This is a genomic window from Colwellia sp. SU-HH00943, from assembly GCF_057546125.1.
The window spans coordinates 230,686-288,356 of sequence record NZ_BAAJLW010000002.1 but is presented as its reverse complement, the minus strand read 5'-3'; the positions used below and the strand labels follow the sequence as shown (position 1 = coordinate 288,356).

Annotated in this window: 33 protein-coding genes and 4 tRNA genes (2 of these 37 only partly in view); 9 read left to right on the top strand and 28 right to left on the bottom strand. The window is 40.0% G+C overall.

All coding sequences use genetic code 11. The features are described from left to right. The 21 genes from acs to AC27GZ_RS06380 form a co-directional block, all read right to left on the bottom strand. Positions 1 to 1,397, bottom strand: the 5' portion of a protein-coding gene (acs, locus tag AC27GZ_RS06480) for an acetate--CoA ligase (RefSeq protein ID WP_487094086.1). It extends 550 nt beyond the left edge of the window; 1,397 of the gene's 1,947 nt are visible here — the first part of the coding sequence; the start codon lies at positions 1,395 to 1,397; its stop codon lies beyond the left edge, outside the window. An 845-nt stretch (positions 1,398 to 2,242) separates the two neighbouring features. Beyond that, entirely contained in the window at positions 2,243 to 21,700 is a 19,458-nt protein-coding gene (locus AC27GZ_RS06475) for a VCBS domain-containing protein (protein ID WP_487094085.1), read from the bottom strand. Between the two features lie 19 nt (positions 21,701 to 21,719). Further along, on the bottom strand, positions 21,720 to 23,045 hold the full coding sequence (locus tag AC27GZ_RS06470; RefSeq protein WP_487094084.1) for an HlyD family type I secretion periplasmic adaptor subunit: 1,326 nt from the start codon (positions 23,043 to 23,045) through the stop codon (positions 21,720 to 21,722). Then, a complete protein-coding gene (locus AC27GZ_RS06465) occupies positions 23,045 to 25,084 on the bottom strand; it encodes a peptidase domain-containing ABC transporter (protein WP_487094083.1) in 2,040 nt (679 codons plus the stop codon). The genes AC27GZ_RS06470 and AC27GZ_RS06465 overlap by 1 nt, the downstream gene beginning before the upstream one ends. Next, positions 25,081 to 26,730, bottom strand: a complete 1,650-nt coding sequence (locus AC27GZ_RS06460) for an ABC transporter transmembrane domain-containing protein (protein WP_487094082.1) — start codon at positions 26,728 to 26,730, stop codon at positions 25,081 to 25,083. The genes AC27GZ_RS06465 and AC27GZ_RS06460 overlap by 4 nt, the downstream gene beginning before the upstream one ends. A gap of 607 nt (positions 26,731 to 27,337) precedes the next feature. Then, a tRNA-Ser gene (locus AC27GZ_RS06455) sits at positions 27,338 to 27,427 on the bottom strand. A gap of 238 nt (positions 27,428 to 27,665) precedes the next feature. Next, a complete protein-coding gene (gene nadA, locus AC27GZ_RS06450; RefSeq protein ID WP_487094081.1) occupies positions 27,666 to 28,724 on the bottom strand; it encodes a quinolinate synthase NadA in 1,059 nt (352 codons plus the stop codon). Between the two features lie 230 nt (positions 28,725 to 28,954). After that, positions 28,955 to 29,030, bottom strand: a tRNA-Lys gene (locus AC27GZ_RS06445). A 93-nt stretch (positions 29,031 to 29,123) separates the two neighbouring features. Next, a tRNA-Lys gene (locus tag AC27GZ_RS06440) sits at positions 29,124 to 29,199 on the bottom strand. Between the two features lie 90 nt (positions 29,200 to 29,289). After that, positions 29,290 to 29,365, bottom strand: a tRNA-Lys gene (locus AC27GZ_RS06435). A gap of 152 nt (positions 29,366 to 29,517) precedes the next feature. Next, positions 29,518 to 30,315 (bottom strand): tol-pal system protein YbgF, encoded by a 798-nt coding sequence (gene ybgF / locus AC27GZ_RS06430; RefSeq protein ID WP_487094080.1) that lies wholly within the window; start codon positions 30,313 to 30,315, stop codon positions 29,518 to 29,520. A gap of 105 nt (positions 30,316 to 30,420) precedes the next feature. Continuing rightward, positions 30,421 to 30,972 (bottom strand): peptidoglycan-associated lipoprotein Pal, encoded by a 552-nt coding sequence (gene pal / locus AC27GZ_RS06425; RefSeq protein ID WP_487094079.1) that lies wholly within the window; start codon positions 30,970 to 30,972, stop codon positions 30,421 to 30,423. A 75-nt stretch (positions 30,973 to 31,047) separates the two neighbouring features. Continuing rightward, on the bottom strand, positions 31,048 to 32,391 hold the full coding sequence (gene tolB / locus AC27GZ_RS06420; protein WP_487094078.1) for a Tol-Pal system beta propeller repeat protein TolB: 1,344 nt from the start codon (positions 32,389 to 32,391) through the stop codon (positions 31,048 to 31,050). A gap of 41 nt (positions 32,392 to 32,432) precedes the next feature. Beyond that, positions 32,433 to 33,362: a cell envelope integrity protein TolA gene (gene tolA, locus AC27GZ_RS06415; protein WP_487094077.1), complete on the bottom strand. Its 930-nt coding sequence runs from the start codon at positions 33,360 to 33,362 to the stop codon at positions 32,433 to 32,435. Between the two features lies 1 nt (position 33,363). Next, positions 33,364 to 33,789: a protein TolR gene (gene tolR / locus AC27GZ_RS06410; RefSeq protein WP_487094076.1), complete on the bottom strand. Its 426-nt coding sequence runs from the start codon at positions 33,787 to 33,789 to the stop codon at positions 33,364 to 33,366. Positions 33,790 to 33,816: 27 nt separating this feature from the next. After that, positions 33,817 to 34,500 carry a protein TolQ gene (gene tolQ, locus AC27GZ_RS06405; protein ID WP_487094075.1) on the bottom strand — a complete coding sequence of 228 codons (684 nt, stop codon included), beginning with the start codon at positions 34,498 to 34,500 and terminating at the stop codon, positions 33,817 to 33,819. Next, entirely contained in the window at positions 34,490 to 34,915 is a 426-nt protein-coding gene (ybgC, locus tag AC27GZ_RS06400; protein ID WP_487094074.1) for a tol-pal system-associated acyl-CoA thioesterase, read from the bottom strand. The genes tolQ and ybgC overlap by 11 nt, the downstream gene beginning before the upstream one ends. An 828-nt stretch (positions 34,916 to 35,743) precedes the next feature. Beyond that, the gene (locus AC27GZ_RS06395) at positions 35,744 to 36,556 is read right to left on the bottom strand and encodes a polyphosphate kinase 2 family protein (RefSeq protein WP_487094073.1); all 813 of its coding nucleotides are present in this window, start codon (positions 36,554 to 36,556) and stop codon (positions 35,744 to 35,746) included. Between the two features lie 131 nt (positions 36,557 to 36,687). Further along, positions 36,688 to 37,965, bottom strand: coding sequence for a lipoprotein-releasing ABC transporter permease subunit LolE (lolE, locus tag AC27GZ_RS06390; protein WP_487094072.1), 1,278 nt, complete (start codon positions 37,963 to 37,965; stop codon positions 36,688 to 36,690). Next, positions 37,958 to 38,695 carry a lipoprotein-releasing ABC transporter ATP-binding protein LolD gene (lolD, locus tag AC27GZ_RS06385; RefSeq protein WP_487094071.1) on the bottom strand — a complete coding sequence of 246 codons (738 nt, stop codon included), beginning with the start codon at positions 38,693 to 38,695 and terminating at the stop codon, positions 37,958 to 37,960. The genes lolE and lolD overlap by 8 nt, the downstream gene beginning before the upstream one ends. Then, positions 38,688 to 39,950: a lipoprotein-releasing ABC transporter permease subunit gene (locus tag AC27GZ_RS06380; RefSeq protein WP_487094070.1), complete on the bottom strand. Its 1,263-nt coding sequence runs from the start codon at positions 39,948 to 39,950 to the stop codon at positions 38,688 to 38,690. Before AC27GZ_RS06380 ends, lolD begins: the two co-directional genes overlap by 8 nt. 166 nt (positions 39,951 to 40,116) lie before the next feature. Between AC27GZ_RS06380 and AC27GZ_RS06375 the strand changes: the two genes are divergently transcribed. Beyond that, positions 40,117 to 40,716, top strand: a complete 600-nt coding sequence (locus AC27GZ_RS06375) for a PilZ domain-containing protein (RefSeq protein WP_487094069.1) — start codon at positions 40,117 to 40,119, stop codon at positions 40,714 to 40,716. 10 nt (positions 40,717 to 40,726) lie between these two features. Here the strand turns inward: AC27GZ_RS06375 and AC27GZ_RS06370 are convergent, their stop codons facing one another. Beyond that, the gene (locus AC27GZ_RS06370; protein ID WP_487094068.1) at positions 40,727 to 42,271 is read right to left on the bottom strand and encodes a methyl-accepting chemotaxis protein; all 1,545 of its coding nucleotides are present in this window, start codon (positions 42,269 to 42,271) and stop codon (positions 40,727 to 40,729) included. A gap of 204 nt (positions 42,272 to 42,475) precedes the next feature. Between AC27GZ_RS06370 and AC27GZ_RS06365 the strand changes: the two genes are divergently transcribed. Then, positions 42,476 to 42,631, top strand: a complete 156-nt coding sequence (locus AC27GZ_RS06365) for a DUF2897 family protein (protein ID WP_487094067.1) — start codon at positions 42,476 to 42,478, stop codon at positions 42,629 to 42,631. Positions 42,632 to 42,665: 34 nt separating this feature from the next. On the opposite strand, the gene ppiC is transcribed toward AC27GZ_RS06365, so the two are convergent. Further along, the gene (ppiC, locus tag AC27GZ_RS06360) at positions 42,666 to 42,944 is read right to left on the bottom strand and encodes a peptidylprolyl isomerase PpiC (RefSeq protein WP_487094066.1); all 279 of its coding nucleotides are present in this window, start codon (positions 42,942 to 42,944) and stop codon (positions 42,666 to 42,668) included. Positions 42,945 to 43,097: 153 nt separating this feature from the next. On the opposite strand from ppiC, the gene can reads away from it, so the two are divergent. After that, on the top strand, positions 43,098 to 43,700 hold the full coding sequence (gene can / locus AC27GZ_RS06355) for a carbonate dehydratase (RefSeq protein ID WP_487094065.1): 603 nt from the start codon (positions 43,098 to 43,100) through the stop codon (positions 43,698 to 43,700). Positions 43,701 to 43,877: 177 nt separating this feature from the next. Here the strand turns inward: can and hppD are convergent, their stop codons facing one another. From hppD to AC27GZ_RS06340, 3 genes are all read right to left on the bottom strand, one after another. Continuing rightward, entirely contained in the window at positions 43,878 to 44,945 is a 1,068-nt protein-coding gene (gene hppD / locus AC27GZ_RS06350) for a 4-hydroxyphenylpyruvate dioxygenase (RefSeq protein ID WP_487094064.1), read from the bottom strand. Positions 44,946 to 45,348: 403 nt separating this feature from the next. Next, the gene (locus AC27GZ_RS06345) at positions 45,349 to 46,113 is read right to left on the bottom strand and encodes a substrate-binding periplasmic protein (RefSeq protein ID WP_487094063.1); all 765 of its coding nucleotides are present in this window, start codon (positions 46,111 to 46,113) and stop codon (positions 45,349 to 45,351) included. A 137-nt stretch (positions 46,114 to 46,250) separates the two neighbouring features. Next, positions 46,251 to 47,843: a sensor domain-containing diguanylate cyclase gene (locus tag AC27GZ_RS06340; RefSeq protein WP_487094062.1), complete on the bottom strand. Its 1,593-nt coding sequence runs from the start codon at positions 47,841 to 47,843 to the stop codon at positions 46,251 to 46,253. Between the two features lie 714 nt (positions 47,844 to 48,557). On the opposite strand from AC27GZ_RS06340, the gene AC27GZ_RS06335 reads away from it, so the two are divergent. The 6 genes from AC27GZ_RS06335 (at position 48,558) to AC27GZ_RS06310 (ending at position 56,188) form a co-directional block, all read left to right on the top strand. Continuing rightward, the gene (locus tag AC27GZ_RS06335) at positions 48,558 to 48,974 is read left to right on the top strand and encodes a 3-phosphoshikimate 1-carboxyvinyltransferase (protein ID WP_487094061.1); all 417 of its coding nucleotides are present in this window, start codon (positions 48,558 to 48,560) and stop codon (positions 48,972 to 48,974) included. 300 nt (positions 48,975 to 49,274) lie between these two features. Then, positions 49,275 to 50,405: an outer membrane beta-barrel protein gene (locus AC27GZ_RS06330; protein WP_487094060.1), complete on the top strand. Its 1,131-nt coding sequence runs from the start codon at positions 49,275 to 49,277 to the stop codon at positions 50,403 to 50,405. Positions 50,406 to 50,447: 42 nt separating this feature from the next. Further along, positions 50,448 to 50,987 carry a polysaccharide biosynthesis/export family protein gene (locus tag AC27GZ_RS06325; protein WP_487094059.1) on the top strand — a complete coding sequence of 180 codons (540 nt, stop codon included), beginning with the start codon at positions 50,448 to 50,450 and terminating at the stop codon, positions 50,985 to 50,987. Positions 50,988 to 50,999: 12 nt separating this feature from the next. Further along, a complete protein-coding gene (locus tag AC27GZ_RS06320; RefSeq protein WP_487094058.1) occupies positions 51,000 to 53,264 on the top strand; it encodes a GumC family protein in 2,265 nt (754 codons plus the stop codon). 11 nt (positions 53,265 to 53,275) lie between these two features. Beyond that, the gene (locus tag AC27GZ_RS06315; protein ID WP_487094057.1) at positions 53,276 to 54,004 is read left to right on the top strand and encodes a tyrosine-protein phosphatase; all 729 of its coding nucleotides are present in this window, start codon (positions 53,276 to 53,278) and stop codon (positions 54,002 to 54,004) included. A gap of 39 nt (positions 54,005 to 54,043) precedes the next feature. Next, positions 54,044 to 56,188, top strand: coding sequence for a heparinase II/III domain-containing protein (locus AC27GZ_RS06310; RefSeq protein WP_487094056.1), 2,145 nt, complete (start codon positions 54,044 to 54,046; stop codon positions 56,186 to 56,188). On the opposite strand, the gene AC27GZ_RS06305 is transcribed toward AC27GZ_RS06310, so the two are convergent. After that, a complete protein-coding gene (locus AC27GZ_RS06305) occupies positions 56,181 to 57,404 on the bottom strand; it encodes an O-antigen ligase family protein (protein WP_487094055.1) in 1,224 nt (407 codons plus the stop codon). The two genes, AC27GZ_RS06310 and AC27GZ_RS06305, sit on opposite strands and share 8 nt — an antisense overlap. A 40-nt stretch (positions 57,405 to 57,444) precedes the next feature. Continuing rightward, positions 57,445 to 57,671, bottom strand: the 3' portion of a protein-coding gene (locus AC27GZ_RS06300; RefSeq protein WP_487094054.1) for a hypothetical protein. The gene runs 817 nt beyond the window's last position; 227 of the gene's 1,044 nt are visible here — the last part of the coding sequence; its start codon lies off the right edge, out of view — the gene reads right to left on this strand; the stop codon is at positions 57,445 to 57,447.

Here is a 57,671-nt window from a genome sequence, read left to right as displayed (position 1 = left end):
GCTGTCATAACTAATAAACCTTGATTTTCACCTTCCAGTGTATTGCCATCTTTATCAAATAACGCTGGTTGTACACCGAAGAAAGGCTTACCTGCACAACCTGGCTTCATATCAACTGAGCCTGGTAATGAAGTAATCAAAATACCACCGGTTTCTGTTTGCCACCAGGTATCAACAATTGGACAATTACTCTTACCAACCACCTCATAATACCAATGCCACGCTTCAGGGTTAATTGGTTCACCAACTGTGCCTAATAAACGTAATGAAGAAAGATCTGCTTTTTCCACCAACTCATCACCCACACTCATTAGTGCGCGAATAGCGGTTGGTGCAGTATAAAACACATTAACTTTATGCTTTTCACATACCTGCCAGAAACGACCTGCATCAGGGTAAGTTGGCACACCTTCAAATACGAGTGTAGTAGCACCATTAGCTAACGGACCATAGAAAATATAAGAATGACCTGTAATCCAACCAGCATCGGCCGTACACCAGTATATTTCATCATCTTTATAATCAAAAACATACTTGTGAGTCATAGCAGCATATAAAATATAGCCACCACAGGTATGTACTACACCTTTAGGCGTACCAGTTGAACCTGAGGTATATAAAATAAATAACGGATCTTCAGCATCCATCACTTCAGGCTCACACACTGCAGGTAAATTAGCTACCGCGTCTTGATAGTTAATATCCGTTTTTTCATTCCACGCAATGTCACCACCTGTTCGAGTAACAACAATAACTGAGTGCACATTTGGACAATCAGCAATAGCGGCATCTACGTTAGATTTTAATGGAATACGTTTACCACCACGAACTGATTCATCAGCCGTAATCACTACCTGACAATCAGCATCAAGTACACGTGCTTTAATTGATTCGGTAGAGAAACCACCAAAAACCACTGAATGAATAGCACCAATACGGGCACAAGCTAACATGGCATAACCCACTTCTGGGATCATCGGCATATATATACAAACGCGATCGCCTTTTTTAACTCCACGCTCTTTTAATAAGTTAGCAAAACGACATACATGATCATGTAATTCTTGATAAGTAACTTTTAAATCATCTGAAGGATCATCCCCTTCAAAGATAATCGCAGTACTGTCAGCTTTAGTCGCTAAGTGACGGTCAATACAGTTATAGCTAACATTTAACTTTGCACCTGAGAACCAGTTAATTTCAGAGTTTTTTAAATCAACTTTGCTCACGCTGTCCCAAGGCTGATACCAATCGATAAATTCTTTCGCTTGCTCACCCCAAAAAACATCAGGCTGTTCAATAGATTGTTTATACATTGCATCATAAGTAGCACTATCAATATGCGTATGTGCTTTAGCTTTGTCCGATACAGGATAACAAGGTTTTAATTCATTCATTAGATTGTCCTTCAGGGGTTTAATACCCAATGTAATAATTTTTATTTTTTACTTTGTGTAAACGATAAGGTTAACTTAATGCTAATTTTTTTACGTGAGGTTTTATATACGCCTTTAGTCTTAAACTAAAGCAAAATTACAAACTTAAACATTATAGTACTCATTTTAACTCTAACAAGCAGTACTAATTTTAAGCTGTTGTTAGCCTTTAATTTACTGACTTAGCTTAACATTACCTCACTCAAAATGACAACGCTGTCACTCAACTAGATAAACAAGTTATATAATCAAATAAAATAATAGAAATAAAGACGATAAATTAAAATCGCTAGTAATAATACCAAGTTGATTAAGTTCTTTCCCACTCAGCGAGAATTAAAAGGCTTAGAGGCAAGGCATTGGTTGAAGAGAATGGTATTCCCTTGTCAAAATCAATAACGCAGCATATAAGCCTTTTAAACTCGCCCTTTGGGAGCTTGCTCGATGCCCACTAACTTCGTTAAATTTATTTGATTTAGAATGACTAGACCTAAACAAATTTGCCTTGTTATTGAACATCGAGCATGGCTCTGAGTAGGGAAGAAATTTAATCAAATTGGTATAAGTAATGTTAGCTAACGATCGGTTCAAGCAATAGTTTTTATAAAGAAAAAGCATATTGCCCTGCTTAGTTATTACAGGCGTTATTTCGAGTTTTCATCATTAAGAAAGGTTATAAAAAAAAGGTACATTTCATCGAGAAATTTCTTGATGAAATGTACCTAGTTGTTTCTTCAGATCATAACAACCAACTAACAAAGTAAATTTTCTTGCTGACATGCTCTTACTATCAACAAGAAGTCCCTCTAGAACTGATTATGTAAGTCATTCAATGCCGAATGAACCGCTTCATCATCCTGATTATCGAGATCATTGATATGATGATCTTCGTCTACAGCATCAAAATGCTCAGTTGACTCACTGTTTTCTCCATCCGCTAAGGGGTTGTCTAATTGGCTAGTATCAACTGAATCAATTAATGGATCTGCGCCATCAGATGTATCTGGCACTAGAAGGTTAATATCTACATTATGATCCTCAGTGGTTAAACTGGCGCTTTCTTCTTTACTAACACCTGCAAATTTTAGATAGTGATCGACAGGGGCAACTTCTGAGTCAGTGTCTGTTTCAGTGTCAAACTGGTTATTATCTGTATTAGAAATATCGGCATCAACATCAATAGTTATATCACTGGCTTCACTGTCAAAATCAGCCTCATCGCTGGCGATCAAGTCAGCACTTGCAGCTTCTGGTGAGACATGAAGCGGCTGAAGGTTCAATACATCTGAGCCATCACCATCCTGATCCATATTCACTTGCGGCAGTAAAATGAGATGGCCATCGCCATCAAGAATCATATTGCCAGCCATTTGTTGAATTTTCTGCTCTGCACCTTCCTCAAAGTGCACAGTAATTGTTGGGGCAGAAAAATCACCTGCAGCCATAAGTTTAAATGACTCCTGCGTTGCAATCGGCATGTACTCGCTGACCTGCATGGAATAAAGACCGTCACTATTCAATGTGAAGTCATGGCCGCCAAAACTAATACCTGTAATGCCGACATCACCCCACATATTTGTCAAACCGCTAGGTCCAACACCAAAGATAACATAAGCCGACTGAGCCCAGCTGGCTGACAGCGCTGACGGATCAAACATTTGTGTAGAAACTTCAATATCTGCAGCAGGTGAAAGAGCCGCTGGAGCCGCCACTGGCGCTTCATCTGTACCTGTCACTTCGATGGTAATGGTATGGCCTACACGCGAATGCGCATGTGACGAATCCTGAACCACCACATCAAAGGTTTCTGTCACCTTCTGACCGTCAGTCAAAGCGTTGGTTTCCGGTTTACTGTTGTCTAGTGTGTACTGCCAATGGCCATCAGCATCTAACGTCAATATACCATACTGACCATTTCCATCATGGGTGCTAGCAAAACGGTATTGAAGTGCATCACCATCAGGGTCTGTCGCCTGTAACGCACCGCTCACCGAGTCAGTGCCCGGCTGAGCCCCTGCCTCAACAACCGCTCCGCTATCACCACCGGTAACCACAGGGGCATCAGTCGTACCGTGGATCTTAATAGTAACTGCCTGTTGCGCCGGAACCCCTGATGCGTCGGTGGTCTGGACTAAGAATTTCTCTGTTACCTCCTCACCTTGAGAGAGTGCATTAGTAGCAGGTCGACTATTATCAAGATGGTAGTTCCAGTGACCATTAGCGTCGACTGTGAAAGAGCCATAAGTGCCCTGACCATCGCCCACCAGTGTCGTAGAAAACTGAGTAGCATCATCCACATCTTCGAAAAATATGATACCGCGGGCTGACGACACACCAGCAACTTGCCCTAATGCCCCAACGCCAGACTCTGTGACGTCGCCAGCAATATTACTCATCACACTTGCCGTTGGTAAATCGTTGGTACCTTCAATCGTTAACGTCAGTGTTTGAGTAGTGCCATCAGTTGCTTGGACCGTAAAGATTTCGGTTTTTAGATCGCCCTCACCATAATTATTAATCACAGCATTAGGCACCATGTATTGCCAGTGACCCGAAGCATCTATACTCAAATAACCGATAGACTCCGTACCGTCGCTTTGAGTTTGAGTTGCTAGCGCAAATGGCACCAGTGCATTACCCGGGTGGTCTGCATCGGTAAGTGTGACAGTTCCCTCAGCAACAATAGCGTGCTGAGCAGTGACACCAACATCTTCCTTAACCTTACCAATGAGATCACCACTAAAGGTCGGTCCTTGAGGCATCAGCACCGAAGGATCAACTACATGTACCGCCAATGATTCCGATGTGCGCGCAGTACTACCATCGGACTCATGACTAATAGCTGTAACATGTAGATTTACCGTACCAAAATAATCATGAGCTGGAATCAGCTTTAGATTTGCTGTCTCAGCAGCATCTACTGTCCAGACACCGTTATTTTCTGTCCCCGCTGAAAGGTGGGCACCTACCGGAACACCGGTGATTTCAACCGTGACTGTTTCAGAGGCATCCGGACTCGATACATGTAAGTTCATTGGAATGTCGGTGTTCATATCACCATTAACCGACATACTGTCGAGGTGCGCCGAGCTTGCGTCAGCATGCTTTGTAAAGAACATCGTTGGCGTATCAGCCACAGGGCTGACACTAACACGGAGCTGATTTTCAATGGTCACATGGCCATCGCTAGCATCAAACGATAGACGTAAATCGCCATCAAAATTCAGTGCTGGTTTAACAACCCAGTGATCACCCTCCTGAATTAGTGTGCCTTCACCATGTAGCTGTAGATTGCTAACCTGCAGCGTATCACCAGTATCCTTATCCTGCACATTCGCCAATAAATCACTTTGTGTAATAACAATACTGTGATCTTCGGTAACCGATTGCGTCATTTCATGCATTATCTGAGGTACATCATTGCTACCAACGATAACCACTTTCAATATTTGATCGACAGTATGCCCATGTTGATCAGACACCTTAGTAACTATGGATTCAACTAATTCCTCACCTTCAGACAAGGCCTGTACCGCAGGGTCTCCGTGATTAATTGTATAATGCCATGTACCATCATGGTCCATAATCATTTGGCCGTGTTTTGGCACCTGCGCAGGATCTAACTGCCAACTGAGTTCATCAGTGGTTCTCACTCGCCCAACTAGCATTTCAAGCTTGCCACTAACTGTTTCAACCTTATCTTCGGTAAGTACACTTTCCGTAGCACCGAGTATGACAGGATGATCAACTTCTCCTTTGATCACGACTTTTAACGTTTGCTCAGTGACTGTGCCACTTTCATCTGTAACTCTGACCGTTAACGATTCACTATGACTACCGCCGCTATTAAACAAAGCATTCGCGATATCTACGTCAGGACCAGTTTGGTCTAGCTCAAAACGCCAACTACCCTCTTGCGATATCTTGAAAGTACCTATACCTTCCACAATTGACGTCACACCATTAGAACTAGGGTTTAAGGAGTGTGTCTGACCATCGCTGTCAATAAATTCAACCGTGTTAGGATCATCATGATCAATATCAGAGAAATGAATAGTGCCATGAGCAGCAGAATGCGTCATAAACTGCTTTCCTGCAGTACGGCTATATTCAAAGGTACCAGACAAGACAGGTGCGTCATTAGTACCTTCAACTCCTATATGCAGCACAGCATGCTTAACCTGACCACTGGCATCAGTGTAATTAACAAAAAAGTTATCTGACTGATGTTCGTTTTCTCGCAATTCCTGCACAGAAGCATCAGCATTATTTAAATGGTAAGAAAAACTACCATCTGCTTGGATCTCTAGTGAACCAAAGTTCCCTTTAAAAGTACCTGTATCAGTAACTATTTGGCCTGTTGTAGTATCACTAAACAATGAACCAGAAGCTGTGGTAACAACATCTTCTTCGGTAGCTGCTCCTACAGAAAGTGTTCTCATATCACCCGCTAAAACAAAGCCACGGCTGTCCTGAGCCGCTTGCCCTGCTTGAGTGACAATTTCAGCACTGACGGTATAACCACCATCTGGCGTGCTTGAAATATCAGTAGCAGGCACTTTTACATGCCAATGACCGTCGGTTACGGTCGCAGTATACAGGTGCGAGCCAAAAGTAACTTTAACCACTTCACCATCGACAACATGGGTTGTTTCGCCTGAAAGAGTAACAGGTAAGCTAGACTCACGAGCATCAATCCAATCATCATGAGAGACTGAGTCAATACGTAGAGTAGGCACACTGGTATCAATAGTAATGCTTTGCGATATAGAGGATACAGCTCCGTTAGACATTGCCATCATGACCTGAACAGTATGAGTACCATCGAGCAAATCATGCCCTGTGCCATCATACGACCAGTGTCCTGTAGAGTCGACAATGATAGGCGTGCCAATACTGCTTATTCCGCCCGTCAAAGCAATCATAGCGCCTGGCGTACCTGTGCCATAAATCATTAGCGTACTGTCGCTAGTGACAAAATCGTGATCACTGTCGCCTGTATCTTGGGAAATTGATGTAATAGCCAGTACTGGTTCTACTTTAACCGCAGCCTGAGCATCTACTGCCGTTTGACCATCAGTAACTTTAAAGGCAATATCGGCATCACCGGTAAAGCCTTTGTTAGGGGTAAAGGTATAACCATTAGCTGCATCACCAGTAAAAGTGCCGTGAGCAGACGTCGGTAACCCTTGAATATGTAATGTATCGCCATCAATGTCAGTCGCCTGTGCCAGCAATTGTGCTTCAGTGAAATGAACAGTTTGGTCTTCATCAACAGAGCCGAGGTCGACATCACCACTGATTACTGCCACATCATTTTCAGGGTTAATGTGAATAGAGCCAGTGTAAGCCTTGGAGTCTGTAGTGCCATCATTGACTGAGTATTTAAACGCCGATTCACCGTCAAAATCTTTTGCCGGCACAAAGGTCAATTGACCAATGCTGGCTACATCAATCTGCTGGCCGTTAGTAACAGCAATACCATTAAGCAAGAGTACGCCGTGACTAGGGTTCGGTGTACCAATAATGGTGATGTGATCAAGTTGATCACCTTTATCAATATCAGTGAAACCAAAATCCGACTCAGCAAACGTTAGCGTATGGTCTTCCTGCACTTCGATACGTTGTGGAGACACCGTCGGCGCATCATTTTCAGCCAGTGTATGAATAGAGCCACTAAAAGCTCTTGAGTCGGTAGTGCCATCATTTACTAAATATCTAAACGCCGTTTCACCATCAAAATTATGTGCAGGTACAAAAGTTAACTTGCCTATATCCGCTGCATCAATTTGTTGACCATTAGTAACCACCACACCATTGAATAACATGGCTCCGTGACTTGGATTCGGAATGCCTGTTATAGTGATATGATCGAGTTGATCTCCTTTGTCTATGTCTGTAAAACCAAAGTCACCAGCATTAAACGTAAGCGTATGATCTTCCTGAACCTCGATACGCTGCGCGGTTACCGTCGGAGCATCATTAGTGCCGTCGATGGTGATATTAATCACGTGCTGAGTACCGTCGAGAGTTTTAACCATCACCTGTTCAGTAGTACTTTGACCTGGTGTTAATTCATGAGCATTATGCCCTGGCGTAAAAGTCCAATGACCATCACCTGCAAGAGTAAAATGTCCATGCGCTGTCGATACGTCTTGTGTAGCAAAGCCCATTTGAGAAGCGTCGCCATCCTGCACGTGTAACACACCAGCAACTGGAGTATTTTGATCAGTCGTCGAAAGATCATCGCCGCTTACCGTTGCATCTGGGATAGGAGCATTGGCATCTAACACCAAACCTTCAAAGTGCTGAGTAGTCGCTTCTTGACCACTAGCATCTGTTGTAGTTGCTATCACGCCAATATTCATGTTACTCATAACGTTTGGTGGTAACTGGGCGTCAATATCACTGCCCCACCCCGTCACATCTACATGCTCATCAGTGGACTGTACTGTGTACTGGTGAGTGCCAGAACTGAGTACCGTACCCGGCAACAAACCGGTCAATTCTGTACATGTCAAAGAATCACCAGCGGCGGTAGTAACCTGCGGATGCAGATGTACCAAAGCACCTTCTGGAACGGCAGCCGCACTGGTATCAACAGCCTTAGTAATAATGCTTGTATCGGGACCAGCAATAAGATTCCCGCCTTGTGTATCGACAAGACCATTTTCAGTCGCCACAACATTGACTAAAACACCGTGATTTTCATTACTGATTGGGCCGTTTTGGATAGCATCTGGAGCCACAGCATGGTCGACTAGCGACGCAGTAAAGATATGTCCACCTGAAGACATCAAACCAGGCTCTTTTGGATCAGCCCCTTCGTAGTGGCGACCAGCTACCAAGAATTTACCACCATCAGGGAAAGTATTGCCCTTTTCAATATTATCGAGATGAGCAACTTCTTTACCGTTATCAAAGACAGTGACGCGACCGGTATCTGAACTCCAAGAAATTGTTAAACGATGGGTGTTACCATCCAATAAATTTACACTAGGAGCCGAACCAACATGATCCATAAAGGCAAACTCAAAACTGGAGGCGTCCCAAAGAGTAATTAAATTATTATTCAGCGCGCTGCCACCTGGCAGTGAATAATTTAAAAACACTGCACGTGGACTAGGCGGATTGTTCGGATCTAAAACGAAGGTCACTTCCATAGTGACTTCCTTCATGTCACCGCCTGCTTGAATGTGTTCTATCTTGGCTTGAGAATCTGGATTACCCGCCTCAAAGCTCATTACCTTCTGTTCAGCCGACATGGTCAAACTAACCTTGGCTGGATCAACCACACTGGCTACATCAATTACAGCCGAAGCATCAACACTGGTGTGGCCATCAGATACCTTAAACTGAATACCTAAATCGTCACCGTGATAATCAGGTGAAGGTGTAAATGTATACCCACTAGCCGCATCACCAGTAAAAGTGCCGTGAGCAGACGTAGGCAAGCCTTGAATATGTAATGTATCGCCATCAATGTCAGTTACCTGAGCTAATAAATCACTTTCGCTGATATGAAGCGAGGTATCTTCATCGATGGTTGCCAAACGAACTGTCCCCCCTACCACAGGGGCATCATTGGTACCGGTGACTGTCACCTTAATCTGATGTTGCGTACCGTCAACGCTACTAACGGTAAACTTGTCATAACTGATAGTCCCTTCGGCTAAATGATCGGCACGACTACTTGGGGTATAAGTCCATTGACCATTAGCATCAATAGTTAGCGCACCAAATTTACCATCAAGAGTTTGCGCCTGCATAGCAGACTCTGCTAAACCATCTGGATCTGTCACCTGCAATACTGCAGTAAAGCTAGCTTCTTCGTACGTGACTCCCTGATCAGAGCCAGAGAACTGAGCCCTGCTTGAAAGGCTTGGATCGATCAGTGCCGGTACTTGTCCCATTGAATCAACTATAATTGTTGACTCCGAGGTGGAATAAGCACTGACACCATCAGGACCTGTCGTCTCAACAAATAAACCAATATGCATATTTTGATGGGAACCAGCCGGTAACTGAGCCGTCAAACTGCCCTGTTGCCAACCTTGAACATCAACATGTTGATCAGGTCCTATCACGGTTATTGTGTGGCCATGACCATCAGATAAAAGTGTACCGGCCACAAAGCCGGTCATAACGACCGCAGTCACATGATCATCAGGATCAGGGCTAGTCAGATCAGTGGTGAGATGCAGTAAAGCCCCTTGGTTTGGACTCGCTAAACTTGTATCAACCATTACCTGCGGTGTGCTGACACCATTGACGGCACTAACAGAAAAGCTTCCTGTTGTATCCACCACCTGACCGCCTTGAGCCTCGATGTTGACAATAAGATCCGAGCCATGAGCAACATCTCTCAATGCACCACTCGCCAGCTCGGCCGGTGTAGCACCTGTCGCCATAGTGGCACTAAACATTTGTCCATGCCAGCCATCAGCGACTTGGAAACCTCCGCCAACAGAATCCTGGTCATTTCCAAAAGCTAACCTGCCACCACCTTCAAAAGTGCCTCCCTTCATGATATCTGTCTGATGCCAGACATCGACACCATCTTTAAGAATCGTTACTTCACCAGTTGAGCTTTCCCAAACAAACCCCCAACGGTGACTGTCTGTGTCACTGCCCATATTAACGCCGGTAGTGTATTCTTGTCCGCCGATCCTGAAGATCAAGTTTTCCGGGTTGTAGAGATAAAAAAGATTCAAATCACTACTAGTACCATAGCTGATCAATGTCGGGCCATTTACTCCAGCACTGGCAACCTGTGAACCGCCAATAATTGAAAGCTCGAAAGCAACCGATGACAAACCAGTACTAGGTAGATCTGTCTGTAAGGTCACAGCTCCTGCCTGACCTTGTTGAAACTCCATAACATGTTGCTCTGCCGACACAGTAAGTCCACCGGCTGTGTCAGTTACCGAAGCAATATCCAAAGTACCATGGGCTGCTGTAGTGAGCGAGCCATCGCTGACGGTTAAAGTTACGGGAACATCTAGGTGATCAACATTAGCTGCTGGAGAAAAGACCCAGTTGCCATCTGCATTTTGGCGGAAAGAACCGTATTGGGCATCAACTTGAACGTTGGTAATTTCTAAGTGGTCCTGGTTTACATCACTGGCCCCGACACATTGCAGTAGATCTGCCTGTGTAAAAGTATGATCTGTATCCTCTGTAACTGAGCCTAAGTCAGTAGCAAGGCTTGTCGTACTTGCTGTTACCGTTGGCGCTGTATTGCTAACTTCGACGGTAAACGGCATGTTCACATCACTATGGGTTGCCCCATCGGTAATTGAACCGAGCAGTTGAAAATCCATTTGACCAGCAAAAGTATGGGGTGGATGAATGACCAGTTGGGAAAGCTCGTCCGGATCAATGCCAATTACCTTAATAGTGCTGCCATCAGGTTTGGTCAATTCGAAAACCCTAGCATAACCGCCGGGGGTTTCAACCCGCCATTGGCTATCGTCTGAAGAGCCCGAAGCCGTTGGCATTTGTAAATAAAGCTGATCAGAACCCGTGAAGTCGGGCACCGTTCCACCATCCAGCGCACGCAAGCTACCGCTTGGCACGACTATATGCTCGCTTGAATCCGTACCCCAGTTATGCAGGCTCACTGGTAAATCAATACCGCTTGGCTGCCCTGCTGATACATCCTGAACCGTTACGGAGGTATCAATCACTGGGTGCACAGTAACAAGGACATTGGCAACACCGCTACTCGTCTCACCCATCGCTTCTGTCGTCGTAGCTGTGAATTTAAGCGCCATAGCACCGGCATATTGGGCGCCGGGGGTCACGGTCAATCCGGTGAGGTCGGATGAATCCAAAGTCCAAGTGCCATCTGCATTTTTAGTACCTGCCGATAAAACGGCATCGGCAGCTACACCTTCAACAACAATTGACAGTGTCTCGCTGGCATCATGATGAACTTGCAGCTGCACATCCAGTGCAATGCCTGCACCGGCATCTTCATCTACAGCGCGGGGATCTACTGCCGTCATAGTTGGCGTCTCTGCAACCGAGTTGATCGTCAAGTCCAGATTGATGGTTGATGAAGCCGAATCTGTGCCATCGGTGGACGTCGCGGTGATCTCAAGGTGTACGTCACCTGAATAATCCTGAGCCGGTATCATAGTCAGACCAGAAAGCTGAGCCGGTGCTAGCGTCCAAGAGCCATCATGATTGTCAGTTCCAGCTGACAGACTCGCCCCTGCCGGAATACCGGCAATGGTAATGCTTAAGCTTTCATCTGCATCCGGGTCGCTCAGGCTAATCTCTAGCGGAACGGTCTGATCTTCATTAAGCGTTGCCGTGAAATGGGTTGGTGGGCCGGAAGGGGCTGCCGCCCCACCAGTTCGGTCAACCTGGAAGTCACCCCAATCACCCACCTGGCTGACGAAAGGGTTACTACCACCGATATAATGCTGTGACCATGACATATGAGCGGGGGCGGCATCATCAAAGACAAGTTGAACGTCAACCTTGCCGTAATCGGCAAAGGCTTCAAGGGCGTTAGCACCCTGCACATAGACACCCCAGCCATAGGTTGGGTCTTGGAAAGGGGCCGAAAGGACAAGCGATTGACCACCAACAATGACCGCCTTCAAGTATTGCAGATCGGCCTGGTCGTTGGTGAAGAGTGCTGCCTGACCAAGTCCGCCAAGGTCATGAATCATACTGCCATGAAACACTGGCCCGACAGTGGTCAGATCAATCGTAGCTTCAAGGCTGGCCGCCGAAACAGGGGTCACCGCTGTAGCGCCTAGGCTAACGCCCAATACCGGGGCATCGGCCACCGGATTAACATCAATCTGGGCATGGGCGGTCACCGGCGTGGTGCCATCAGTCGCCGTAATTGTGACTGGCAGGTGAGAACCGTCAAAGTTAGCCGTCGGGGTAAAGGTCCAGTCGCCACTGGCTGCATCCCGGCTGAAACTACCGAAGCGGGCATCTATTGACACAGCCGTCAGATGCAGTGTGTCACCATCGACGTCGCTGGCTCCTACTAAACGCAGCAATTCGGCTTCGGTGAATGTTTTCGGTGTATCCTCGTCGGTAGTGCCAATATTGACGGCGTGAGCGCGATCACTGGCCGCAACTATGGGTGCGTCATTAGTGCCTGTAACCTCTACTGTAATACTCTGCTGAACCGGCGTGCCGGAGGAATCCGTGGCCGTAATGGTGAAGGTATCGGTAACTTTTTGTCCTTCTGACAAGGCATCTAAAGACGGGTTGGTATTATCAAGTACGTAAGTCCACTGACCGTTTTGGTCGATAGTCAGAGCACCATAAACCCCTTGTCCATGAGGCACATCCCACACCAGCGTATCGCCAACATCGTCATCTGTTGCGGCTAAAGTACCAGTCGCAGTATCAGTTCCCGCTCCACTAGTACCGGCTTCAACTACTGCTTCAGTCGTGGCGCCAGAAATTACCGGCAAATCATTGCTACCCGTCACCGTAAAGGTGGCAGTTTGCTGAACCTGTCCACCTTGATTATCGGTCACTTGATAGGTCACAGTAATTTGTGTCGTATCACCCGCTGCTAAATGCTGGAAGCTTGCATGGGATGGATCAATACTCAGCGAGTGACCATCTGCTCCTAAAGATAAAAACGCAGGCATAGTACTTGATGAGACTTGGCCATCTTGCGAATAGGTTAAGTGCGCAACATCAAAGGTATCTCCAACATCGCTATCAGTGGCTCCCTGTAACAAATCAAGCGTATGTACCCCACCGTCTTCTACACTGTTATCGCTTAAGGCCCCTGCTACCTGTGGCGGCGCATTGACAAACAAGGATTCTGTTTGAGTAGTTGACTTAGTCTCCCCTGCTTCACTGGCCGTTGCTGTAATCGTAAGATCTAACGAGCCATGGTAACTTGGGTCTTTTAAGTCCACTTTCAAATCTTTCAGATCTGCCTCAGTCAGAGTCCAGGTCTTTGCCCTAGCGTTATAACTGCCGTGATTAAGCGTAGCGCCATCGGGCAAGCCAGAGATTACCAGTGTAAGAGTTTCTTGGCTGCCAACATCGGTAAGCGATGCCTGAAGTTGCAACGGAATCTCTGCGCCCTGCTGAGCCGAAGGAATATGCGCACTGAGTGTTGGCGCATCAACCGAACCTGTAATAGTAATTGCAACCGATTGAGTAACGCTTTCCCCATCAGGGGTATGGCCTTCAACCTGAATAACTTCTTGCAAAGTATCCGTTGGTCCTAACTTATTAACCGCAGGGTTATTGTTATCAATTAAATAGTGATAATGACCTGAGGCATCGATTTCAAACTGACCGTAATGTGTGGTGTGCAAATGCTGTGGCGTAAATTCAGGAATATCAGTGTGATCAACATCGGTAATGACCAACTCGCCATTTATTTGCTGCTGACTGGCATCCTCTTTAATGGTTGCAGTAAGACCTTCAGGTGTAATGTTTTCGACTTGAGCACCATGGATGCGATAAACATGGGATGCAGATGCTTCGCCCGCACTGTTTTCAACATACAATTCATGATCGCCATCACCAAGCACGGCGGCACCGACAGACCAATGCCCACTTGCATCAGCGCTTACGGTTGCAACAGTCTGAGAGCCTTCTTTAATGGTGACCTGCTCATTAGGTGAGGCCTGACCTGAAATTAATGACGCACCAGATTGCAGGTGCTCAAAGCGACTGTAGTACAAATAATCGACTTCAGAACCACCGCCACTGCAAACGCGATTTATAACACCAATGGTGCCATCTGAGAAGACAACGATCCCCCCCGCCCAAGCATTGCCTACGCCTGAAGCACCACCAGATCCAGTATTTACCGTATTAGGCACACCATTAGCTTGCCACCAACCATGACTGTCGATACGGTTAAAACCATTTACCCCACTGTGGTCAGTAGATGTCGTCGGCTGATTGTTGGCCTGAACATGGTTAACTGAACTGCCTGGCATATAAAGGCCGACTATGTGTACACCACTGCCTACACCAACCTGACTAGCTCCCCAATCAACATTGGGATCTATGTCAGCTCCGGTAGTAGAGTCGACAATTGAAACACTATGAATCGCCAACGCTGTAACACCTGACGACGCATGAGCAGAAGCAATGACCGGCTTGTCTTCAGAGCCTTGAATATTAATAGAGACAACTTGAGTAGTACCATCAGTTGCAGTAAAGGTATAGCTATCGGTTACCGATTCTCCGCCCGCAAGTTGCTGAACTTTGGTTTGATCAAGCGTGTAAACCCACTGACCGGAAACCATTTCTATGTGGCCATATGTTGTAGCAGTACTCGCCACATCGGTAAACCTTGGCGTCTGGCCCGTATCCGAATCGGTAATAGTTAAACTACCAGACACCGAAGAGGTATCACCGATATTTTTCTCAACTACATCACCTTGCACAACACCTGAAACAACGGCTTTATCATCAGCACCTGTGACATCAAGAGTCACGGTTTGCTGAACGGGAGTACCAGATGAGTCAGTTGCTGTTACAGTGAATGTTTCAGTAACTCGCTGACCATCTGTTAATGCATTGGTAGCCTGATTATTGTTATCAAGGGTGTAATGCCATTGGCCGCTTTGGTCTATGGTTAGCTCACCATAAGCGCCTTGAGTATTGACGACAGTCCACACCAATGTATCACCAGTGTCTATATCTGTAGCCACTAACTGGCCAGCTGCTGTATTTGTCCCCACTCCAGTGACACCGGCTTCAACGACCCCACCTTGGTTATCACCCGAGATTGTAGGTAAATCATTTACCGGCGTTACGGTTAACGTCGCCTGAGCATCAACAGGTGTTTGACCATCGAGCGCTTTGATGCTGATATCTACAGGGCCGTTGTAATTTGGATCAGGGGTAAATGTATAACCGTTAACTGCATCACCGGTAAAGGTTCCGTGCGCGGAAGTAGGTAAACCTTGGATATGCAATGCATCATCAGGGTCACTGAGATTGGCGAGTAACTGCGCCTCAGAAAAATGTACACTGCCATCTTCATCAACAGAACCAAGATCCAATGTACCGGTATTGACAAGGTTCGCATTAAAATTCAGCGTTACTGGTACTTGAATCTTCTCGGTCAAACCATTGTCAATTAATTCTCCTTCAAAGGTCATAGCAATATCACCATGAAAACCCGAGGGTGGAATAATTTGCGCGGTTGTTAATTCCGATCCCTGAAGAGAAAAAGTTTGCGTGCCCGGTGTGCTAGTATGCAACACAGACTGGCCGGCAACTTGTATATCCCAACCATCAGGCAAAGTAACAGAAAAGAAACTTGGTGCTTCTGACGAGTCGACATTGGCACTTTGCAATTGCAGAGGCAAAGCAACGGTTTCACCTTGCTTAAAGTGGCCATCAACTCCAATCACATTCATGTCCATTACGGGATTAACTTGCACGTTAAGCGTCACACTATCTGTCGCTGTCTCACCCGTAGCTTCAGTCGATGTAGCCTCGACATTCAAAACAGCGGTGCCAGAATAATTTGCACCCGGGGTCATGGTTAGCCCTTGCAACTGAGTTGCAGTTAACGACCAACTACCATCAGCATTCTTTGTACCTGCACTAAGAGTCGCATCGGTCGGAACACCGCTTATTTGAACAGCTAATGTTTCCGACGAATCTTGATGCACATTCAGATCAATATTTAGCGCAATAGCACCAGCATCTTCATCACCCGAAACAGTTCCCGTAGCAATAGATACATCAGGCGTTTCAGCAACAGCGCCAACTTCAATAGTCATTGAGCTTGATGTACTAGAGGTAGTTGTACCTTCTGAAGATGTAGCTTTCACAGAGAGTGAAAAGCTTCCAGAGTAATCAACTGGTGGGGTAAGTTTTAATCCAGACAATTCAGCTTGAGTTAAAGTCCAACTGCCATCAGGGTTTGCTGTGCCGGCAGATAAAAGAGAACCTGAAGGTAATCCTGATACAATAACTTCAACCGTTGCTCCAGAGTCAACAGCTGATGGTGAAGCTTGAATATTCAAATCAATTTGCTGATCTTCTTCGATACCCGCACTGTAAGTAGTTGGGCCAGAAGAGTGAACTTCCCGATCGACAGGTAAGTTCAATGAGCCGGCTATTCCTGGCATTAGCATGTCATATGAGGGGCCAATTAAAGCTTGCCAAGACATTGTATGCGGGGCCGAAGGATCAAAAGTCATAGAAACTGAAGTTGCTTTCGCTAGCACTTCAGAGCTCAATCCATCAAAGACGAGTGCTACGCCCTGAGGAGTCACTTCAGTGTGGCTAGTACCATATGTGACACCATCAACAACAATGCTTTTCAACAAGGTAACATCATTTCCTCCTGCCACAAAAGCAGGGCTAACCGTATGAGGTAAATCGTATTCCCATGCTCCAAGAACAACATCACCTGAAGCAACAGTATGGTCAACGGTGTCGAGCAGTTGGGTGCCGCCACCGCTATGCGCTTGCACTGGCACGCTGCCCAGATCAACACTCAGAGAAGGCGTATCCGCAACCGGCGTAACTTCGATACGTGCCGAGGCATCGATTTGTTCCAGTCCGTCAGTGACTTTAAAGGTGACATCAAGATCACCATTAAAATCAGGACTCGGCGTAAAGGTATAACCACTGGCCGCATCGCCTGTAAAAGTACCGTGAGCAGAAGTGGGTAGACCTTGGATATGCAGCACGTCGCCATCAACATCACTTGCATGAGCAAGCAACTGTGCTTCGGTAAAATGCACTGTGTTATCTTCATCGATAACACCGAGGTCTACCTGACCACTAACGACTGGCGCTCGATTATCGAGAGATCCTGTGACATTAACAGTAATGGTTTTCTGCACCGCTGTACCTGAAGAATCAGTCGCGGTGACCGTAAAGGTTTCAGTTACTTTTTGACCTTCTGCCAAAGCCTCAGTAGCAGGGTTAGTGTTGTCGAGCTGATAGTGCCACTGACCATTTTGATCAACGCTCAACGCACCATAAGTTCCTTGGCCATTTGTTACTGCCCAAGCGAGAGTGTCGCCGGTATCTGGATCAACAATAGTCAACGACCCAGTCACTGAATCTGTACCAACACGAGTGGCTCCAGATTCGACCACAGCCCCAGTTGAAGTACCTGAAATCACTGGTAGATCATTGGATCCTGTGACGCCAATAACCACCTTTTGATGAACCTCATTGCCCGAGCTGTCTGTTGCTGTGATCCAAAAAGTATCTTGAACATGATCACCCGTCGCTAGCTTATCAGCACGGCTACCGGCTGTATTATCCAATTGATATTGCCATTGACCATTTTGATCGATAGTAAGCTGCCCATAAACACCCTGCCCCTGCAGAACGCTCCAAACGAGCGTGTCACCGCTATCAGGATCACTCACAGAGAGTGTGCCCGTGGCTGTCGGAGTACCTGTAGCAGTTCCTTCTTCAACAACCGCACCCGTTGAGATACCGGCAATGACAGGTAAGTCATTTGACCCCGTAACAGAAACCAAAACTTTTTGTTGAACAGGGTTGCCCGAACTATCTGTTGCAGTGACCCAGAAAGCATCATGTACAACATCGCCCTCAGACAACTGATCCGCGCTACCACCAACACGGTTATCTAACTGGTAATGCCATTGACCATTTTGATCGATAGTAAGCTGCCCATAAACACCCTGCCCCTGCAGAACGTGCCAAACGAGCGTATCGCCGCTATCAGGATCAGTTACAGAGAGTGTGCCCGTGGCTGTCGGAGTTCCTGCAGCAGTTCCTGCTTCAACAACCGCACCAGTTGCACTACCGGCAATCACAGGCAGTTCATTTGAGCCCGTGACATTCACGGTAATCGTTTGTTGTACGGGTGTGCCACTAGAGTCAGTCGCGGTAATGGTAAAGGTTTCGCTGACTTGTTGACTTTGAGTTAACGCTTGCGTATCTGGATTATTGTTATCCAGTACATAGCTCCACTGACCGTGTTGATCAATGCTTAATGCACCGTAGGTGCCTTGGCCATTCGTGACGGCCCAAGCAATGCTTTCACCCGCATCAGGATCGGTGGCGGTTAATGTGCCAGTGGCGGTGTCTATGCCTGTAACCGATGTGCCTTGCTCGGTGACTGCGCCGGTTGCGCTACCGGCAATTACGGGCAGTTCATTTGAGCCCGTAACATTCACGGTAATCGTTTGTTGTACGGGTGTGCCACTAGAGTCAGTTGCGGTAATGGTAAAAGTTTCGCTGACCTGCTGACCTTGGGTTAACGCTTGCGTATCTGGATTATTGTTATCCAGTACATAGCTCCACTGCCCGTGTTGATCAACGCTTAATGCACCGTAAGTACCTTGGCCATTTGTGACGGCCCAGGCAATGGTTTCACCCGTATCGGGATCGGTGGCGATTAATGTGCCAGTGGCGGTGTTTATACCTGCAACCGATGTGCCTTGCTCGGTGACAGCGCCGGTTGCACTACCGGCAATTACAGGCAACTCATTTGAGCCCGTGACGTTCACGGTAATCGTTTGTTGTACGGGTGTGCCACTAGAGTCAGTTGCGGTAATGGTAAAAGTTTCGCTGACCTGCTGACCTTGGGTTAACGCTTGCGTATCTGGATTATTGTTATCCAGTACATAAGTCCATTGCCCCTGTTGATCAACGCTCAACGCACCGTAAGTACCTTGGCCATTCGTGACGGCCCAGGCAATGCTTTCACCCGCATCGGGATCGGTGGCGGTTAATCTGCCAGTCGCCGTATCCTCAGAGGATGATTCCGTCACAGCACCGCTGCTAGTGCCGGCAATCACAGGCAGTTCATTTGAGCCCGTGACATTCACGGTAATCATTTGTTGTACGGGTGTGCCACTAGAGTCAGTTGCGGTAATAGTAAAAGTTTCGCTGACCTGTTGACCTTGGGTTAACGCTTGCGTATCTGGATTATTGTTATCCAGTACATAAGTCCACTGGCCCTGTTGATCAACACTCAATGCACCGTAAGTACCTTGGCCATTCGTGACGGCCCAAGCAATACTTTCACCGGCATCGGGATCAGTAGCGGTTAATGTGCCAGTCGCCGTATCCACGGCGGATGATTCCGTCACAGTACCGCTGCTAGTACCGGCAATCACAGGCAACTCATTTGAGCCCGTAACATTCACGGTAATCGTTTGTTGTACGGGTGTGCCACTAGAGTCAGTCGCGGTGATGGTAAAGGTTTCGCTGACCTGCTGACCTTGGGTTAACGCTTGCGTATTTGGATTATTGTTATCCAGTACATAAGTCCATTGCCCCTGTTGATCAACGCTTAATGCACCATAAGTACCTTGTCCATTTGTGACTGCCCAAGCAATGGTTTCACCCGCATCGGGATCGGTGGCGGTTAATGTGCCAGTCGCCGTATCCACAGCGGATGATTCCGTCACAGCGCCGCTGCTAGTACCGGCAATCACAGGCAACTCATTTGAGCCCGTGACGTTCACGGTAATCGTTTGTTGTACTGGCGTGCCACTAGAGTCAGTTGCGGTAATGGTAAAGGTTTCGCTGACCTGCTGACCTTGGGTTAACGCTTGCGTATCTGGATTATTGTTATCCAGTATATAGGTCCATTGCCCGTGTTGATCAACGCTTAATGCACCGTAAGTACCTTGGCCATTCGTGACGGCCCACGCAATGGTTTCACCGGCATCGGGATCGGTGGCGGTTAATGTGCCAGTCGCCGTATCCACAGCGGATGATTCCGTCACAGCGCCGCTGCTAGTACCGGCAATCACCGGCAACTCATTTGAGCCCGTGACATTCACGGTAATCGTTTGTTGTACGGGTGTGCCACTAGAGTCAGTTGCGGTAATGGTAAAAGTTTCGCTGACTTGCTGACCTTGGGTTAACGCTTGCGTATCTGGTGCATTGTTATCCAGTACATAAGTCCACTGGCCCTGTTGATCAACGCTCAACGCACCGTAAGTACCTTGGCTATTTATGACGGCCCAGGCAATGGTTTCACCGGCATCGGGATCGGTGGCGGTTAATGTGCCAGTCGCCGTATTCACGGCGGATGATTCCGTCACAGCACCGCTGCTAGTACCCGCAATCACCGGCAATTCATTTGAGCCCGTGACGTTCACGGTAATCGTTTGTTGTACGGGTGTGCCACTAGAGTCAGTCGCGGTAATAGTAAAGGTTTCGCTGACCTGCTGACCTTGAGCTAATGCTAGAGTATTTGGGTTGTTATTATCGAGCATGAAAACCCAATGACCTTGTTGGTCAACACTCAACGAACCGTAAGTTCCCTGGCTGTTAGTTACAGCCCACGCAATAGTGTCACCAGCATCGGGATCGGTGGCGGTTAATGTACCGGTTGCAGTTTCAACACTTGATGATTCAGTTACAGCACCGATAGCACTACCAGCTATTATAGGTAAATCATTAGAACCTGTGACAATAACAGTGATCGTTTGTTGAACAAGTACGCCAGAAGGGGCTGTGGTTATTACAATAAAATTATCTGTGACTTCCTCTCCGTCAGTAAGGCTATCAGTCGCTGGGTTACTATTGTCTAATTTATAATGCCATTGGCCATTTTTATCTATTGTAAGTTGTCCGTATGAACCTTGACTCTGTGCAATTTGCCAGGTTACATAATCTTCTTCGCTAATCGCAGTTAATTTCCCTGTTACTTCTGACTTTCCGATTGACTCTCCGGCTTCTATAGCGACTCCTTTAGCTTCTCCTGTGATAGATAAACTATCCAAATGCTCATTTATTTGTGAGTTGGAATCAATCGGATGAGATGGTGTATTCAGATCGTTTTTTAACTCATTAGCAGTGACTATGTTATGTTTTGTTTGAGAAAGCTCGGATGCAAGGCCGTTAAGTTTAGAGCTGAAAAGTGATGCGGATTCGAAATGAAGAACATGTCTACCTTTGGGAAGGTTTTGGTTAGCTATCGACGCAATATTATCTTCAGTATTATCAGAGTCGACATCTTGTTGCTGTGAACTAGCTGGGTAGCTAGAGGGAGGTAACTCGTTTTCGTTTGCTTCTTGGTACTCTTGCTCCGAGTGAGGCTCTTGTGAGTGAAGATCTGTTTTATCTGATAACTCACTATCTTCTGTTTTAACTAGATCAGCAACGAGATCTTGATTTTTAGCTCTATCATCTTTTTTGGGAGTTCTATATTCTTTGGCTTTAAGTTTACTTGCCTCTTTATTAGTACTCTCAATATTCTTTTTAATTTTCTGTTCTAGATTATTATCATCTTTATTTTTAACTTCGCGAGCTTTTTTAACATCATCATTTTTATCTGTCATAGCCTAACCTCAAATATTTTTATCGCTCACCAAATGCCGTTGAAACATTCGTAAAGACTGGTTTCCAAAGGTATTGGAATACTGTTTTATCACCTGTAACAATATCAGCTTCACCAGTCATGCCAGGAATCAAGTCAAAACGTCCGGGAGTGTCGCCAAAGTATGGTTTATCAATTGATACTTGTACTTTGTAAAAAACACCACCGCGTTCATCTGCATCCGTAGTAGGGGAAATTTTCTTAACAACACCATCTAAAGCACCATAACGACTGTAGTCAAAAGCATCTATTTTGACGCGTACTTTTTGACCGACATTAACAAAGCCTATGTCACGTGGGGATAATTTAGCTTCGATTAAGGCTGTTTCAGTGGTTGGAACTATTACCGCAACCGTTCCTCCTGGCGCTATAACACTACCTTCAGAGGTACTTGGTAAAGTTTGAATGATGCCATCTACGGGAGAAGTGATTGTGTTTTGTAGTACATCAGAATCCGATGATTTCAACCTTGCTTGTACGACTAACAGTTCAGCTTGTTTATCTGTAAGAACCTCTCTAACCTCTTTCATAATAGTTGCTTGTTTCTGTTTTAATTGCTTTTCAAGGTTAATCAATTCACTGGCTAAGACTTTTTCTTTACCTTGCATTACCGTTAATTCACGTTTATAAGTATCCAGTTTTTGCTGTGACTCAAGTAACTGTACTTTAGAAACTCCACCAGTTTTTGATAATTCGGTCATCATACCGACGGTTTTTTCAGATGCACTTATTTGATGTGATAGTGTCGGTATTTCATTCTCAAGCGCTTGATACTCTGCCTTGCTTTTTGAGAGTTCGGCATCAGAAAGCTCTTTAATAGCATCACGTTCACTTATCATGCCTAACAATGCCTGACGTTGTTGAACAACAAGGTTAGGATATTGGGCGGTATATTCTGAAAAGTCTGCCGTTCTATTTGCAATGAATGCTTCCATTCGCTCAATAGTTAACTTTAAGTTGGCTTGTTGGCCTAATAATTCTTCTTTTGCAGATTCACTATTTATCGCAACAAACTGTGCTAAAACATCTCCTTTTTGAACAACATCACCTTCTTCTACGGCAATAGATGAAATAGTGCCACCTAATTGGCTTTGTACCACTTGCTTATGACCTAAAGGCACGACTTGACCACGTGCTTTAGCTATTTCTTCTACCGAGGCAAATATCGACCACAGTACCAGTGAAGCAACTGCTATACTGATCGCTAGGGTAATATTCTTGATAATCTTTTTTTCTAAAGGTGCTTCAATTGCTTCTGAAAACTCATTTTCAGGCCAAACTCTATTAGCTAATTTACGCTCTTCCATTAACCTTTCTCCTCATTAACTGCCGGAGAAGGTTGCCCGGCAAATACTAAATTACCCTTGTCTAAAATAACTATTTTATCCGCATGCTCTATAAGCTCTTGATCATGAGATGTATACACCACCGTTGTATTTCCTTTCAATGATTTTAAGGTTTTCAAAAACGCTTGTTTTGCATAAGGGTTACGATTGGCAATAGGCTCATCTATAACCAAAAACTTTGACTGTTTTAGCAATGCTCGCGCTAATCCAATATGCCTAGCTTCTACTGCCGATACTGCATTTAGAGTGTGTCCAAATACAGGTTTATGTAAATTGTTATCAAATGCTTGATAAAGACTTATTGCGCCTGCCTGCTCAAGTGCCGTTAACAACTCTTTATCAGTAGCATTAGGATTACTTATACGTAGGTTTTCAGCCAAAGTACCAGAAATTAATTCACTATGTTGTGGGCTATATCCTAGAAATTGCCTAAGTAACTTGGGATCATACTGTTGGAGGTTTTTATTGTTTATGGTTATAAAACCGGCTTGAGGCTCTAAAATGCCGATAATAGTTTGTAATAGAGTAGTTTTTCCTGAGCCATTAGGACCAATAACTGCTACATGTTCACCAGCTTCGATATCAAAACTTATTCCTGATAGAGCAGGCTCTGCTTGTGCCGTAAACTTTATCGTAGCATGTTGTACTGAAATTGCCGGAGCGATAGCAGTATCAACAACATCAATTTGTTGGCTGTTTTCTTCTGTTTTCACCTGCATAAAGCGATCAAACTGCTCGACGGTTCCTTTTAATACTTTTATTTTATCTGAAGAGGTAAAAGCAAGTTGAGCTGGACCTGTTATACGCCAAATCAACATAACACAAGCAATCAAAGCCCCTGGAGTGAGAACTTGCTCTATAACTAGATATACACCAACAAATACAGTAACCAAAGCTGTATACAAGCCCATTGCATGCGCTACTGATGCTGTTAAGCCATTACGTTTGGCAAAATTAAAGTTCTGTCTAACATTTTCTCTGGCAAGACGTAGAAATTTCATTTTCCAGTTATCAACATTTCCACTCATTTTGATATGAAGAGCATTGCTCGCTAATTCATTTAATGCTTTTTGATATTGGCCGGAAATCGTAGGTTGCGCTTCTTTTGCATATTTTCTAATAACCTTAAGGACAAAGTAATAAACACCTAACATCACAATAGGTATCATTACAAGCCAACCGCTTAAGAAGGCAATAGTAATAATAGCTATGGCTGCAAACGGTAAATCAACTAACCCTGCACCAGCTGGGCCTGATAGCAGCGCCCTTACTTTTTCTGCATTGCGCATACGGGCTATATGGTTACTTATTCCTACTCGAGAAAGCACCATTAATGGTAAATTCAACAGTTTATAAAAAGTCAGTTCAGATAGCTCTCTAGAAAATCGGTTTGAGGCAATAGATAATACCTTCGCTCTAGCAAGTCGAGCACCAACAAAAATTGCGATAGCTAACACTGCACCAATTGCAATATTTGGCAAAGCAGCTGGGGCTTGTCCCCCAATAACCCTATCATAGACTGACATCGTGAACAGCGGTACAGCTAAGGCGGCTAAGTTTGCTAGTAAGCTCAATAAAAATACTGGCTTATACCACTTAATACGTTTACTTAACTGTTTAGCGAACTCTTTAGCCGAAGTTTGATGATTTGGAACACCTTCAATGAGCACTAAACGCCCATCATTAACCGGTATATCTGACAATGCTACTTTTTGCCAATTGCCCTCTTGTAACATTTCAAAGTGACTATTGACACGCTTATATATGTTAGAAGCAGATTCGTCGGGAATAACCACAAAAGGATAAATGCTATCAAGTAACATATCTCGATCAGATTTCAGTACTCTTATCGACAGACCATACTTCCTAAGCGCGTGTGTGAAAGTAGCAGTATCTAACTCATCAAAATATTGGTTTTTTTCTGCACTTTGCGCTTGAGCAAATAAACCAACTTCTTTTAGCAAAGCTATCAATATGAGCTTAAATTCGTTTGATTTCATGATTCTACCTCATCATATTTCAACGAGGCGTCAGTCGGTTCTATAGAAAAAACTACATCAGCTAACTCAGTTGCTTCTTTACTGTAGGTTGCACATACAACAGTCATACTTCCTTTTAACTCAGTTAATAAATCAATTAACTTATTTTGCGTATCAATATCTAAGGAAACAAAGGGCTCTTCTAGCAATAGAATTGACGGGCTTTGAACCATCACTCTGATTAAAGCGATTAACTTAATGGCTCCTTGGTTTAAATGATGATCGTTTTCACTTCCTACTTTTGTTTGATAACCATTACTTAAATTGCCAATAATCAAGCTTAAGCCTAGTTTATCAGCGAGTTCTATCGCATATGGCTCATATTGGGATTGAAAAAAGGTCATATTCTCCATCACAGTACCATCAAATAGTGCAGATTCAGTTGGTAAATATATAACGGACTGTCGAAACTCAATTAAACTGTGCTGCATAATTTCTATGCCATCAATTGAAATTTTGCCCTTACCAACAGAAAGGTAAGCACCGATAGCTTTCAAAACAACGTCAGCATGGGTAATTGGATTTGACTGAACTACAGCCAACTGACCGGGTTCTATAGAGCAAGAAAAATCAGCAATTTTTCCACTACTATGTAACGCTGTTACATTCTCTAGGTGAATCGGGCCTAGCGGTAATTTCTGGCCATATTCCTTCGATGCTAAGAACTTCTCGCTAGGTAAATCAAGTAGTTCATCTACTTGGTTCATTGCATTTTTAGCTGATATTAAACGTGATCTTAAGCTTATGATGGCACTTAAAGGTGCTACTGCACGGCCAGCAAGAATTGAACAAGCAGCGAGCCCACCCGTTGTTAGATCGCCAGCCAATACAGATAAACAGCCTAGTAATACAATAAGTAAGGTTGTACATTGCGAAGCTCCCTGTATAAAGTCTTGCAATTGCGACGACAACCAATCTATATTCTGTTGTAACTCAACCTTTTGGAAATTAGTCTGGCGATATTTATCTTGAAACATTGGTTCTAGTGCCAGCGCTTTAGTGTTTTCAATTCCTGTTAACGCTAGAAATAATAATCGTGTACGTTCCCCATCTGAAAGTGACAATTCAGAATTCAGCTTCGCCAATTTTTTGCCTATGGCAATAACAAACACAATAACAATCGCCCAAACAATTATTGGTATCAGAACTAAAGCTCCCCCTATATAAGCAACAAGTCCTAAAAATAAAAGAACAAAAGGAAAGTCCATTAACGCAACAGCAGTTTGACCAGAAAAAAGATCTCTCATTGCAGAGATATTGGTCAAACCATGCAAAATCTTACCCGTGCCTAATTTCTCAGCTTGATTGTGATCTGACGCTAATATAGAAGAAGCAACCATTGCTGTAGCCTTTAATTCGAAATTCGCCCCAGCAGAGGCAAGCATCCAGCTTCGCGTATAACGCAGGAGCATTTCAATAAATATAGCAATGGTTACTCCCATAACTAGAATATTTGCGGTTCCATGGCTTTGGTTAGGCAAAATTCTGTCGTATATTTGAAGCATTGTGAAAGGCAAAGCTAACGAAAGCAGATTGATAAATAAGGAAGACAACATTAATGTTGGCTGAAATTTGCTTTCCCTAATTAACTCGGTACTTTTATTCATGTATATTCCCATTTGTTATTGTTCTGTCCAATTAAAGGACCAGGAAACTAAGTACGTTTGATTAAAACATGACATGAGGTGTTTTTTTATAAATGATTTTTCTAAAAACTTACAATTGTTGCTACTTGTACTTTAATGCCAATATTCTAACAATTACAATACAATAGAAATAATGCGATTAATATAAAAAACAGTCCTTTATAACTATATAATGAGGTTGGCATAATCCTTCAATTAAAATCAATATCAATTCAAAATCATTAGTAATGCTAACATATTAATTTATCACTATTAAGTCTATAAAACGCAACATAATTTCTAACATCGTGAAGTATAGTCTACTCAAACTCGTATAGAGAAACACTATGTAAAAATTAGTTGAAAAATTGATGTCTATTAAGGAAGGTATTTAACAAGGATAGAGTTTAGATAGCTGAATTATTGCTCATTTTTTTAGGAAAAGCTTCTTGCTAGAGCATCCTCTAAAAAGTGAAAGGAAAGCAGATAGTTTATTGAGGTTAGACAATTCAAAAATTGCCGTAAATTTGTTCTAAAATTCCTGTGCTTGTCCGTATTCTAATACTATCAAATACAGCCAAACAGAATATGGCGGTGAGCGAGAGATTCGAACTCTCGTTAGGGATTAACCTAAACACACTTTCCAGGCGTGCGCCTTCAGCCACTCAGCCAGCTCACCAATAATTATTTAATATTTTTTAACGTGCTATCAACACGTTTTTTTGCAACAACAATCATTGGCTGATGCACACGCCATGCGTGGCAATTCAACATACCAGCCACTCAGCCAGCTCACCAGTTTATATTGTTATAAAAACTGCGCTATGGTAGAGAAAAAGTACATAAGGCGCAAGTGTAATTAGATAATAAATGAATAAAACCAAGCTTTTGCTTAAAATAAAATCGTTTAGGTTTTATTAAGCATTACCTTTAACTTTTAACTTATTTTCAGCGGCAAAGTTTAACATTCTGTGTAATGGAATAAGCGCTTTTTCTGCAAGAGCTTCATCAACAGTGATCTCTTTGCCAATAGGGCTTTCTAAGGCATCAGCAATCGATTTTAAGCCATTCATTGCCATCCAAGGACAGTTTGCACAACTACGACAAGTTGCACCATTACCACCAGTTGGCGCTGCAACAAAAGTTTTATTAGGGTTGGCTTGTTCCATCTTATAAAAAATGCCTTTATCGGTTGCAACAATAAAGTGTTGATTTGGCAATTCTTGGCTGGCTTTTATTAATTGGCTTGTTGAACCAACCGCATCGGCCATTTCCACAACATTTGCTGGTGATTCAGGATGGACAAGTACCGCGGCATCAGGGTACTGAATTTTTAAATCACTTAATGCTTTTGCTTTAAACTCATCGTGAACAATACACGCTCCTTGCCACATAAGCATTTCAGCGCCTGTTTCCTTTTCAATGTAAGAGCCTAAATGACGATCTGGCCCCCATAAAATAGGTTTGCCTTCGCTTTCTAACATTTCAACAATTTCTAGTGCGATACTAGAAGTCACTACCCAGTCAGCACGTGCTTTCACCGCTGCTGATGTATTTGCGTAAACCACAACTGTATGATCAGGGTGTTGATCACAAAAAGCTGAGAATTCTTCTATAGGACAACCTAAATCTAAAGAGCAAGTTGCTTCTAATTCAGGCATCAATACGGTTTTTTCAGGTGTTAATATCTTTGCAGTTTCACCCATAAATTTAACACCAGCTACAATTAAAGTGTCTGCTGGGTGCTGATTACCAAAACGCGCCATTTCTAATGAGTCGGCAACACAACCACCCGTTTCTTCAGCAAGCGCTTGAATTTCTGGATCTGTATAATAATGAGCAACAAGCACAGCATTTTTTTCAATTAATAGCGATTTTATCTTTTCAATATATTGTGCTTTTTCATCGGCGTTTAAAACAGCAGGTTTGGCTGGGTATTGAAAATCAAAATCCACAGCGGCATTAGATTGGCTCATTATCTATCTCAGTTTTCAGGGTAACTAAAGGTCTTAAAAAGGCGGAGATTATAAGGGAATTGGAAGAAAAAGTGTAGTATAGAGTTAGGCTAGTCATCGCTATGTGATAGCTTATAGAGTATTGGCGGTGATATTAATTAGTATTTTCAGGTAGCTGGAACAGTCGTTGGAAACTATCAGCCTCTAATAAGTTAATTCTTGAATTGAAAATTTTGACTAAATTGAATGAGTGGTCGGCCGTGAAGGATTTGAACCTTCGACAAATTGGTTAAAAGCCAACTGCTCTACCAACTGAGCTAACGGCCGACAATAAGGTTTTTATTGAGTATAACTCAAGCTACAGTATAGTAGCAGTACTAAGTAAGCTTTAAATAATTAGCTTAAAGCTTAAATAAGAAGTGGTCGGCCGTGAAGGATTTGAACCTTCGACAAATTGGTTAAAAGCCAACTGCTCTACCAACTGAGCTAACGGCCGACATATTGTATTATTAGATATGTATCTAATTTTTTCTAATGGCTTTCCTGCAATTGGGCTAATGCCCAGCGCTCCTAGCGCTTTTGAAAGTGGTCGGCCGTGAAGGATTTGAACCTTCGACAAATTGGTTAAAAGCCAACTGCTCTACCAACTGAGCTAACGGCCGACATAGTGCGATAAGGTTGGTGCCTCAACGCGCCGCATATGATACTGATAAAAAAATTTAGTGCAACAACAAATTTCGTTTTTTTAACGTTTATTTGTTGTTTGCTTAAAAACAAAGCAAAGCGCTAATTTTCTCAGCAATCAAAAAAGTAATTATTGAATTAAACTTTCTAAACGCGGTTTTGCCAACTGAGCTGATGTTGAATCAGGGTACTCACTTAATAACTGGCGAAATAAGGTGATCGCTTTCGTGTTATTTTGTTGCTTCTGCGCGACTATCCCAAGTTTCAATAGCGCGTCAGGACGTTTACCTGAATCTGGGTGTTGTTCAACAACTATGGCAAATTCCTTCTCAGACTCAACTAGCTCACCTTTATTAAATAATAGCTGACCTAACCAATAATGCGCATTAGGGGCATAAGAAGATTGTGGGTAAGCTTTATTAAAGGCATGAAAAGCAGGAATAGCTTCTTCGTAACGATTTTCTTTAAGCACCATATTTAGCGCTTTATCGTAGGTTTCATTTTCAGTTAAGTCATCACTGTAATTTTGTGATGCTGCACTTGCATCTACTGCAATAGCACTAGGTACTTGAGGCGTTGACTGAAGCGCTTCTCTAACACGTCTATCAAGCTCTTGATAAAGCTCTCGTTGACGCTCTAACACTTGAGAAAGTTGGTGAGTATGTAACTCAGTAACACCACGTAACTCATTCACTTGAACTTGCATATCATCAAGTTGACGTTGTACATTCACTTGTGCGCGATTTCGTGCATCAAGCTTTCGCTCTACGTTGGCTAATTGTTCGGCTAAAGAGCTTGTAGCTTGCGACGAAGCTTGATTTGAAGAACTAACATCTATAACTGGTGCTTGAGCTGCTAATGAAGTAGACACGCTAGCAGTAAGCATTGCAGTAAATAAAGCCGTTCGATTTGGAAAGGCTAGTTTCATTTATTGACCTATCTATTACTAAGAATTATGACTTAGTACTTTGCTACTTACTAATATTGACTATTAGTAAGTAGCTATTAATATTTGGCTTTTAACAGCCAGCTATTAGTATACGATTACTGCACGACGGTTTTTAGCGAACGCTTCTTCAGAGCGATCTTTAACCATTGGCTTTTCTTCGCCGTAACTTACAACAGATAACTGCTCAGCTGATACACCCATATTTGCTAAATAAGTTTCTACCGCTTTAGCACGACGTTCACCTAGCGCAATGTTGTATTCTGGAGTACCACGCTCATCGGCATGACCTTCAATAACTACTTTAACATTTGAGTTAGCCGTTAAGAACTTAGCATGCGCATCTAAAATACTTGCATATTCATCGCTAACATTCGATACATCAAAGTCGAAATAAACAATATGTTCCGCACGCAATTTTGCAAGCTCTTGACGCTTTTGTTCTTCGATTTCAGCAGCTTTCTTAGCAGCTTGAACTCTAACTGCCTCTTCTGCTTCTGCTTTTTGTTGAGCAGCAACCATTTCGGCATTGGTATCAACTGTCGTTTCATCACTGCCTTCATCATTTGAGCTACAAGCAGCTAAAGCTAATAATGGTAAAGCAATGACAGCGTTTTTTAGAGTTTTGTTTAAGCGCATATTATTTTTCCTTATTTGAAACAATAGTAATTTAAATATTTAAAATTTTGTTTAACTTAGATAAAAACCTAAGCCTTATAAAAACGGTGACCAAGCAGGTGATTTCACTTGACCATCCAGTGCTGGTAAACGCGCTTTAAAGCGCCCATCTACCGACACCAAGCCCAACACTTGCCTTTTATTATGCAAGGTTGAGTATATTATCATTCCGCCATTAGGTGAAACGCTAGGCGATTCATCTAAACGAGTTTCAGTTAACACTTGGAATAAGCCAGAATCTAATTCTTGTTTCGCTAGGCGATATTGACCACGTGTTCTGTTAACCATAATGAGTTGTTTACCGTCTGGTGTTATAGAGCCACCTAAATTCATTTCACCATCAAAGGTTAAGCGTCTAATTTTACCATCGACTAAATTTACGCGATATAGCTGCGGTTTACCACCCCGTTCTGAACTAAATACTAAAGAATTACCATCAGGTGACCAACTTGGCTCCGTATCGATGGATCTATTACGGGTAATTCGACGTAATTTTTTGTTTGCTAACGTCATTACGTATAAATCTGGATTGCCATCTTTTGATAATACCATCGCCATTTTTTTACCATCAGGTGAAAATCTCGGGGCACTATTTATACCTTTAAAGGAGCTTATTAATTGTCGCTGACCTGTGTAAATATTCATAGTATGAATTTGTGCTTGGCGGTTTTCAAACGAAACATAAGTCAATTGTTCACCATCTGGATGCCAAGACGGTGACATTAATGGCTCTTTAGAACTTAACAATACTTGCTCGTTAAAACCATCATAATCAGCAAAAGCTAATTGATAAGGAAACTTTCCTTGATCACGAACAATAACATAAGCAATTTGCGTTAAAAACGCACCTTTACTGCCCGTTAAAGCTTCATAGACCGCATTACTAATTGTGTGACCATAACGACGAAATTGGCTACTAGAAATTAGCGCACTACTTTGACTCAAAATATGATCTTGCGTTTGCACTAATTCGCCATTACTGAGCATAGAAGCTTGCCCACCTGTGATTTGGCCTCGAATGACGTCCACCAATTGATAACTCACTTGGTACTTACCTATGGTGCTTTCTTCAATTTTACCAACTAGTACAGCCTCTACACCTAGACTAGCCCACGCGGTATAATCAAGTACACTGGCCGTTGTTGGTATTTGTGGGAATTTATCTGCACTGATTGGGCTAAATTTACCACTTCGTAATAAATCATCACTGATAACTTTTGTAATCTTCTCTGGAGGCTCGCCAACGCCTTGCCATTGAAAAGGAACTATAGCAATGGGACGAGCACTATCTATGCCGCCAGTGATCACTATTTCTAGTGTCGCCATCGCAGAAGTGGAAAGTAAGGTTATAAAAAGGCCAAGGAGTAATTTAATTTTCATTGTTCACTTATTATGCTATTTGCTGTTATTAATAGATTCAGTTAAAACTCGGGTACAACTGATACGTCAATTTTGCTCATTAATTTAAACACTTCAGGATCTTTCGATACTGGTAAAGTGCCCGCTTTATAAATCGCTTGTTTAGCGGCATCACAAACGACTCGATCACCGGTACCATTAGTCACAAATTGTACATTGCCTGATGGTGCAAGACTTATGGTTAATTTACAAGACTTTCCTTCCATTGTACTGCGATCTTTTATCATTCTCTGATCGATCATATTTTTTATCAGAGCACCGTAACGCTGAACTTCAGACATCCGTTGTTGCTGCCTAGCTTTATTACGGGTTGCCATTTCTGCGGACATTTGCTCAGCTAAAAGTTTTTCACGAGCGGCTTTATCAGCAGCTTCTTTTGCTTTTCGCTGACGTTCTTCTGCTTGTTTTTTACGAATTTCATCGGCTTTTTTCGCAGCAGCTTCAGCTTTTAAACGTTTAGATCGTGCAAGTGCAGCAGCATCTTCCGCTTTTTGCTTCTCTTGCTCTTTTTGTTTTCTTATCGATTCTGCTTTTGCCGCTTTTGCAGCAGCATCTTTGGCTGCTTTATCTGCTTTCTTTTTCTCTTGCTCTTTCTGTTTACGTTGTTTTTCTAATTTCTTAATACGTGCTTCTTCTTGTGCTCGTCGTTTTTTGGCTTCATTAGCACGCTTTTCAATATCTCTAAGACGTCTTTTTTCTGCAGCAGCATCGTCTGCTTTTTGTTTTTTAATTTTATTAATAGCTTGTTGTAATTTCTCAGCATCAACAACAGTAGCTTCAATGGGTTTTACTTCAGCAATGGTGGGGCTTTGTTTCGGCTTTAAAGGATTACTAAAATCCCCCATAAACAATACCGCTAATAAGGCAGTATGTAGAATGATACTTAACCATGTCGCTTTAATGAGTGTGGCGCGTTCGTACTTCTGATTCACGTTAGTTCTCCAATGAATCAGTCATCAAGCCTACTGAAGGCACTCCAGCCACGGTTTGTAATAAAACCATCAACTGAATAACAGCATCATATGAAACGGCGCCGTCTCCATTAACTACAACGGGTGTATCTGGATTTATCATTAAATGCGCTTTCACTAACGTGGCAACTTCTTCAGCGGATAACGGCTCCTTATCGTTAGCGCCAAGTGTAATATAATACAAGCCTTGTGCATCCACTGAAGCAACCAATGGTGGCTTAGTATCTTTATCCATAGGCTCAGCGTCGGCTTTGGGTAAATCAACTTTTACACCTTGGGTAATTAAGGGGGCGGTAACCATGAATATAATCAGCAGTACCAGCATAACATCAATGTAAGGAACAACATTGATTTCAGCAACTTTTCTGCGTCTAACTCTTTGATACATAGATTTTGCTCTTAATTCTTCTTGCGATTATGCTTGCGGCTCAATAACAGACTGTCGTTGTAAAATACTTGAAAATTCTTCCATAAAGTTACCATAGCTATTTTCAAGCTTTTCAACTTTATGGCTAAAACGGTTAAAAGCCATAACGGCAGGAATTGCCGCAAATAAGCCCATTGCCGTTGCAATCAAAGCTTCTGCAATACCCGGCGCAACCATAGCTAGCGTTGCTTGTTGTACTGCACCTAAACCAATAAAAGAATTCATAATTCCCCAAACGGTACCAAATAATCCTATATAGGGACTAATAGAGCCAACCGTTGCCATGAAAGGTAAATGGGTTTCTAAACTGTCAACTTCACGAGATAATGCAACACGCATTGCACGGTGAGTACCATCTACTATGGTATGAGGATCATTAATTTTACTTTTGCGTAAACGCGCAAATTCTTTAAAACCTGCGACAAACAAACTTTCTATACCTTGAATTTGTGGCTTTACTGAAATTTCATTGTACAGTTTACTTAAATCCGCCCCGCTCCAAAATTTATCTTCAAAGTCTTTTAATTGAGTCTTTGCGAGGGTAAGCGCTTGACGACGCTGAAAGATCATAGCCCAGCAGGCAATAGAAAAAGCCAACAAGGTTAACATAACAAACTTAACCAATAAGCTGGCTTCTAATACAAGTTCAAAAATTGAAAATTCAGCAGACACGTTTTAACGCTCCTAATATCGATTCTGGAATAGCCACAGGCTTTGCTCTTTGTGAGTCTTGGTTTTGAAATTTCACACAAGCAACGTGGACTACCGCAGTACATATCACTTGTTGTGCTTGGTTGGTAATTTGTTGATGAAACACTAAACTAGCGCGTTTTAAAGTAGTAATTACCGAGCTTACCTCAAGTAGGTCATCTAACATAGCCGAAGCAAGATTATTCATCTCAACTTTTCTGACCACAAAACCTATATTTTGTTCTAAAAACTTTGTTTGATTGATACCAAGCTCTCTTAACCACTCAGTTCTAGCACGCTCAAAAAATTTTAGATAATTTGCATAGTAAACAATCCCACCTGCATCGGTATCTTCATAGTAAACTCGTACAGCATAGCGTTGGCTTGTTTTTGGCATTTACAGCAGGTTTTAATGGGTAAAATAAAAGATGAATCTATAGTAATAGATAACCTAGCTGACAAACAAGACGTTAAACATGAATAATTACACTTTAGTGCCAAAAAAAAGTTTTTTTACCATGAAACCAATTGAATTAACTTTTTGATCATTCATCGATAATTAAAGTGGCTCTTAGCAAGGAAGACAATACTTTGAATGTAAGTAATGGTTATCCTTCTTATCTAAATGAGTAATGTGGCTTATAAGCCTTTAAACTCGCGCGTGTGAAGCTTTTCAGGAAAGTGCTAACTTTCATGAAAAGCTCTGAATTGGCCAAATACTTACTTTATTTGAAATAAAAGCACTATTTTTTATAATTACTAATATAACTAATCATTAGGTAATATTTACCTCTTAAATAGTTATTCAAGAAATAGCAAGAAAGCTGCCTAAAATACGTTATAAAATGGATATGTATGCACAAGAACCCTTCATATTTATAACATTAGTTTTTCTAATGCGAAATGTTATTTTTTTTTGTTTGTCAAAAAAAGTAACAAACTCTACACTACCCTTGTTTTCTGGTTTAACTTCTTAAGTTAGCGCAATGATGAATTTACTTCCCCTGTAGAAACATCTTTTACTAGAAGGCTTTGATTAGATACTTTGTTATCTTTTCTCTCTGACATGTTTCTTGAAGTTGTCTATTTTACAGGCTTCCTTCTATCAACTTTATTTTTAAGTTGGCCCACAACCTTGGTTGTGGGCTTTTTTTATTCCAATTTTTAAAATAAACAAAACTGTTCTTTGCAAAACTTTATTTGCTTTTACGCTAGGCGATTTCCACTATATGCCTAACGAATCTTTTGCTATGGAGGCTAAATGTTGATCAACAGGTGGCGGAGAAGTATCAATACCTGCTTCAAGGTTTTCAACCACTGTTTTCAATACCTTAATACGCGCAAACCATTTATGATTACCCGCAATCACTGACCAAGGGTTATTTATTGTAGAGGTTTGAGCAAACATATCGTTAATCGCTTGCTGATAGTCTGACCACTTAGTGCGATTTCGAAAATCTTCTACGGTCAATTTCCAGCGTTTATTCGGGTTATTTAATCGTTCTTCAAAGCGCTTTAATTGCTCTTCTTCATTAATATGAAGAAAAACTTTAATGATGCGCACACCGTCATCAGACAATAATCTTTCAAACTCATTAATCTCTTGATAAGCTCGTTGCCACTGCATATCAGTGGCAAACTTTTCGACACGCTCAACCAACACCCTGCCATAGTATGAACGATCAAAAATAGCTAAAGTGCCCGCTGCAGGTAATTTCGTTTGAAAACGGTAAAGATAATGTTTTCCTTGCTCTTCAGCTGAGGGAGCTGCGATTGGATAAACAGTAAAGCCTCTGGGATCGAGTTTTTCAGTTAAGCGGCGAATTGAGCCACCTTTACCACCTGCATCCCAACCTTCAAAAACAATAATGGCGCGCTTACCTTGTCTAAAATAAGCCTGTTGAACCTGTAACATGCGCTTTTGCCATTTATGAAGCTTTTTTTCATAGTAAGCTTTATCAGGCATTGATTGTGTTAAATCAACCTGTGAAAGTGTTGGAGGATGTTGCTCTATGATTATCTCTGAAGGCTTATACATACATTTGATTCAAGTAAAAATAATTAATCTACTATATCTAATATAAAAAAATAATCACTGCTTTATTTAATTAGAAATATTCATAGGCTTAGCGATAAAACTCTATAATGTCATAAAGTTGCCAAGCGTAGTTACAATTGCCCTAAGACTTGAGCAGGTTCAATTTTAGTCGCTCGCCAAGCAGGATAAATGGTCGCAATTAACGACATAACTAAGGCAGTACCCACTGTGATATAAACATCCTGCATATGTAACTGGCTGGGGATATGATCAATGAAATAGACATCAGCAGATAATAGCTGCATAGAGAACAGTTGTTCAAAGAACATCACAATGCTAGCAAGGTTTAATGACAAATAAACGCCAAGAGCACTACCGACCAAGCAGCCTAAAACGCCATTAACTAAGCCTTGATAAATAAACGTAAGCATAATGACACTCGCAGGTGCGCCCATGGTTTTTAGAATGGCTATATCACCTTGTTTTTCATTGACGGCCATGATCAAGGTAGAAACAATATTAAAACTTGCCACTGCAATCACTAGTACAAGGACAATAAACATCACCATACGCACTAATTGAATATCATTAAATAAGTGCCCTTGTGTACGTGTCCAATCCATAATATAAACATAATGGTCAAAATTATAGGCGATAGCTCTAGCAATATTTGGCGAATCGAATACATCATTAAGCTTTAATCGAATGCCCTGCACTTCCTCTGCTTGGTAACCTTTAATGTCTGCTGCTTGATCTAAAGAAATATACGCTAAGGTTTCATCAATTGTGCCGCCAAATTTGAAGATACCCACAATAGTCATGTGACGTTTTATGGGTGCTGCAAAAAGTTGTTGGGAATTAGCTTTATCTAATGGCTGTGACGAAGAAGGCAATAATAATTGCACTTTATCACCTATATTAACTTGCAGTTTTTTTGCGACGCCCGCACCAATAATTATTCCAGATGATTGCTGCTCTTTATCAGCCAATGCTTGCCAGCTGCCTTCAACGACATATTGCTCAATATCTGACACGAGTGTTTCCATGTCGGGCTCAACACCTCTAACTTCCAGTGCTTTCAAATGAGTATCATGTTGCATCATACCAGTAAGTGAGATTACGGGCGCAGCGGCCACAACATGTTGATTAGCTTGTACTTGTTTAACACTGTTTGGCCAGTCTTTTATTGGTTTATTAACAGCCATCAATTCAGCGTGCGGTACTATAGATAGTAATCGCTGGGCTAATTCACGCTCAAAACCATTCATAGCACTTAAGGCAACAATCAACACTAAGGTACCTAACGCGATGCCTATTGTTGAAGAAGCAGAAATAAAGCTAGAAAAGCCGTGACCATGACGGCTACGGACATAACGTAAGGCTAAAAATACACTAAAAGGTTTAAACATTAGCGCTTTGCTCTTGGCTATCATTTGCTTCTAGTTGATAAGCTTGTGCGGGTATAAAAGGCGATAACTTACCGTGATCTAGCTTTAGCTGCCTATCCATACGCATGGCTAAAGCAATATCATGGGTTACGATGACAAAACTGGTTTGCACCTTCTCATTAAGCTCTCTGATCAGCTGATAGATTTGCTCTGCGGTATCACTATCTAAATTACCCGTTGGCTCATCCGCCAAAATTAACGCGGGTTTAGTCACTAATGCACGAGCAATGGCTGTGCGCTGACGCTCGCCTCCAGATAGCTCGCTGGGTCTGTGATGAGCACGATGAGCTAAACCGACCTGCGCTAATACTTCTGTTGCCGATTTCATAGCTTCTTTAGGGCTGTCACCTCTAATCATCAGTGGCATTGCGACATTTTCAAGGGCGGTAAATTCCATCATTAAATGATGAAATTGATAAATAAAACCAATATTTTTATTACGAAAAGCAGCTCTTTGCTTATCAGACAAGGTTAAAATATTCGTGCCATTAATATATACCTCGCCCGCTGTCGGCAAATCTAAAGCACCAGCAAGGTGTAAAAAAGTACTTTTACCACATCCTGAGCTACCCACAATGGCTAATAACTCACCTTTTTCTACCGTCAATTCAAGCTTATCTAAAACAGGGGTTTCAAGTTCACCTTGAAAATATGACTTTGATAATTGATCACAATGTAAAACTTTACTCATTACGTAACACCTCTGCCGGTTGAGTATTAGATGCCTGAAAAGCGGGATATAAAGTAGCAAGGAAGCTCATGACTAATGCTGAAATAGCAATCACAACAACATTCATTAAGTCTAACTGTATGGGTAACTCTTGCACCGCATAACCTGTACCGAAAATATTTACGCCCAACAGCGCTAAAACATCATTTAAATATTGGCTTAAAAGTATTCCTAAAATACTGCCTAAACTCACACCCCATAAACCATTCACCATGCCTTGAGTTATAAATATTTTTACCACTCCAACTTTAGACAAACCTAAAGTTTGTAAAATACCTATTTCACCTTGCTTTTCAATAACCACCATCACTAGCGCTGAAACAATATTAAAAGCCGCAACGGCAACAATTAAACTTAACATCAGCCACATCATTTTTTTCTCCATTCTCACTGCGGAAAAAAGCGCCCCTTGGCTGTCATTCCATGTTGTAACATCTAACATTTTAGTATTTTGTGTTAGCAATTCATTATTATTTTTCAAAGCCTTAACTACTTTATCAGCGTTGAATGCATCGTCTAAATACAAACGTAATTTCTCAATACCATCACCTTTTCGACGTAATAATTTTGCACCATAATGACTGTGCACATAAACCATAGCATCGTCCACTTGCGAGCCAACATCAAAAATTCCCGTAACGGTAAAAGCACGTTGAACTGGTATGCGCCCCATTGGTGTAAAAATAGTTTTATTGGGTAAAACAAGTCGAACAGTATCTTGTAAAGATACGCCTAATTTATTCGCCAATGAACGCCCTAATACAATATTATACGCCTGCTCAGATAAGCTAGATAATGAGCCAGCGGCCATATGTTCACTGATAAGGTTACCCTGCTCATACTCGGGGATAATTCCTTGAAGCACTACGCCTTGTAAGTTGTCTGGGGACTGAATTAAAGCTTCACTACTTAAAAAAGGAGTAACTTTATTTATGTGCGGTTGTTGAAGTAATGTCTCTCTCAAAGCTTGCCATTGTGCTAGTTTACCTGGCTCATTAGTATTAGCGTTTGCTATCACAACATGAGGGACAATACCTAAAATGCGCTTTTTCAATTCGCCTTCAAAGCCATTCATGACCGAAACAACCGTAATCAACGAGGCAACACCAAGTAGAATGCCTACAGTAGAGAAAAAGGTAATAAAAGAGATAAAGCCAGTGCTTTTTTTACTTCGGCTATAACGTAAACCAATGAAGAGGCTAACAGGTTGAAACATTTAATTATTGTTACTAAATAGTTGAATGGTTAATCTGTGCGTTAGCATAACACAATCAATAACTTTGTCTGAATTAAAGATACTTAAAAGCTAAGATATCTGCTATAAGTTTGTTATTACACGAATTTTATCAAATTCATTTACGAGTTAAGTAGAAGAGAACAAAATGAATAATGAAACAACCACAAAGCTTGCCAAATATCATGAATTTTTCTCAATCACGCATGAATTTAGCATCAATATATTACCCCTTGATGAGAAAAAAGTAACAAGCTACGAGCAATTTATCGCAAACATGCCTGCACCGTTTAAAATGGCCAGCGAAATAACCACGATAGATCAAAGTGCACTGCGCCCGTTACAAGGATTATCAGGGGTTGCCAGCCAGCTGGTTGACTTTTTAAACCACCAAAGTGAAAAAATCAATTTGCTGATGGGCTATATTCTCAGTCAACAAGATGAAGAGCAACATCGATATCAAGGTGTTGAATTTGGCGGCGGCGGTTTATTATTCAGTGCAAAAACGCCTTTTACAGTTGGTCAAATTGTGGAAATGAAAATATTTCTTCTAGCCAATAATTGCGCTGTGTTTTGCTATGGTGAAATTATCGAGATTGAAGAAAGCCCAGACGGCTATCACCATAAGGCTATTTTTCACTTTATACGTGAAGATGACAGAGAAGTACTTGTGCGCACAAGCTTACATGAGCAATCTAAACAGCTACAACAACTGGCTAAGCAAAGAGACTTAGACGCAAAAGAGTAAAGTGTAGTGGTTATTTAAAAGTGTCTGCTAACTCAGTTAAGTGTTTTGACTGCTCATTTAGCATCGCAATGTTTTTCGATAAGATATCAGAATCTTCAAGCTCTTGCGCCAAATCAGCTACTCGCTGCACATTTTGATTAACTTCTTCAGCTACAACACTTTGCTGCTCAGCAGCCGTTGAAACCTGCGTGGTGATATCGCTAATCGCTAACATTTGTTGATGTATATTTTCTGTTGAATGCTGAACCTTTTCACCAGAGTCAACACAGGCCGTACTGATGTCGATATTTTCAGACATTAACTTTGAAACATTGGCAAGCATTGAAGTGACTTGATGCACAGAGTCATTAATTCCTTCAGAAACACTGTGAGTTCTGCCACTTAACGAACGAACTTCGTCAGCAACAACCGCAAAACCTCGCCCTTGCTCTCCTGCCCTTGCCGCTTCAATAGCAGCATTTAAAGCCAATAAATTGGTTTGATCTGCAATTCCTTGAATTTCAGCCATTTGATCATTAATGGAGGTAACAATATTAACTAATTCATTAGACGTTGTATTTGCGATAGCAACTTTATCTTTTAAAGTCATATTACTTGTCATTGAATCCGCCATTAAACTTTCTGTTTGCTCACATTCGTGACTAACGTTACCTACCCGCTCAGACGTAGACACTACATTTTTACTTACTTCGGCAATTGTCGTTGACATCTGATTCATCGATGCGGCAATTTGGGTTGTTTCATTATTTTGTCGCTGAATTTTATCATTAATAATTGAAACTGCATGGTTTAAGTCAGCCACTACATTACCGATGACTTTTAATGAATCATTAGTGCGTCCTAAAATAGTTCTGATTCTAGCTTTATATAGACTTTGTCTGAATTCTAGAATAGACGTTGCTCCACCATCGGTATAAACCGCACGACATACACTGGTATATTTTGCTTTTTCCTGGGCAATATAACGCGGAATAGTCACTATCTCATCAAAGAAAGAAAAGAATAATATAACCAGCATAATTAACGTAATCGCGGCAGCGAGTAACCCTGAGAAATAAAAAGCACTGCCAACAATAGTAATGGTTGAAATCAGTGACACAACCCGTTTAATTAAGGCAATTCGCTGCTCTGACATACCTAGCTGATCGTTATTAATGGCTTGATAAACGGCTGCTGCTTTTTGTTTTTGAGCATCAGTCGCTTTAACGCGCACCGATTGATATCCAGTTAATATACCTTTCTCATACATAGGGGTTACATAGGCGTTTACCCAATAGTAACGACCATCTTTGCAAAGGTTTTTAACTATGCCCTGCCAGTGGTTGCCCGCTTCTAACTCTACCCATAAGTCCTTAAAGGCTGCTTTGGGCATGTCAGGATGGCGGACAATATTATGATTTTTTCCTAATAATTCTTCTTGACTATAACCCGCTACTTTACAAAAAATATCATTTGCGTAAGTAATTACACCTCGCTTATCAGTAAGAGAGACTAGTTGTTCAGTTTCATCAAAAAGAACTTCTTCATCAATAATTGTTTGTCCACGCCTAGCCATAACATGAATAGTCCATATAAAATAAGATGCTATTAAGTCTAGACCAAGTTAAATTTTTTGCTATAACAGTAAAACAAGGTTAAGTGACAGAAACTAAAGATAAATATGGCATTATTTCTTCATCAAAGTTTGCTAAGCTAAGTGCGCTTCAAACAAACATTTTTAATTGATTTAAAACGTTAAACACAACGAACGAGGGTTTCCATGCTAATAGTGATCACACTACTCGCGTTAGGCATTATTGTAGGCGGCGTTTTATTATTGAAGCAGTCAGCAAAAAAATTTAATTTAACTCCTGAGCAGCTCGAAAAAATTAAACAGCGTAATGAGCAACTTGATAAAGAAGACCTTGATAAATAAGATATAGATAAATAACAAGGCAAATTTGCTGGGATTAACTTCTGTAAAGCGTTTTAATTAAGTGATAGCCAAACTTAGTTTTGATAGGTCCGTGCACAGTGAGCAACGCTTTTTTAAACACTACATCATCAAATGCCTTTACCATTTGCCCTCGACGAAACTCGCCTAAATCCCCACCTTTTTTCTTAGAAGGACAAATAGAGAACTTTCTTGCTAGTTGCGAAAAATCAGCCCCTTTATCTAATTTAGTTTTTAATTCCAAGGCTTGTTTTTCAGTTTTAACCAAAATATGAATTGCTGCCGCAGTTGCCATTTATTTGCTCGAATTGAATCTAGATACTAGCATTATAACGAGATATTAATTTCTGGGTAAAATCATATTTTACTTGGACTAATATAATGATTGACATAAAATGTCACTATCTTATTATCATTTGAAATTCTTCCTCTGCAAGTAGGTAAAATAATGAGCACAATTCAACATTTATTTGAAAATAATAAACAATGGGCTGATAAAATCACCGCCGAAGATCCTAATTTTTTTCAAGTCCTTTCTGAGCAACAATCTCCTAAGTATTTGTGGATAGGCTGTTCAGATTCTCGTGTACCCGCTAATCAGCTATTAGGTATGCAACCTGGTGAAGTTTTTGTTCATCGTAATATTGCAAACCAAGTAATTTATACCGATCTAAATTGCCTATCTGTTATTCAGTATGCTGTTGAAGTATTAAAAGTAGAGCATATTATTGTTTGTGGTCATTATGGCTGTGGTGGTGTTATGGCTTCCATGGACGATCAAAGCCATGGCTTGATTGATAATTGGCTTCATCATATAGCTGATGTTTATCGTTTTCATAAAGAAACGATTGATAAGGTGACTGATGAGCAAGAGCGTGTGAACTTAATGTGTGAATTAAACGTTATTGAACAAGTGGCAAACGTTTGTAAAACCACTACCTTACAAAACGCATGGAAAAATAACCAAGAGCTTACCGTTCATGGTTTAGTCTACAATTTAAAAGACGGTATCTTAAAAGATTTAAATGTCTCGGTAAGTAGTCAAAACTAAAATCCTCAAGCCTGATATCTATTAAATTAAACCTTTGATAGTTAGTCTAATTAAACAAAAGCCGCAGTAAGTTTTACTTAGCGCGGCTTTTTTATCGCTCACTCAAGTTTAGAGTTTAATCAAGTATATACTCAGTGAAGCCACTGCTGTAATACTGAAATAACGCAAATTAGTACGTTAAAGGACACCTCGTTCCATCTGATTAAGCTCTATCGATTTAAACAATGTTGAAAAATTACCTTCGCCAAAACCTTGATCATTAACACGTTGAATCATTTCAATAAAAATAGGTCCAAATAAATTCTTAGTAAAGATCTGTAATAAATAAGAATTATCTGCTTGGCTATCAACTAAAATTTGATGCTCTCTAATTTTTTCTTTGTCTTCTTTGACCCAAGGAACTCGATCAAATATTTCATCATAATACTCTGGCACTATGTGTAAGGTATCAATCACCGAGCGATCGAGCTTATCTAAAGAGTCAACTAAATCATCTGTTAAGAAAGCTAAATGTTGTACACCAGGGCCATTGTACTCATCTAAATATTCATCTATTTGGTTATCTTTGCTGCCTTTACCTTCATTGATAGGAATACAGAAATTACCACAAGGTGATTGGAGTGCATAAGAAACCAAGGCAGTTTTCACCCCTTTAATATCGAAGTAACGTACTTCAGTAAACGCAAAAACTTCTTTATAAAAATCAGCCCATTTTTGCATTGTACCTTGATACACATTATTGGTTAGATGATCGACAGCTAAAAAGCCTTTATCTTCTACCTTTACTGGCATGTCGTGAGCAATAAAATCTGTCTCATAAATAGCCCCTTTATTTTTTCCTTCTGTTTTAAAATGATCAATAAAGTAGATAAGACTATCACCAATCCCGAAAATTGCCGGATAAGGGAGTTTATTTTTCACATCCATGGCTGACTTTGCGCCACGTTTAAGTGCTTGCTCAAAAGCAAAGTCTGCATCTTCAACTCGCCAGCCCATTGAACAAATGGCTGGTCCATGACTTTTTGCAAACTCTTTCGAAAAACCGGTAGTTTCTCTATTCAATAAAAAATGAATATCATTTTGATTGAAGTAATCAATGTCACGGCCTTTAAACTTTTTCGTTTTTGAAAAACCAAAACCATAAAAAGCCTTCTCCATAAAGTCAGAGTCAGGACTAGCATATTCGGTAAATTCTATACCACATAGTTTTAATGGATTTTGTTTTGTAGTGGTTACATCTGTCATTTGGTCATCTCTTGTCTTCAATTATCCGCGCTAATACCGCACTAATGAAAAGGTGCGTACTTGTTAATAATTTCATTATCTAGTGGAATTTATTAAAGCGAAAGCTCACGACAAACAGGAGTTAAAAATGAGATGTAAAAGAAAATGTACGTGCAAGTAACATTAAAATTTAGTGAATGTTGCTCGTATAAGATAACCCTTGCGCTCTGCTTGTATGAGTTTATTTACAGCTACTAAGTTTAAGAGAGCACTATTGAAAATATGTATCCCTATAAATAGGAACAAAACAAGAAAAGTAATAGAGTGACACTGGCTGTTTGTCGCTACTATCATGGAGAAATTGGTAAAAACTTGAGGTAGGTACTATTAAACACTTAGAAGGTGTAAGAAAATAATTAGTGCTTTATCTCTTAACTATTAACGGCCATTTAGGGCCGTAGTATTTCGTCATGATTTCATCAAGCACGCCTTTACTTCTTAGTCGCTCTACTGCCGCAGATAATTGCTCTGCTTTATCAATAAACGGTGACTTTACTGATAATTGTAACCATTGAGTACGTGAACCAAGAGTAATTTTATTTGTTAAATCAAAATAGCCATCAAGACTCAACCTTCTGATTTGATGCAACAGTAATTGTGAACCGCCTGCCATCGCATCTACACGACCTTTGTTTAGCATGCTTACAACTTGTTGATAATTAGTTAAAGGAAGGATATTCAACTGCTTATCAGCATCAAATTTGTCACTTAAATGTGAGCCTCTCACTTTAGCAATGGTGAAATTATAAAGATCCTCATAGCGAGCAAGTTTTTTACTATTATTACCAATGACAATAGTATTTATTTCACGAATAGGCGCCACTAATTGCGTTAAGTGTTTTCTAGCTGGTGAGCTGAAGATGATCCCACCGTCATGCTCTCCAAACTCAATACTTTTCCATATTCTCGCATAAGGCATTAAGATCTTGTTGATACAAATACCTGATTCAGCTTCTATCGCGGTCAAATAATCCCAGTGCACACCGGTAGGTTTATTATCATCAGCGATATAACCTATTGGCTCAGAGTGAATAACATGAAAAGTTATACAATCATCATTGTTGGCTAGCACCTTAAAAGTGCAAATAAAGATAAAAACAGTCTGCAGGATTGATTTTATATTTCTCAACAGCAACACCTCTAATTGTAGGAAGGTTATTAACCAACAATTTCCATCAGTTTAACTTTATATAAACAAGAGTAGCATAAATTAACCACGAAAAAGCCAGAATAAAAATTAACTAACATCTATATCACCATTTCCGCTTAAGTTTCATTTTCAATATATTCGATAAAGTTAATACTTTTACAACAATTTCGACCATGTTTTTTGGCTTGATATAACGAATAATCCGCAGCACGAATAACATCTTTAGCCGATAACTCTTTTTTCACCTGCTCAGTAGATGAAACGGTACATGCCCCTACGCTAACCGTAACATAAGGTGCAGTTTTAGAGGCAGGATGCGGTAAATTTAATTTTTCAAACGACGCTATAATTTGGTTTAACTTATTCTCAAGAGATTCTGGTGCGAAGTCACTATAAAACATAATAAACTCTTCGCCACCATAACGCGCACATAAATCATTTCTACGTTTAAAGTGCTCATTTAACGTTTGTGCGACTTTAACTAAAGCTTCATCACCAGCTAAATGACCAGAGCTATCATTATATGATTTAAAATAATCGATATCGGCGATCATCACCGTAAACCCAACTCCTTGGCGGATAAACAATTGCCATTGTTGTTCAAAATGTTGTTCAAACCCTCTTCTGTTCGCAATCTGCGTTAATGTATCGGTATACACTTGTTGATTTAATAATGCTTTTTGGCGTGCAATAGTGGCCATTAATTCATTAAAATGTAGAGATACATTATCTAACTCTTTGACGTGATAACTCTCATCTAAGAATTTAACATTTTCATTTTCGTCAATGTTTTGAATTTGATTAGCCAATAACTTAACTGGCCGAATAATAATGTAAGAAATTAAGCTATAAACAATAAAAATTAAAACGGTAAAAAGGCTAATAAAAATAAAACTTTGCTTATCTAATAAAGGGGGAAACTCAGCGCTCGAATGCGTCATGGTTAGTTTCATTAGCGGTGCTTTTTGAAAATCCAATATATAACGTTCAGTTTCAGGAGCAATCCCCCTAAGCGGTTCATCGTCGGCCCAACTCATAATAGATAAAGAATTTGTTGAACCTGTAAATGGCGTCATTGTAATTTTCGTCATCGTGTATTTTTCAATTTCTTCGATCACCTTCGGAGTAAACAATTTTAGAAAAAGAATAAAACCATTATTTTTACCTGTACGATTAGAACGTTTAATTTCAGTAACACTGAATAAAGCGGGCCCTAGTTTTGTTTGAATCATGCCAGATTTTTGGGCAACTTTTTTATTTTTTGTACGTAAAGGAAATATACCTTTATTCTCGGAGGTGGCTTTAAAATCAAAAAATTTAAAATCTAAGGGTTTATCATTTTGATGGTCATAACCTTTAACAAACGCGATATCAAAATTTTCTTTGAAAATAACCACACCATCTAGCTTCAAACTGACAAACGTATCGTCAATATAGTTTTCCGAAATATACTCTGGCTGAGGATTATTAATATATTGATAAGATTGGTCCCAAACAGCATAGTCATAATTAATTGCATTTAATGACGTTAAGTAATTTTTCGCCGAGTAACTCAATATTTGCAACTCTTTCTGAACCACCTTCAAAATATTTTTTTCGAGTTGCGGTCGTTCAACAAAAACACGATAACTAACCACTGCACTGGTAAATAAAATAAAAATTAGAAAGAAAATACGGACCTGTAACTGATTAAAACTTAATGTTTTCACTATCATTTATCCAATAATATGAAATAACTGACAAAACAAGGTTATAACATCTCCTCGATTAAACTTAAGTTGATGCTATTAAAGAGTATAGAAGAAAATATTTAAACTGCTGAAATTACTGATAAGTCTTTACAGTCTGTATTAAAAATGAGGCGAAAGAAATCAAGGGGGATCAGAGACACTGATTGAAACGCGCAATCAATCACCTAGATGTGCTTAGTGGAGAAATGGACGCTCTAAACAAAAAAGCCTGAATAAACTAACGGGCTATGTGTCTGGAATACACCAAAACAAACAAAAATAGCAATAATAAACAAACACTTAAACCAAAAACTCCATACCAGTGATAGTGAGAAAAATTGGAAACCACAGAAAATCGAGAAATAAATTTATAATAAAATCAAATAACTACATTCTCATAAAAACAAAAAGTACTGTATAAGGGGACATAATTTTTCAAATATACGCTGAGCTAAATCTACAAAGTTATGATTTAATTTTAACATTCAAATCAAGTGACCGAATTGACTATGCCACTACATTCCAAGTCTTATTTTTCCGAAACAGAGCCTTTTTCGGTTCTTATGTACAAAAATATTTTTACCTTTTCTGGAAACTAGTAGTTCATACCGTTTTAATTTATTATCTCCATGTACAATAACAAAAATTTATACATAAATTTTATATTGAAAAGCATTAAATGGACTTATCATTTTGAACAAGCAAGAAACACACATAAAAGATCAACCAGCCATAAAACAACTGTTATCAAGAATGCCAGACGATGTTGCTAAAAGCTTTAATGATGAGCAACTCACACACCTTCTTACTGCTATTGGTTCTCGCAGTTGGGGCAAGCATAAAATAGATTTAAGAGGCACATTTAAACTCCCTCTGTATAAATGGCGATTTTACTATGTAGTGCTTGCAGGTAAAAACTACCGAGAGCTAACTAGAAAAGAAAAGGCCGTATCTTTACTTACAACCAGTATAATCTCTACCGCTTTTATATTTGTATCAGTAACGCTTGGTTTATTAGTTCTCTATCTGATAAAATCCGCGCTGGGAATTAACCTTTTTGATGGTTTTTCATTAGGTATATGGGATTGGTTTAAAGAAACATTTTCGTGATAAATATAATTGCCTATATCAAAAAAGTTAAATATTCAGAAAATACTCAAAAAATTTGTCAGTAATCTTTACATTGCAGTAAACTTAATAAAATTTATTCAAATACTTTATTGTTTATATTGAAGTTTAATTTATGGCTTAAATTTTGCTTACATGGGTAGATTTACAAATTTTTAAATGTTGTAAAAAGTCGTAAAGACTATCCTTTACGCTTAATATACATATAACAAGGAAGTTGCAGTAGCTGTGGTAAATAAAATTAAAAACTTCAATATTATAAATTCTCATTTAGTAGCAGTTTTGCTATTAACACTTTTAATCACTTCACCCGTTAAATCAGAAGAAAGGCAAGGCTTATTAGTTAACGCCGAGTTAACTGCTGAGCACGACGACAACGTGTTACGTAAAATTGATGCTACTTCAGATAGTGCCGCTAAGTTAGCTCCAGAAATCCAATATTTAACTAACTTTGGTAAGCATTTATTTGCAGTCAATTATGAAGGTGAATATGCTCTGTACGATAAAAACACTAAGCTCAATTATGATAATCACGATATAGGCATTTTAGCTAAACTTGAACATAGCTTAAAATTCAGCTCTGAATTTAAACTTGCATATCAAGATGAAATAGAAGAACCAGGTACTAATAACTCCTCATCGTTATTGCTTTCTGAATTTAACCAAACAGAGAAAAAGCAAGCACAAGCTAAGTTTTATTATGGTAAAAGAGATAGTATTGGGCAGTTAGTATTAGGTTTAGATCACCATGAAAATCGCTATACCAATAATTTACAAAGTTATCGTGACTATGACCGAAATAGAATTTCAGGTACCTTTTATTACCGCATAGCCCCTAAAACTCGCCTTTTATTTCAGGCAACCTTAGCTGATTATGATTACTTTGAACGTGATGGTATTCCCGCACAATCAAGTATAGAAAGTTTTTATTTAGCTGGGGTTGAATGGGATATTACCGCCAAAACTAGTGGTACCTTTAAAATAGGTTATCAAGGTAAAGACTTTAACGAAAATGCTTATAGTGATATTTCTGGGCTTTCTTACATGTTAGACATGACTTGGAAACCTAACACTTATAGCAAGGTTAAAATTGGTGCTAGTAGAATGACTCAAGAGTCTTCTCAATTTTTAGCCAGTGCTTTTATTAATAACGCATACTCTATTTATGGTGAACATGAAATTACACCACGAACTAAATTAACTGCTGGTTATGTATTTGATACTGCAGATATTACTTATGTATTAAACCGTACCGATAAACGCAATGACTTTAGTTTTGGCATAAACCATAGCTTATTAACTTGGCTCGAAGTTAACCTTGACTATCGCTTTATAGAAAGAAAGTCAGACTTTGAAGTTTATGAATTTACTTCCAACATCATCGGTTTATCGCTTACCACAACATTTGATTAACCAACTTATTATTAGTATTAAACAAGGAAAACAGGAACTTTTATGAAGATAATAAAACTTTTCTTCACTCTATTCTCAGCTATCATGCTTTTATTATCAGGGTTGAGTATTGCCGATGAAATTGATGATTATAAAATATCTTCAGATGATCAAATTTCTATCACTGTATTTAATGAAAGAGACTTAAGTATAGACAAAGTACGAGTAAGCGGTAATGGCACCATTTCTATGCCGTTATTAGGGCAAGTTGAAATTAAAGGCTTAACCATTACCGAAGTTGAACAAAAGTTAACGACATTATTATTAGATGGCTATTTAAAAAAACCAAACGTCACGGTTACCATTACAGAATACCGCCCTTTTTATATTAATGGCGAAGTGAAAAAGCCGGGTAGCTATCCTTATAAAAAAGGTTTAACGGTTGAAATGGCCGTAGCACTTGCTGGTGGTTTTACCGAAAGAGCTTCGAGAAACACCATTGAATTAGTCAGTGAGAATGACAAACGCTTTGTTAAAGCGGTTGCTCTACACGACAAAATTAAGCCAGGTGATGTAATCACTATCAGCGAAAGTTTTTTTTAAGGATATATGAACATGAATTCAGTAGTAGCTGATAACAAACCAGCACTTGTTGCATCTTCAAACAATGAAACCTTCAACAATGAAGAAATCATTGATTTAGGTCAGTACTGGCGCACTATAAAAAGAGCAAAGTGGAGCATAATAGCAATCACTTTATTTTGCTTACTCATTGGCGGTTATATTGCATCAACATCTGTGCCTATTTATCGTGCATCAGCAAAAATTCTAGCCGATCCCCAACAACCTAATGCTAACAGAAATGAACAGTATATAGCTTCTGCATTAGTATTTTTATATTACGAAACACAATATGAAATTATCAATTCACGCAATATAGCTGAAACCGTTGTTGATAAGCTAGGTTTGGTTGAAAAATATAAACAAGCACAGATAGAAGCTAAAAAAGAACCTGTCTCTGCAATAACCAGTACTATAAAAACCATAAAAACAGAGCTTTCAGCACTTTTCACGCCAAGTAATGAAACTGAAAGCAATTCGGCAAAAGACGCTCCATTATCAGATGCCGATTTAAAAATAATGCTTGCCTCATCAATTCAAGCAAACATTGAAGTTTCTGGCGGAAAACAAAGTCAAATAATCAATATTAGTTATACTTCACCTGACCCTAAGGAAGCCGCTGAAATCATTAACGCAATTTCGGATGCTTATATTCAATTTGGTTTAGAATCACGCTTAGGCGAAGTTAAAAATACAGAGTCTTGGTTAGGTGAACAATATGCTCAACTTAAAGAGAAGTTGCAAGAATCTGAAGCTAAATTAAGTGCCTATCGTTTACAAGAAGGTTTGGTTGATACTGAGCAGCAGCAACGTATCGCCAACACACAATTACAATCTTTAAATAATGAACTTATCCGTGCGCAAACCAAGTTAAGTGCTGCGGAAGAGCAATATTTACTTGTTAAAGATGTTAAGCCTGGCTCAAGCGAATTTTACTCATTAGGCCCAGTACTTCAAAATAAAAGTGCTAGTGACATGGTAAAAGAAGAAGCGTTTTTATCTCGTAAAGTCAATGAATTGAATGAACGATATGGTGAAAAACACCCTAAAATGATCGCGGCTCGTTCTGAACTGGCAAGTGCCCAAGAAAACCTTTCTGAAGAAGTTGGCAAGGTAGTAGATAATATTGAAAAAAACTATCGTTTGTCACAATTACAGGTTACTAATATTGAAAAGCTAATCAGTAAAACACGCAGCGACATTCACGATTTACAAAACGAAAATTTTTCATTAGTAACTTTAGAGCGTGAAGTTGAGAATAACCGAAGAATTTATGAAAACTTTCAAATTAGCTTAATGGAAACCAGTGGTAAAAGTGAATATACCGCCTCTAACGTTCATATTATTGACCGTGCAACGGTACCACAAGTCCCATTTAAGCCAAATATTAAACTTATCATTGCTTTAGCAGGTATATTTGGTTTATTTTTTGGTGTGGTATTAGCCTTTATGCGAGAAGCGTTAAACAACACACTTAAAACCCCAGACACTATTGAAGAACGATTAAAAGTTCCAGCTTTAGGCATAACACCTGTCATTAAAAAGAAGAAAGGCGTAGCCAAGCCAGAGAAACAATACCTTGATGACTCTCGTTCACCATTTGCTGAAAGTATTAATACCATCAGAACCGGTTTATTATTTTCAAATATTGACAACCCACCCAAAACTATTCTTGTCACCTCAGCTACAGGTAGTGAAGGTAAATCAACTATGGCGATGAACCTCGCTGCAGCATATAGTAATTTGGGTAAAACACTATTACTTGAAGTGGATTTACGTAAGCCGAGTGTGGCAAATAATTTAGAGATTACCAATAGACTAGGATTAACTGATTTAGTTACAGGTTCTGTCACTAGTATGAGCGAGGTTTTTTATAAAGAAAACAACGAACAACTTAATATAATTACATGTGGTACTATTGCCCGAAACCCATTAGAGTTGTTGTCATCTCAAAAGTTTGAACAACTATTAGAGTCATTAAAATCTCACTTCGAACATATTATTTTAGACGGGCCACCTACCCTGCCAGTAAGTGACTCTTGTATATTAGCCAATAAAGTAGACGGTGTTGTTTTCGCTGTTAAAGCAGAAGATACTCGTATTAAAGTTGCCAAAGAAGCAGTGTCTCGCTTACAGAAACTCAACGCCAATATTATTGGCGCAGTATTAACTGTAGCCGAACCGCAAAAAATGAGCTATTACGGTGATCATTACTACTCAGGGGAATATTACGGTGTAAAACCGGAAAAAGAGGATTAAAGTAACGTAATATGATAGATATTCACAGCCATATTCTTCCTAACATAGACGACGGTGCTCGAAGCGTTGATGAAGCGTTAGATATGTTACGTATGGCTGTTGATCAAGGAGTAACTACCCAAGTACTTACTCCTCACATTCATATGGGGCGCTTTGACAATACTAAAGCCCAAATTGAAAAAGCCTTTGTTACGTTTAAAGAGCAAGTAGATAACGCCAATATTCCAATAAAACTGTTACTTGGTGCAGAGCTGAGAATTGGCCCTGAAATAATGGCGCTAGTTAACAACAATCAAGTACCTTGGTTAGGAGAATATCAAGGGCAAAAAACCTTTTTGTTAGAGTTCCCTAGGAATGACATCCCTTTTGGCAGTGACAATTTGGTACGTTGGTTATTATCTAAAAACTGCTTACCTATAATTGTACACCCAGAGCGAAACAGGACCTTTCTAAATCACCCTGAAAAATTACAAGTGTTCATTGATCTTGGCTGCCCAATTCAACTAACTGCTAGTAGCTTAACAGGTAAGTTTGGCAGTGATGTACAAAAAGCATCAGAGGAATGGTTGATACAAAAAAAAGTCTGTGTTATTGCATCAGATTGTCATAACTTAAAAGGGAGAAGCCCAGATTTACTAGAAGGTTTTAATAGAGCTGAAGCTATAATAGGCAAAGATGCACATGACTTAGTTAACAAATCCTCTAAAAGCCTAATACATCAAAATAGCTATTCAAATTAAAAAATTTTATTTTTTATATTTTGGCTAATTTTACAACATATGACTATAAATACTAAAAAGTTACTTTTAATCTTCATAATAGCTTTTTTTAACAGCTCTAATGCTTTTTGTGCTATTCAGCAGCCATGGTTAACTAAACCAGCTATTTTACCGAGCAATAATAGTTCAACACATGCCTTTCCGAAAGTGAAGAATTTAAAACCACATAAAATAATTAAGTTACCGAATAATAATTGGAAAAGTAAAGCTTTTTCTAAATTAATGATAAACGAAATTAAATTTTCTCATATTCAACAATTATTGGCTTCTGATCCTGCTTACGTTAATGGTTGGAAAAAGCTTGTAAATAAGATTAAACGTATAATGTCTGATAACGGACAGGGTGAATTAAGCGGTATACCGAAAGAGAAGTATATATACAAACTTGCGAGTCATATATTAGACCTGTCTTTTTATTATAGAATGACAAACGATAAACAAGCAGGAAGATTACTTAGAGAATTAACAATCAACGCGGCTGGTTTACCTTTGCCATTTTGGATTCATAGCTCTTTACGAAAATTCGATAAAAATTGGCCGAAAGGCCAATTAGAGACGTCGCTTTTAACACACAGTCTATCACTAGCATTAATTTGGGGCGCAGATTTATTTTCAAATCCAGAAGTAAATAAAATACATGAAGCCTTAAAATATAAAGGGCTATACCCCATACTCAGGTTTCTTGATACCACAAGCTTACAGAACAATTATCTTCCTGTTCTAAGCTCTGCTGTCATCAGTGCATCAATAGCACTAAACAATGATAAGACTTTAAATAAAGGTAAGTTAATTGCAAAAAAATGGCTTAACTTAATTGAGGAAGATGGTAGCTATGGGGAACAAATAGAATACTTTAATTATGCGTGTAAACATTACACAAAAGGGCAAGTACTTTTACCTAATAGCTCTAGCAATTTAACTGAAGCATTAAAGTTATCTACTTTTTGGCAACTAGCCCACTATAGTGTAAATAATAAATTAGATGCTGTTAGAGTAAACTTTGGGGACGATGATTACTACGGAGGACCTCCAGACTCATCATGTATCAACTATATAACATCTAAAAGTAATACTGATAGCGGTAAATGGGCACTAAAATATTTATATAAAAATGAAAATTGGGATAAAACACAGGCCTTAATCACAAAATCCTTAATTAAAAAAATTGCACCCCTTGTTATAAAAAATAAAATTACTACACTCCCCAGTACAATGGGTTTTGAAAATGGAGTTGGAATAATTAGATCAGGTTGGACTATGGAACGAGATACAGTTTTATCCATAAGAAGTGGTGCTGCAAGCAAAACAAATTACAGCCATGACGGACCTAATAGAAATGCTGTTGCTTTAATGTTCAATGGAGATTACTTATTAGTCGAACCAGGAAGAGCAAGCTATAGAAGCAAATTAAGAAAAGAGTATGATCTCAAAACAAACAGTCATAACACAGTTACCTTATCTAACCGTAACCAAATTAATGAGCCTAGAGCAACACTAATTGAATCACAAAGATTAAGTGAGGAATTATCTGTTTTAATAAGTGATGCTACTTTAAGCTATACAGAAAGACCCAAGGCTATACTTCGTAGCGTATATTATTTACATAATATTAATGTATTTATTATATGGGATTATATTAAACTAAAAAAACGCGAAAAAATACAAACAAACTGGCACCTGGGGAATGAAGACTTTAATGCCAACTTAAGAAATTTTACCGAAAATCACTGGAAATTAAATACAAAACGCACAACTTTAGATTTTTGGATATACTCCGCACAAGAGGTAATAACAAAGCAGAGTGAAGGCATAATGCACTTAGGTTATTCTTACTTTCCTAATTCACCAAACGAAGGCAAATGGGGTAATGTTTTTGATTTACAAGTAGAAACGAAAAAGCATCAAGATACTTTATCTACTATAGCAGTGTTATCACCTCATTTAAATACAACAAAAGAGTTAACAAAAATCAATAGTTTTCATAAAACTCCAAATACTTTTAGTTTTTACATAAATAAAAATAAGAAAAAAACTAAAGTCGATTTAATGTTAGAACAAACCTTAAAACGAACTGCTTTTTACTTTGAACTAAATGGTAAAAGGGTGCATTCAACAGTTCTACCGGAAAAAAAATCTATTATGTGAATTTAATCCTTCTTAACTTATATGGAGCTAAGGCTATAAACAGAAATAGAAATGAATATAATACAGATGGCTTTCCTGCATATGTTACGCCAGTCAAACTGCAAATTAGTGCTTGAAAAAAAACATAGGATGAATACTGTATCGATTTATTACGAATAAGTATATTTGTGGTTTTCTTAAAGTGTTGGTAAATTAATAAGGCAATTAAAGATAAACCAAGCCAACCACCATCAAAAAAAGCTTGTATAAATGAATTATGAGCGTGGGGTGGTCTATAATCTCCTATCCAAACATAATCCATTTCAGCAGAGTTAAAAGTAGCGTAGCCATACCCTAATAGAGGTTTTATCAATCCTTGCTCTATTGTTCTTTCCCAGATTAAAATCCTGCCAGTGAGTGAAATATCACCACTTTGATAACTTTCTATAAAGAAAGCCCCCGCATCGAGATTGTATAAAGTTAATAACGCAATAAAAAAAGAGATAATCGTTAGATTCCTTACAAAGATATATTTAGTCATAAGATAACAAACGATGAATGCAAGTATTGAAAAAGCTATATATAATCGGGCAAAAGCAAAGATGGTGATAAAGCTAATAAACAAAATATAAGTTTTTTTATACTTCAAAATTGGGCCAGTAAAAATAAACTTTTCACCATTAAAAAGAGTTATTAAGGCAATGCCTAAAGCAAGACACATAAACAAACCTAGTCGTTGCTGATGCTTAAAAAAACCCCTCAATTCAGGAAGTGATGTTGATTGCATAGGCTGTAGGGCATAATCTCGACTGAGAAATAAGGATAATAATGATAAAAAAGCAACCCAAAAAGCGATAATTAATAAAATTCTAACTACATCTTTAATATCACAATTCTTTAAATGATAACTTCCAACTAAAATTAATAAAAAATATAAAGACTGTACAAACGTATCTTTAGGAGATATAGACCAAATTGTAGAGCTAAAAAAGAAACCTGCTAAGATGAATGCAATAAGGAAGTCAGGTATAAGAAAAATACTACGTGTATATTTAAAACCTCTGAATTTTATTGAAAATAGAACTACAGTTAATGCCCCTACAAAAGCAATAATATTGCCAATATTTAAACCTGTTATACTAAAGTTAACTTCAATACATATTGTACTCAACATAAAAATATACAAAAGGAGTATGTTTCTTTTTCTATCAATCTTTTGTTCGGCTGGAGTTAACATATGATTTCCGTATTAGTAGAGTTATACATATAAAATTATTTCACAGCCAACCGGCTAACTTAATTATATCAATGCTATTAGCATGATTATCTTTTCCTAAATAAAGGTTACACTCATGGAGTGTAGCTAAAGCACCAGGTAATTTATGTAGTGTAAATTTTTCATCTCCCATCATTTCATTGATAAAATATGAATCTAAATCTTTTTTAAATCGCTCGAAAAATGGTGATTCATCCTGTTTATTTCCTTGTTGTGCAAGACCTGTTC

Excerpts from the sequence above, each read along its gene's own strand:
- AC27GZ_RS06475 (WP_487094085.1), bottom strand. The coding sequence starts at position 21,700 with ATGACAGATAAAAATGATGATGTTAAAAAAGCTCGCGAAGTTAAAAAT.
- AC27GZ_RS06470 (WP_487094084.1), bottom strand. The coding sequence starts at position 23,045 with ATGGAAGAGCGTAAATTAGCTAATAGAGTTTGGCCTGAAAATGAGTTT.
- AC27GZ_RS06465 (WP_487094083.1), bottom strand. The coding sequence starts at position 25,084 with ATGAAATCAAACGAATTTAAGCTCATATTGATAGCTTTGCTAAAAGAA.
- AC27GZ_RS06460 (WP_487094082.1), bottom strand. The coding sequence starts at position 26,730 with ATGAATAAAAGTACCGAGTTAATTAGGGAAAGCAAATTTCAGCCAACA.
- nadA (WP_487094081.1), bottom strand. The coding sequence starts at position 28,724 with ATGAGCCAATCTAATGCCGCTGTGGATTTTGATTTTCAATACCCAGCC.
- ybgF (WP_487094080.1), bottom strand. The coding sequence starts at position 30,315 with ATGAAACTAGCCTTTCCAAATCGAACGGCTTTATTTACTGCAATGCTT.
- pal (WP_487094079.1), bottom strand. The coding sequence starts at position 30,972 with ATGCGCTTAAACAAAACTCTAAAAAACGCTGTCATTGCTTTACCATTA.
- tolB (WP_487094078.1), bottom strand. The coding sequence starts at position 32,391 with ATGAAAATTAAATTACTCCTTGGCCTTTTTATAACCTTACTTTCCACT.
- tolR (WP_487094076.1), bottom strand. The coding sequence starts at position 33,789 with ATGTATCAAAGAGTTAGACGCAGAAAAGTTGCTGAAATCAATGTTGTT.
- ybgC (WP_487094074.1), bottom strand. The coding sequence starts at position 34,915 with ATGCCAAAAACAAGCCAACGCTATGCTGTACGAGTTTACTATGAAGAT.
- AC27GZ_RS06395 (WP_487094073.1), bottom strand. The coding sequence starts at position 36,556 with ATGTATAAGCCTTCAGAGATAATCATAGAGCAACATCCTCCAACACTT.
- lolE (WP_487094072.1), bottom strand. The coding sequence starts at position 37,965 with ATGTTTAAACCTTTTAGTGTATTTTTAGCCTTACGTTATGTCCGTAGC.
- lolD (WP_487094071.1), bottom strand. The coding sequence starts at position 38,695 with ATGAGTAAAGTTTTACATTGTGATCAATTATCAAAGTCATATTTTCAA.
- AC27GZ_RS06380 (WP_487094070.1), bottom strand. The coding sequence starts at position 39,950 with ATGTTTCAACCTGTTAGCCTCTTCATTGGTTTACGTTATAGCCGAAGT.
- AC27GZ_RS06375 (WP_487094069.1), top strand. The coding sequence starts at position 40,117 with ATGAATAATGAAACAACCACAAAGCTTGCCAAATATCATGAATTTTTC.
- AC27GZ_RS06370 (WP_487094068.1), bottom strand. The coding sequence starts at position 42,271 with ATGGCTAGGCGTGGACAAACAATTATTGATGAAGAAGTTCTTTTTGAT.
- AC27GZ_RS06365 (WP_487094067.1), top strand. The coding sequence starts at position 42,476 with ATGCTAATAGTGATCACACTACTCGCGTTAGGCATTATTGTAGGCGGC.
- ppiC (WP_487094066.1), bottom strand. The coding sequence starts at position 42,944 with ATGGCAACTGCGGCAGCAATTCATATTTTGGTTAAAACTGAAAAACAA.
- can (WP_487094065.1), top strand. The coding sequence starts at position 43,098 with ATGAGCACAATTCAACATTTATTTGAAAATAATAAACAATGGGCTGAT.
- hppD (WP_487094064.1), bottom strand. The coding sequence starts at position 44,945 with ATGACAGATGTAACCACTACAAAACAAAATCCATTAAAACTATGTGGT.
- AC27GZ_RS06325 (WP_487094059.1), top strand. The coding sequence starts at position 50,448 with ATGAAGATAATAAAACTTTTCTTCACTCTATTCTCAGCTATCATGCTT.
- AC27GZ_RS06320 (WP_487094058.1), top strand. The coding sequence starts at position 51,000 with ATGAATTCAGTAGTAGCTGATAACAAACCAGCACTTGTTGCATCTTCA.
- AC27GZ_RS06315 (WP_487094057.1), top strand. The coding sequence starts at position 53,276 with ATGATAGATATTCACAGCCATATTCTTCCTAACATAGACGACGGTGCT.
- AC27GZ_RS06310 (WP_487094056.1), top strand. The coding sequence starts at position 54,044 with ATGACTATAAATACTAAAAAGTTACTTTTAATCTTCATAATAGCTTTT.
- AC27GZ_RS06305 (WP_487094055.1), bottom strand. The coding sequence starts at position 57,404 with ATGTTAACTCCAGCCGAACAAAAGATTGATAGAAAAAGAAACATACTC.